Origin of the sequence: Streptomyces sp. NPDC002889 (assembly GCF_042888425.1) — a bacterium.
Taxonomy (GTDB): Bacteria; Actinomycetota; Actinomycetes; order Streptomycetales; family Streptomycetaceae; genus Streptomyces.
The window spans coordinates 81,959-136,064 of the sequence record NZ_JBIAPT010000021.1 but is presented as its reverse complement, the minus strand read 5'-3'; the positions used below and the strand labels follow the sequence as shown (position 1 = coordinate 136,064).

Below are 54,106 nucleotides of genomic sequence, written 5' to 3'. Positions count from 1 at the left end.
CCCTGCTTCCCCTGCTCGCCCCGCTCCTGCCGCATCTGCCGACGATCGAGCACATCGTGGTCTCCGGCCCCGGCGACCGTTCACTGCTCGCCGACACCGAGGCGCAGGTGCACGAGTACGAGGAACTGATCGCGGGCCGCCCGACCACGTTCGACTGGCCCGAGCTGGACGAGCGCACCGCGGCGGCCATGTGTTACACCTCCGGCACCACCGGTGACCCCAAGGGTGTCGTCTACTCCCACCGCTCCATCTACCTGCACTCCATGCAGGTCAACATGGCCGAGTCGATGGGTCTGACCGACAAGGACACGACTCTCGTGGTCGTCCCGCAGTTCCATGTGAACGCCTGGGGCCTGCCGCACGCCACGTTCATGACCGGCATCAACATGCTGATGCCGGACCGCTTCCTGCAGCCCGGTCCGCTCGCCGAGATGATCGAGCGCGAGAGGCCCGAGCACGCCGCCGCCGTCCCCACCATCTGGCAGGGCCTGCTCGCCGAGGTGACCGCGAACCCCCGCGACCTGTCCTCCATGAAGCAGGTCACCATCGGTGGCGCGGCCTGCCCGCCCTCCCTGATGGAGGCGTACGACAAGCTCGGCGTACGGCTGTGCCACGCCTGGGGCATGACCGAGACCTCCCCGCTCGGCACGATGGCCCACCCGCCGGCCGGACTGAGCGCCGAGGAGGAGTGGCCGTACCGCATCACCCAGGGCCGTTTCCCGGCGGGCGTCGAGGCCCGGCTCGTCGGACCCGGCGGCGAGATCCTGCCCTGGGACGGCGAGTCAGCGGGTGAGCTGGAGGTCCTCGGCAACTGGATCGCGGGCGCGTACTACGGCGGCGCGGGCGGCGAGGACTTCCGGCCGGAGGACAAGTTCAGCGCGGACGGCTGGCTCAAGACCGGCGATGTCGGCGTGATCAGCCCCGATGGCTTTCTGACGCTGACCGACCGGGCCAAGGACGTCATCAAGTCCGGCGGTGAGTGGATCTCCAGCGTCGACCTGGAGAACGCCCTGATGGCCCACCCCGAGGTCGCCGAGGCCGCGGTCGTCGCCGTCCCGGACGAGAAGTGGGGCGAGCGCCCGCTGGCGACGGTCGTACTGAAGGAGGGATCCACCGCGGACTACGCGTCGCTCAAGGCGTTCCTCGGCGAGAAGATCGCCAAGTGGCAGCTGCCGGAGCGGTGGGCACTGATCCCTGCCGTGCCGAAGACGAGCGTGGGCAAGTTCGACAAGAAGGTGATCCGCCGGCAGTACGCGGCGGGTGAGCTGGACGTCACCCTGATGTAGCCGATGTAGCCGATGCAGCAGAGGTAAGGAGAGGGCCGGCGGTGGTGACCGCCGGCCCTTTCGCGTCAGTTGCGCGCCGTCAGTTGGTGCCGATCTTCGCCAGCAGATCGACGATACGGGCCTGGACCTCGTCGCTCGTGGACCGCTCCGCGAGGAAGAGCACCGTCTCCCCCGACGACAGCCGGGGCAGTTCCTGCTGGTTCAGTCCCGCCGAGGTGTAGACGACCAGCGGAGTGCGGTTCAGCTGGCCGTTCGCACGCAGCCAGTCGATGATCCCGGCGCGCCGGCGGCGTACCTGCATCAGGTCCATCACCACCAGGTTCGGTCGCATCTGGGTGGCCAGCGTGACCGCGTCGGCATCGGCGCCCGCGCGGGCCACCTGCATCCCGCGCCGCTCCAGCGTGGCCGTCAGCGCGAGCGCGATCTCCTCCTGCTCCTCGATCAGCAGCACACGCGAGGGGTGCTGCTCGCTGTCGCGCGGGGCCAGAGCCTTGAGCAGTACGGCCGGATCGGCGCCGTACGCGGCCTCCCGCGTCGCCTGCCCGAGCCCTGCGGTCACCAGCACCGGCACCTCGGCGGCCACCGCCGCCTGACGCAGCGACTGGAGCGCGGTCCGGGTGATCGGACCGGTCAGGGGGTCGACGAAGAGCGCCGCCGGGAACGCGGCGATCTGTGCGTCGACCTCCTCACGCGAGTGCACGACGACCGGACGGTAGCCGCGGTCGCTGAGCGCCTGCTGCGTGGAGATGTCCGGCGCGGGCCAGACCAGCAGCCTGCGCGGATTGTCCAGCGGCTCCGGGGGCAGTTCGTCGTCGACGGGCTGCGGCTGGGGCCGGTTGGCCACCTCGACCGCACCGCCCGGGCCGTCCAGTGGCTGCGGCCCCTCGGCGCCCTCGTCCGGTGCGCCTATCGCGTAGGCACGGCCCTCGCTACGGGCGTCCGCACGGTCTGCGGGCAGCCGCGTTCCCCCCTGCGTCGCCGGTCCCCCCTGAGTCGGCGGGACGGCCGCCGAAGCCGGGGCCGGGGCGGATACCGGCCCCGTCCCCGCGGGCGGCTCCGGGGTCGGGTTCGGGGCGGCCTGGGGCTGCGGATGCGGGCGCGCGGCGGGGTCGGTCCGCTCCCCGCCCGGCGGCGTGGCCAGCTTGCGGCGGCGGCCGGAGCCGAGCGTCTGCGACTGGGTCTGGTTCTGCTGCTGGGCGATGTGCTGTGCGAACGGCACCCCTTGGCCGAGCGTGCGCACGCTGAACGCCCGCCCCTGCGTGGAGTCCTTGGCGACCGGCTCCTCGGCGGGCAGCGGCTGCGCCACCCGCGGCGCGGCCGGGCGCGCCGGCTCGGCGGCAGGCAACGGCAGGGGCAGCGGCAGCGGTACGGAGCCGGTCCCACCGGCCTGCTGGGGCGCGGCGGGAGCGGAGCCGGGGGCACCGGGGCCGCCGGGGACGGCCGGGCCGGTGCTCTCGTCGGTGGTCGTCGCGTGCTGGTCGGCCGGGACGAGGCCCGAGCCGGCGTGCGTCCCGGCGCTCGCACCGGTATCAGGGCTGCCCGCCGGGCTGCCTGTCAGGCGGCCGTCCGGAGCGAGTGCGGGCCGGCCGCCGCCCGAAGTGCCCTCCCGGACCAGGGCGGCCTCGCCGTGGGTCGTCGGACCGGCCGGCATCGGCATCGCGGCCGGTACTCCCTCTGCCTGCTCGGGCAGCGGCGTCGCCGGCAGAGCCTCCGTGCGGGCGCGCCTGCGGCCCGTCGGTGCGGGGTGCGGCTGCGGCGGTGTGTGGTGCTGGGTGCCCGGCTCGGTGACCACGGGGTCATGACGGTCGGGCAGGGAGGCGTCCGCCGCCTCCGCAGGCGCCGCGACCCGGTCGGCCTCGGCCGGCGGCAGCGCGAACACGGCGCGCCCGACTCCCTCCGCCCGGGCGGCCTCCGCCCTGTCGGCCGGCGCGGACGCCAGGGCCCGCCGGGTCCGCCGCCCGGTCGTCGGAGCATCGGACCCCGGCGCGGACATCGGCGAGGGCACAGGCACGGAAGGGGCAGAAGGAGCGGATGGAGCGGATGTCAGCGCCGGCAGCCCGCTCTCGACAGCCCGCCGGGCCCGCCGTCCCGCCGGAGCGACTCCCAGACCGTGTGCGTCGACCGGCACACCCTGCGGCGGTACGGTCTCGCCGAGCGCGGGGCGTCCGCTCGCGCCCTCCGCGGCCGTCACCACCGCGCCTTCGGCGGGCTGTACGGCAGCTGCGGCAGCCGCGACGGCCGGTAGGTTCTCGGCAGGGCTGGGCCGGCCTCGTCGCCGTCCGGTCCCGCCGCTGCGACCGTTGCTGCCTTCACCCGAGTCCTGGGCCGGGATGAGGTCCTGCTGCTCCGCCTGGGTCGCCCGGCGCCGTCCGGTCGGCTGGGCGGCCACCGGGTCCTCCATGGCGACGGGGCTCTCCAGGAACGCGTCCGTGGAAGCCCGCCTGGCCCGCCGCCGCCCGCCGCTGCCGGACGTCACCGGGGCAGGCTCGGACGACTGCTGCGCGGGCAGTGAGGGCGCCGGCACCTCTGCGACGGGAGGCGGGGGCACGGTCCCCGAGCCCTCACCGAGCGGCACCTCCAGAACGTACGCGCTGCCGCTCATCCCCGGCACCTCGTGCGTCTGCAGCACCCCGCCGTGGGCCTGCACGATCCCGCGCACGATCGGCTCGTGCACCGGGTCTCCCCCGGCGAACGGTCCCCGCACCTCGATCCGTACGACCTCACCGCGCTGCGCCGCGGCGACCACGACCGTCGAGTCCACATAGCCGCCGCCCGGCACGACCCTGGCCTTGCCCGTCGAGTCGATCCCGGCCACGTCCGCAACCAGATGCGCGAGCGCCGTCGCCAGCCGGGCCCCGTCGACCTCTGCCTCTATCGGAGGCGCGTGCACGGCGAACTGGGCCCGCCCGGGGCCGATCAGCTCGACCGCGCCCTCGACACCCGCCGCGACGATCTCGTCGAGCATCACCTTGGTCTTGGCGAGTTCCTCCGCGCCGGTGTGGAGCCGCTGGAAGCCGAGGACATTGTCGACAAGTGTCGTCATCCGGGCATAACCGGCGGCGAGATGGTGCAGGATCTGGTTGGCCTCGGGCCACAGCTGGCCGGCCGGGTCGGCGGCCAGGGTGCCCAGCTCGGTGCGCAGTTCCTCGAGCGGCCCGCGCAGCGACTCGCCGAGCACGGCGGTCAGCTGGGCATGCCGGGCGGCCAGCTGGGTGTACTGCTCCTCACGCGCCTCGAGTTCGGCGGCGTACCGTTCGGCCCTGTCGGCGAGCTCGGCATCGTACTGCTCGGACTTCTCCGCCAGCTCCGCGGTGAGCCGCTTCGCCGTGTCCTCGACCTCCGCCGTGAGGCGATCGGTCGTCTCGGCCAGCTCGGCCGCGTGCTTCTCCGCCAGCTCCTCGAACGGGCGCCGGTCGGTGAACGTCATCACGGCGCCGACGAGCTGGTCACCGTCGCGTACCGGGGCGGTCGTCAGGTCGACGGCGACCTTGGAGCCGCTCTTCGTCCACAGCACCTGCCCGCGCACCCGGTGCTTGCGGCCGGACTTGAGGGTGTCCGCGAGCGGCGACCCCTCGTACGGGAACGGCTCGCCGTCCGCACGCGAGTGCAGGATCAGCGGATGCAGCTCCTGCCCGCCGAGGTCGCTGGCCCGGAAGCCGAGGATCTGCGCGGCCGCCGGGTTGACCAGGACGACCCGCCCGTCGGTGTCGGTGCCCACGACCCCTTCGGACGCTGCCCGCAGGATCATCTCGGTCTGCCGCTGCGAACGCGCCAGCTCCGCTTCCGTGTCCACAGTCCCCGACAGGTCCCGCACGACCAGCATCAGCAACTCGTCGCCGGTGTATCCGCTGTACGAGTCGTACGCCTCGCGCCCGTCCTCCAGGCTCGCGCTGGTCACCTCGACCGGGAACTCGCTGCCGTCCGTACGCCGCGCGATCATCCGCGTCGGCTTGGTCCGCCCGCGCTCGTCGGCGGCGTCGGGCCGGCGCATCGAGCCGGGGATCAGCCGGGAGTCGAAGTCGGGCACCAGGTCGAGCAGCCCGCGGCCGACAAGAGCCGTGCCGGGCGTCTCGAAGAGTTCGAGCGCGATGGTGTTGGCGTTGACGACCGTGCCGTTGGCGTTGACGAGGACGAGCCCGTCCGGGAGGGCGTCGAGTATGGCTGCGAGGCGAGCAGCGCCTCGGGATGGCCTGCTGCTCACGACGACGGTTCCTCCCTGACCTACTGCGTATTGCGGACGGCCGATCCCATCTTGCCCCTCGGGACCCGACCTGTCACTGCAGCGAGTCTAAGCGCAGCAGCTACGCCGGTGGCGGCGGATGAGGGGGAGCTCTCACCAAGGTTGTGTGCACAAGGCGTACGCCTGCGGCCTATGACCTGGTGTTCGGCAGTACGGGCTCCAGGGACTTCCAGCGCGAGATTTCGCATCCGTTGGCCCGGCTGAACGAGGCATCCACGTGTCGCCCCTGCCACGTTCCGGTGATCCGGGCGTTGGCCGGCCCGCCGGACTGCTGGGTGCACATCTGGCGCTCGGGCACCGGTGCGAAGGGGTCGCGCCCCTCCCGCGCCAGCTGGTCGAGGCGCGCGCACGCGGACTGCGCCGACGGATGGCTGCCGCCCGCGGGCCCGCACTCCAGCTCGTACGTTCCGTCCGTCCGGGGGTTCCCCGTCGCGGCCACGACCAGCGTCAGTCTGTCCGGCACCCGGCCGTCCAGCACCGGCTCTAGGGGCAGCGGCAGCGGAGACCCGGCGGCCGCCGCCGGCGCGGCGCCGGTCAGCGCGGCGGCGGACACGATGGCGGTGAGGACGAGGTGGCGCAGCATGGAAGCTCCTGAAGAGTCACGGGTCCGTCTGGGGCCGCGTGGGCCCCGGTATCCCTAACGCTCCTCGAGCCGCGGCGTTGCGCAACCGCAGATGCTTTGCTCTGCGCCCCGGGGTCCTAGTACCGTGGACAGCGATTGGTGACAGCCCGCTGGGCTGTGTCATCATCTGCACGCACCACTCGCGTCCGCGCGGGTGTGTCTGGAGGCGTCGCCTAGTCCGGTCTATGGCGCCGCACTGCTAATGCGGTTTGGGTCTTAAAGCCCATCGAGGGTTCAAATCCCTCCGCCTCCGCCCTATGACCAGGGAGTTCAGCCGAATCGGGCTGGGCTCCCTGAGTCGCTTTCTGAGCCACTTTCAGCCCCCAGATGGCACGCTGTTGGCACCAACCGCCGAAAGGCGATTCTGGCGCGGGATGAACGCCGCGATCCTCCGCGTCGCGTCCGCTGCCATCTCCTCGGCAACGACCGCGTACACGTCCATCGTGAACGCCACGGATGCGTGGCCGAGGATCTCGCTGACGAACTTGATCGGCACACCGGCCGCGAGGAGCATCGTCGCCGCACCGTGACGCAAATCATGGAAGCGGATCGGGGGGAGCGGCATCGTCAACGCCACGCGCACCGCGTACTCCGTCGTGCGGTACTTCCGCGCGATCCGTTCGGCGCTCCATTCGTCCTCGAAGTGCCGCGCCCGGATGTTCCCGTACCGCTCGATCAGGATCCGGAACCGGCTCGAGAGATACTCCGGCTTCATCGCTGAGCCATCTTCGTAGCAGAACACCCGACCCGCATCCTGGTACGCCTCGCCCCACTGCAGCCGCTCCTCGAGCTTCCGCTTGTGCCAGGCCTTGAGGACGCGGACCGTCTCGTCGTCGAGCGGGATCTGTCGGTACCCGGCCTCGGTCTTCGTGTCGTCGAGTTCGTCATCCGACTGCGCCTGGAGGACGTGCAGCCGGCGCCGGGCAAGGCTGAGGTCTTGCTCTTCCGCACCGACCAGCTCGCCGCGGCGCGGCCCGTAGTAGGCGTCCAGATGGAACGCCGGGTACATGCGTTCCTCGGAGGCTTCGGCGAAGTCGAGGAAGGCGCCGCACTGGTCGGACGACCAGACCATCACCTTCGCCGGGACGAGCCCGCTCTTCTCCCACTGCTCGACACGCTCGACCGTCCACAGAAGAGGCTTCGCTCGGCCCTGCTTCCTCTTCCCGCCCTTCGACCGCCAGACCCCGTCAGCGGGGTTGTCCGGCCGGATCTTCGACAGCTTCACGATGTCCGTGAGCGCGCCGTGCAGCACCGCATGGACGCGCCGGATCCTCGACTCCGAGATTGGCCGGCTGTGCAGCCGCTTGCCATCTCGAGTCGCGCGCACCTCCTGCAGGCGGCGCAGGATCTCCGTGCGCTCCTCGCGCTCCTCGGGTCGGTTGATCTTCCGCATGGCAGCGTACAGCTCGCGGATGTGTTCGTCGTTCAGGTCGACGACCCTGATGTGGCCGAGGCCGGGCTTCAGGTACAGGTCGATGGCCTCGCGCTCGGCATCGAGCGTGCTCTTCTTCAGTCCCTCGCCGGTCTCGGCCTCGGAAGTCCGCCAGGTGTAGCGGCGTTCGAGGTACTGGCCGAGCGTGGTCTTCCGCTCGTCGAGGGCCTTGGGGTTCGCCGCCTGGCCGAGCATCTTGCCGAGCTCCTGCTTGCACTCGCGCTCGGTGTCGTACGGGCCGATGCGGGGCTGCCGCCGCTTCCCGTCCGCGGACTTCGGAGCCTCGTACCTGGCGTACCAGCCGCCGTGTCCCTTCTTGCCGAGGTCCGGGCACTGCTTGCCGAGGAGCCGCTTGGTCGCGGCGTCGCGGCACGAGCACGCTTTGTATGGCTTCATGACTGACCCTCCCCTGACTCATCGGGCTTGATCGGCTCCATGGGGATGCTCGAGATCATCCATTGCAGGAGCTGGTCGCTGCGCCCTCGCGGCATCCATCGGACCGTCATGTTCGGGTCCGCCTCCCACGCAGTCGGCACGGGGATGCCGAACGGGTCTCCGGGGTCGCCGAGGTGATCGGGCACGTAGGCGTCGCCCCGGATCCAGGCGCGGGCCGGCCCGGCCTGCGTGTGCACCTCCGGGGTGATGCTGTACGGCTCGCTACTGGTCAGGTCTCCAGGTACCAGCAGGTCGACAGGCGGTACACCGAGTGCGTAGGCCAACGCGAGCAGGTCGTCCACGTCCACTCGTCGTTCGCCGCGCTCGATACGGCGCAGGCCGAGGACGGGGATTGGCCGGCCCACGCTGTCGAGCCGTTCGGAAAGCTCGACGTAGGTGATCCGCTGCCCCTCCCTGATGCGCTTGATGTTCTGCCGGAGCGTCTCGCCGGCTGGCCCTAGGGAGCTCTTCGGTTTCTCTGCCACGTCCAGAAGCGTGGCATCAAAATGATGCGTGCACAAGCTGCACTCGATGCGCTTGACGCACAATCCTGAATGGGTGCACGATGGATCTCGTGAAGGATCATTCTGATCGCTCAAGTGATGCCATCTGCACTGTCCGGGTGCAGATCCCGAACCCTGACGAGTGCCCCACGATCTCCGTGCCGCTCGCGGCGCGCATCGCTGGCGTGGCGCGCCGAACCGGGTACGCCGCGGCGCAGCGGGGCGAATGGCCCGTCGTCCGCACCGGCCGAGCGGTCCGCGTCCGGACCCGCCAGTTCCTCGCACAGTGCGGATTCACTGAGGGGGCCCAGTGACTGCCGTCTGGACGCGCGATGCGATTGAGGCCCTCGGTCCGACGACCGACGTTCCTACGACGGCCGCGATCTTCGACGTCGACAAGGACACCGTCTACGCCCAGATCCGGCGCAACGAGTGGACGGCCACCCGCGTGCTTCGGCTCGGCCGGAAGATCCGCATTCCCACTCGCGACCTGATCGCACTTCTGTACGCCCCGGAGGCGGCTGCGGTGCCCGCTCAGCGCGCAAACCCGGCCGTGCCATCACAGTGCCAACACGCCGAATTCTCACAGGTCACACCCATGGAATCGCAGTCTCAATGCGGTTGCAGGGTTGGGGAATCGGTCGTGATCCACCCCCTTCCGGGCGCATGAGACGACCCCTCTCGCGCCGGCATTAGCGGTGCCGACGAGAGAGGGGCCCGACGCCCGCCAATGACGAAGCCCCGGCTCAACCGCCAAGCAGATCCGGGGCCACGTCTTCTCGAACCAAGAGGAGGACGTATGTCCACCATGATGCCGTACTTCCTGCGCAGGCCCACAGAGGCCGCCGCGCTCCGTCGTACGCCGGACCGGCCGATGCCGAGCGCTTCCACGGAGCAGCTGCGCGGAAGGCTCTGCCGCGCGATCGCTGTCGCCGACGGATGCGGAACGCTGCTGCTGGCCCACCGGATCGCGAGGGCTGGCCGGTGAGGCGCCGCCACGGGTACCGGTCCCGTAGCGCTGGGGTTCGACGCACGTCCCGTAAAGCCGCGCTCTACGACCCGGCTGCTCCGGCCCGAAACCGGGTGCGCGCCGCGCTTCGCGCGGTCCGGCTTATGAGGGCCGTGGGATGAGCACCCGTACCAGCAACGAGCGCCCGCGGCTGGCCTACACCAGGCCCGGCCCGACCGTGCGCGGAGTCACCCGGCTCAGCCTGCCCACCCTGTACGGAGCCGTCTACATGCCGGGGCCCACGCAGCAGTACGGCGGCATCCTCCCGTACCCGCGCGGCACCGTGCTGCGCATCGACATCGGGGATGCCCGCGGCTGCACCGACGAAGTGGCTGCCCTCATCGTCGGCGCTCTCCTCGACTGCGCGGAGATCGAGGTCATCGGCACCGACCCGGATGGCGTCGCGCAGACCTGCACTGAATTCGACAGGGCCATCACCAGGGCGATCGTCCGGAGAAGCGCCGCATGCTGACCACCGTTCCCCCGCCGCCGTTCCCGCCCTCGCGCGGGGCCGGCAGCATGCCCGATGGAGCGCACAACGTGACTCAACCCGACGACGGTGCGGCCAGCATGACGCCCCTCGAAGGCGCCCTGTGGCTTGCAAAGCACCAGTTCGTGGCGTTTACCGCGGACCACCCCGGGCTGGACCAGTGCGCCGGCATCGGGCGCAGACACGATCCGGCGACGTGCACAGACCGCGGCAAGCATCCTGCGGAGCAGTTCACGAAAGCGCGCCTGCGCGACGAGAGCCAGCTGCGCGACATGTTCGGCCGCCAGCTCCGCAACGTCGCCGTCTTCGTGGGAGCTTGCCGCGGTCCCGAGGGGCAGCAGCTGCTCGCCATGGACAGTGACCGTCCCGGAGCCCTCGAGGACGTCGCTGCCGCGCTCGGTCACCCGCACACACCGACGATGCGGGTGTTCACCGCGAAGGGCCACCACGATTTCTACTGGGCACCTGCCGATGCCCAACTCGGCAACGGACTCGGCGCGCTGAAGGGCAAGTTCGATGGGGACGTACGCGCTGGCAATGCGTACGTCATCGGTCCCGGCTCCGTGCACGCCACCGGGGTTATCTACACGCTCGAAGACCCCGAACAGCCGCCTGTGTCCGCTCCGGAATGGCTGCTCGAAGCACTGCAGACGCGCGCCTCGGCCCGGGTCGCCCCGGCGACGAGCATCACCATCCCCGCGGACCGCCACGACGCGTACACCCGCAAGGTCGTCCAGAGCGAGTGCGACGCCATCACCAGCGCCCCGGACGGAGACCAGAACAACACGATCAATGCGGCGGCGTTCAGCCTCGGCACCCTCGTTGGCGCCCGAGCCCTGAGCGAAGCCGAGGCCCGTGAGCACCTGCTCGCCGCGGCCCGCGCCGGCAACCACCCTGAAGGCCGAGCGCTGGCCACGATTGAGTCGGGGCTCCGCGCAGGGATGGCGCAGCCCCGGCCCCCGGTATCCCGCTCCTCCCAGGGCTACAACGGGGCGGACTACGCGGCGCTCATCGCTCACAGCACCGAACCGAGCGAGCCGAAGGTGGAGCCAGAAACGGACGCGCAGCCTGTCCCCGGCCTGATTCCTGAAGAGGTCTACGCTGCGCGCCCCGAGCTGCGGCACATCCGCCAAGCCGGGCACTCGCGGAACCGATCCGGGGACGTCGCCCTGCTGGCCGTGCTGACCCGGCTGTCGGGCATCGTCTCGCACCGTATCCGTGCCGATACCGGGGTCGCCGGATTCGCCTCGCTCAACCTGTTCGGCGGGATCATCGGCCCATCTGGCATCGGCAAGTCCACCGGTGTAGAGGTCGCCGACCGCCTCATGCCCGCACCCTCAAGGCTGGACTTTCGCGACGGGCTGCCCATCGGCTCCGGCGAGGGGCTGGCCGAGATCTTTATGGACACCGTTGAGGAAGAGACCGGCGAGATCCGCAAGGGGCGAGGCGGCACTGAGACGCCTGTGACGCAGAAGGTCCGCAAGCAGGTACGGCACAACGCGTTCTTCTACGTCGACGAGGGCGCCACTCTCACCCGGCTGATGAAGGAACGCTCCGGGTCCACGCTGGGTGAGACTCTCCGCAGCGCAGCCGTGGGCCAGACCCTGGGGCAGACCAACGCCAGCAAGGACACCAGCCGTTACATCCCCAGCGGCTCCTACAGCCTCGGTCTGCTCGTCGGCTTTCAACCGGAGACGGTCGCCCCGCTGTTCGAGGAAGTCGCCGAGGGCACACCGCAGCGCTTCCTGTGGGTGCAGGTCATCGACCCGTCCATCCCCGACGAACAGCCCTCGTGGCCGGGCGAGCTGACCGCGTGGCGCCAGGCGGCCACCGTTCCGGCCGGCGACGAGGCGAGCGGCTTCGTCCTCGTCACCTTCGAGGAGGCCATCAAGGCGGAGCTGCGTGCAGCTGACCTTGCCAAGGCTCGGGGGCAGGCGCCCGTCGACGATCGGAACCCCTTCGACTCGCAGGCCCCGGTCATGCGCGTCAAGGTCGCCTCTCTGCTGGCCATTCTCGCCGGACGACGGCATGTGAATGCCGAGGACTGGCGCCTTGCCCTCCTGCTCTGGGACGCCTCTTGCGCGACCCGGGACGGGGTCCTGCGCTACAGCGAGGCCCAGCGTCGCGCGGAGCAGGAGAAGCGCACCACGGCGCGCATCGAGGAAGAGGTGCGTGTCGACCATGCGAAGCGGCTCGCCGAGGACGCGCGCACAGACAGGGCCGTCGAGCGGATCGCCATCCGCCTCGCTGTGCTGGTCTGGGACAAGGGGCCCCAGACCCGCAAGGCGGTACGCGACCGGACTGCCGGGCGGGACAAGAAGTACCTGCCCGACGCCTTCGCCTACGCGGCGCTCCGCGAGTGGGTCATCGAGGCCGACGGGAAGTTCACTCCAGGCCCTGTCCCCCCGTCGTGAGGGGGGACAAGGGGGGACGGGGGACACCGTTTGTCCCCCCCTCTCTCCCGGAAACACCCCCGATTGGTTTCTTTGTCAACTATTGCAGGCGCAAGTAGCTCCGTGACCTGCGTAAATAAAAATCAAGATCACTAATTATTCGACTCGCGTAGCGCGCGAGAGAGAGGGGGACAAACGGTGTCCCCCCTGTCCCCCTGTCCCCCCGAACGGAGCAACCGTGGCCACGAAGACTCACCTCACCCCCGACGAGCACGCCGACATGGGTCGCACCCTCGCCGCGATCCGCGACGAACTCATCCACCGCCACGTCCGGCTGGACAACGCCTACCCCCGGACCGGCGCTCCCGGCCTCCCCGCCCGGAAGCTCGCCGCCGCGGCCCGCGCCCTCGACGAAGCACGCAGCACTCTCGACAGCGCCCTGTTCCGCGAGTACCCGGACACGGCCGAGACCACCGTCTATTACCCCCACCCCGAGGACCGGCCCCCTATCCCCGACGTACTTCGGCGCCGCGGTAGCCGGCCGTCCTCCGTAGTCGATGCCGTGCCCTGCCCGGCCTGCTCTGCAGAGTCCTCGTACTTTCGCGAGATGGACCGCTACGTGCACAGCGATGGCAGCGAGAACCGGTCGTGCTGGCTCGCCATCTCCCGCGGCGAAGCGCCTGTCGGCCTCAACGTGCGTGCCGCCGCATGGCAGGCCGAGGCCGCGCACTCCGAGCACCTCGCGGCTCGGGGGCGTCGATGAGTCCCAGCCTCAGCGTTCCTCGGGAGCCCAGTTGTACGACGTCCCTTCCTTCCTCGACGACGCGGCCGCGCCCCTGCCCTGCCGCGCCGACCCGGAATTGTTCTTCGCCGAGGACAAGACGAGCCGCGAGGACGCAGCCCGTATCTGCCAGGGCTGCCCGTTCCGTGGCCCCTGCGCCGCGTACGCCCTCGAGCGGCCCCAACTCCGGGGCGTGTGGGGCGGGCTGTCGCGGTGGCGTCGCAGCCAGCTGCGCGGCTGACGGGGTGCGTAAGCAGCAGGGGGCCGGCCGGTGACCCGGGCAACTGCTCTCGCCCATCGCGCACGGCTCCTGGAGACCGCCGGCCTTGGGCTGTTGTCGGCAGCGGCCGGGGTGCTGCACCTGGCCGCGGGGCTCGCTGTTGGGGGCGTGTCGCTGCTGGTGCTGGCGTGGCTGCTCGAGCCGGATGACGGGCCCCGGTGAGTCCGGATGGTCCTTCCCCAAGGAAACCTTATGGATAGTCCGGAAGGCATAAGGCTTCCTTATGGCCCCCGTTGGTCGGGGTGCGTTGGCCCAACCACCCCCGTTTCAGCCTCCGGACCGCAGCCGCTGAAGAGCCGGTTCACACCCACCTCGATCCGAAAGAAGGACCTCATGACCACTGCACTTCTCACCGAGCAGGCCGTGACCGAAGCCGAGGAAGCCGCACGGCTGGCCGAGGAAGAGCGCCTCGCAGCCCAGCGCGCATACGCCAGGCACTCCGCCTCCCCTTCCAACTATTCGGAGCTCAACCGGGCTGCTGACGCAGCGCAGCAGGCTGCAGATCGCGCCCGCGCGCTGCGCGCTGTGTTCGACGAGCAGCAGGCCGAGCGAGAGCAGCGCGCCGCCCTGCTGCGGGACACCACGCAGAAGCTGGCGCCCGTGTCCAAGCGGCTCGCGAACTCCCGCGACGCGGCAGTGCAGGCCCTCGCCGAGGCGCAGCAGGCGATGGCCCGCGCCCTGGCTGTAGTTGTCGACCATGACCAGCTCGTTCGGGACACGGCGGCCGGGCTCAAGGGGGGCGGCTGGCGGCTGGCGGACGGGGAGTCGACCGGTTGCGACATCGGCGGTGCGCTGCATCTGGCCGGTGAGCGGTGGTGCCCGGTTGACGGGCCGAGTCTGCTCGCGTCGGTGCTCGGTGCGCAGGTGGCTGCGATGGGCTCGAGGCATCCGCTGGGGCGGCAGGTCTGGCCGTCGTACGGCGGGGTGAGTCCGGACGGTCGGGCGGATCTCCTTGCGCGCCTCAAGGCCGTGACGTGCTGAAGCGGAAGATTCCTACAAAGGTTGGGCTCCTGAATTGGCCCATTCATACAAGGCTTTCCGGGACCATATGAGTGGGCCAATTGCCCATGGAACGGCAGGTGACCGCATGACTCGCGACGTGACCGTCTTGGTGGCAGCACGCCCCCTGTATTTCCACGGCGGCGTGCCGGGGCTGAAGCCTGGTGACGTACTACTGCCGCCGGCCGTCACCGGTGCCTGCAACACCATGCCGGAGTTTGTCACCGACGCCGAAGCTGAGGAGGCGCCTTGGCTTCGGCGCAGCGATCTCGTGTATTGCAGTATCGAACTGGGCGTGGCCGTTGCGTGTGCTGCGGTCTACCCGAATGGCGCGGTCTATCGCGTCCGGCCGCACCAGCCGACACCCGACCCGGACAATCCGCGCTTGCACGTCTGTGGGCCGATGGCCACGGTGCTCGAGGTGGAGTTCCCTGTGGTGTGGCTCTGGGAGCAGGATTACCTCTTGGAGAGGGTGCGGTGGGCGCGTGCGAATGACTGCATGAATGTGCAGGACCGAAAGATTCTTTGGGCTATGCAGCACGCCGGCCTGGGTTCGGGGATGAGGAAGTCCCGGCCTGTCAGGGACGGTTGGCAGACCGGGGCGGCTTGTGGTGGTCAGCCGCCACCCCCACCGCCGCTGGTGTTGTCCGGCCCGTAGTCGGTCTGTCGGCCCGGTTCCGAGCCTGGCCCCCATTCGCTGTACCAGACGAGCCATGCCCCCAAGAGCAAGACGATGACAGCAGCGATCAGCGATATCCACGCCCCGACTCCCATGCGCCGGAATGTACCCGCAACTGGTTGCCGCCGGACACGAAAGAGCCCCGGCCTGTCCGCGACGGGGGACGCAGACAGGCCGGGGCGGCTGGGTGTCTGTGGCCGATCGGCGGCGGCCACAGACGGGAGTCAGCGGGGCGGCCGCGGGCAGTCGGCCTCGTGTACGACGAGGTTCGCGCCCGCTCCGGACGCCGAGAACTTGTCCAGCTCGACGTACTCCTCGCCCGGGTGGATCGGCTGCTGGCAGCGGGCACAGATCATGAGGTGACCGCCTTCGGGTTGCCGTCGGCGGGGACCACGCGCAGGAACGCGGTGGTGATCTCACGGTAGCTGGGGTGGCTGGTACGGCCGGCGTGCGCGAGCGCCTGCGTGTCAGTGTCCAGCTGGCGCACGCTGGGCTGGGACTGCCATCCACACGTGGTGCATTCGACCTGCCGGATCGGCGGCGAGGCGCCCTCTTCGCGGTCGGGGCCGATTGTCCAGTCGGCCAGCTTGATGACGGTGCGCGGTCCCATCCGCTACTCACCCCGGTTCGGTCGAAGTCAGGTCTCGGACCAGGGTGTTGGCGGCCCATGCGAAGAAGGGGCCGGATTCCGGCCCCTCGTTCGCGCGTTCGACGTCAGGCGGCGAGCAGCCCTAGCTCCGTCGCCAGGGTCGCGGCCCGCTGCCGGCGCTCCGGGCTCTTCGCCTCGACTTCCTCGAGCACGATGCGGCGGGCGTAGCCGTTGTAGCGGATGGTCTCCGGTGCTGCCTTGTGTGCTTTCTCCAGCGTGGCCAGTGCGGTCTCGGCCTGGCCATCGAGCTGGTAGGCGCGGGCCTCCTCGATGCGGTGCCGTGCCAGGCGCGGCCGGGACGGGATCGTGAGCGTGTCCGCGGCCACCGCCTGGCGCACACTCTCACCGCCGGCACGGAGCTCGACGGCGACAGTGACGGCATGGGCGCCCATGATGGCGCGCGAGAACGAGGTGACCGGGTGGTAGTAGCTGCCGGGCAGGCGCGCGGCGATCCTGTTGGCCTTGTCCCACCACCCCCAAGCGGTGCCGTTCTCGCCGCGCCGGGCGGCCGTGTATCCGGCCTCGAACTGCAGGGCGCCGGTGATGGCGAGCACGGTGTCGCTGGCGTCGGGCAGCAGCGGCTCGAGGTAGCGCAGGGCCTCGAGGTTCACCGCGTCCGCGGCGTCGAAGTGGCCGGGGCCGGAGTCGCGGTGGGCCTGTGCAGCCAGCCACGCCGCCACGCCGATGGCGTGCGGGTCCTCGGAGTCCTGGGCGGCGACCATGCCGCGCTCGGCGACGCGCCACAGCAGGGCGCTGTCCGGCTGGTAGGCGACGAAGAACTGGGCGAGTGAGTACACCTCGCTGAGGATCGCCTGTGCCGCGCGCCGGTCTGCTGCGGTGTCGGCCTGGCGGACGGTGAGCTGCGCGTCGCGGATCAGCTCGGGCAGCAACTCGCCGACGACCTCGCGGTGGTTGGGTGCCTTGTGGCGGGCGGACCAGGCGCGGGCGAGCCGGTGCTGCAGGTGCGCGGCCGGCGGCGCTTCTCGGTCCTGCCCGAGAGGGAAGGCGTCCACGGCCGCCTTGACCGCGCCGAGCCTCGGGTGGCCGGGGCCGATGAACAGGTCGGCGGGCATGGACTGGTCGCCGGTGAGGTCAGCCAGGTCCCGCACGCGCAGGGCCTCGGCGATGCGGAGGATCATCGACAGCTTCGGCATGTGCATCTGCCCCGACTCGACCTTCTTCACCCACGACGGGGACACACCGAGGAGCCCGGCGAGGACGGGCCGGCTCATGCCCCGCTTCTCGCGGAGGATCTGCATTCTCTGTCCGAACGCCAGTGGGTTGGCGTATGGGTCCGGGGTAGCATCGACAGGCACGGCCTTGCCCCTCTCCTTGCAGCTTCGTCACTGTCAGGGTATGGGGCAGGGCCTTTTCTCGTGAGCCCCCTGGGGAATGACGAAGGCGCCCCCTGCCCGATCCCGAGGGACCAGGCAGGGGGCGCCGTCTTCTCGCTACCTAGCGGGCAACTAGTCCCCGCTGATGCTGCCGTTGATCGAGCCGTCGTCGTAGTAGTCGAGGGTGTCCCGGTCCTTCTTGTCCATGTCTTTGAGCGCCTGCTTCATGGCCCAGTGCGCCAGGACGAGGTCGTAATCCTTCTGGCTGAGGTCCTCGCACTCCTTGGGCCGGTTGGTCTTCGTCGACTCGTCGTTGATGGCGCCCTGGCAGTCCTCAACGCTGTACGAGCTGCAGCCTGTGACGACAAGGAGCAGTGCGGCAGCGACGGCAGCTGCAGCTGCGGTGGTGCGGGTGCGCATGGTCCCCCCAAGGACGTTGCGTGACGGGAGGGGACAGCATGGCGGACCCTGGCGCAGCTACGGGCGGGTACGGCGAAGGCCCCGACCCGGGGGCGGGGGAGTCACCTCCAGGGGCACGACGCGTGCCGGGCGCCCCAAGGGCGCCGGAGGCTACTCCCCCAGACCGGTTCATGACCCGAGCCGTAGCACCTCCTGAGCGGCCAGGGGCGGGAGGAGGAGTCACCCCCTATGCGGGGGACACGAGGGCTTGCGGGCATCCCCCGGTCGTGAACCAGGTGGCTAGAAAGCCACCGATGAGAGCCTGACCGATCGCGAACGTGGTGATCGCAGACACGGCAAGCAGTAGACAGACCGCCACCCTGGATAGGTCTCCCGAGACCCAACTACCGTCTCGCAAAGTTGCGATCTTCGCAGAAAGCCGCTCATCCTCGTTGCCGCTCGCCCCTAGTAGTTGATCGATGCGAAGCACGGCCTTCGTACGAACGGCATCGGCGTTGGCCCACTCCTCGGGCATATCTGGTAGGTCGGCCGCCGCAGCGCCCTCTGCTACCCGTTCGGCGTTGGCATAGACGTATTCGCGCAGCCACTTGAGCGCGCCCGCATCCGTCACTTGCAGCCAAGACGACTGCAGGCTCTCGCCAAGGTCGGCAAGAGCCTGCATCTCATCGGGCTGCACATCTGTGCTCTTCAGGTGATGCGTCCATAGCTCATCGAGGGTCAGGACATTCAACGCGCCTGCGACCCACCCCTGAGCGATAGCGTCATCGTGGACAGTGCCCATTCTCGGTCTCCCGCCTTCGTTCCCTGTGAACAGGGAACCCCTCTGTCGTGGGCAAGGCATGGGGGCTTAGCCCACATGGGCGTGCTCTTGAGCAGATCAGGCCACGGTGTCGTTTCGGTCGCCGGCCGCCTCGCCATCGGGCAACGTTGCCGTCGTCCGAGCCTTGACCTCTCTATCGGATGCCAGCATCGCGGGTTCGTCGCCATGCGTTGTGTGCACGGCGGCCGAGGCACAGCCGCCCGTCGGGGCGGAACGGTCGGATCGCGCATGACACTGCGTAGCACCCGAGGGCTGCGAGGATGAGCAGGCTAGCGAGGACCATCAGGGTGTTCCCTTCTCTGCAGGGTGGTTTCCGGGCTTCTGGGGGTGGGGGCTGCTAGGCGCTAGTTGCCAGCTCAGATCCCCGTTTGCCCGCTAGCGGGGGTGCTAGACCTAGCAGCGAGGGGTGCTAGGTCTAGCGGCTGTGCTCGGCCTACGTGGCGGCCCGGTCGGCGTCACGGCGGGTGATGGCGGCGGCGAGGTCTGCCCGCTTGATGCCACGCCGGTTCTTGCCCTCGCCGTCGTCGGTCTGGCCCCACACCTGGCCCGTCTCGACTCCCCAGGGCTTGAGCGCCGCGGTGACGTTCTCGCCCTTCCAGCCGCCGTACACATCCGGGCGCAGCTCGGCCAGGCGCTGCGCGATCCGCTCGCACCACACGGCCTTCTCGTCCAGCGGCAGCACCTTCAGCACGTCGCCGAGGACGTCCATGCCGGCGCTCTCGGCCGGGCCTTGGCCGATGGCGTGCCCGGTGACGTTGCCGTACTCCTCGCGCAACTGGCGGGCGCGGGCGGCGACCAGCTCGGCCGCGGGCGCGTCGACGAACGCCGAAGCGACGATGCGCGGGTCGTCGCCCTCGCCGGACATCCAGCAGATGCCACGGTCCGAGCGGCTGAACATCGTGGCCCTGATACCCCCCTTGTAGGCGCCGGTGCCCAGCACCATGTCATTCGCGGTGTGGCCCATGACCTTCAGAGCGAACCGCAGCACCGCGTTCGCGGAGATACCCGGCGGCAGCGACTTCGCGTCCGGGCGCTGCGTGCCGAACATGGCCACGATGCCCAGCGCCGGCCCGCGCTTGACCAGGTCCGTGCAGATCGATTCGATCTCGGCCCCGTGCTTCTCGTGCTCGAACGGCACCTGGCACTCGTCGAACCCGGCCACGATCGGGTGCAGCCCGTACCGCTTGTCGCCGGCCAGCGCGCTGGTCACCTTCGACTCAGGGCAGATGCTGCTGGGCAGCGACTTGATGACCTTTGCCCGGCGCCGCAGTTCGGCCTTCAGTTCACGCAGGGCCTGCACGACGTACTCAATGTCCTCGTCTTCCTCCCCGGCCCGGTAGCGGTGGCACACCGGCTCGAGTGCCTTGAAGTCGCCGGTGCCCTTGAAGTCGAAGGCGTGCAGTTCGGCCCGCGGGTCGAGGGCGGCGATGAGCAGCAGCAGCCGCATCAGGAACGTCTTGCCCATGCGCGGGATGGAGCCGACGACCACGCTCGCGAACATGAGGGTGACGGCCATCTCGCGCATGCGCTGGTCGTTGCCGAACACGACCGGCCGGAACAGGTCCACCTGCCCGTCCTTCAGCAGCGGCCACGCGGGCTTCGTCGTCTCGTTCATCGGCTTGTCACCGACCCACAGGATCAGGCGCCCCTCGTGCTCGTCGGGGTCCGGGGCCGGCCACACGCAGCCCAGCTTGCGCCGCAGGCCGGACGCCAGGGGCTTGCGCGATTCCATGATGTCCTCGGGCGTCACGCCGTACGGCAGGTCGAGGTCGGCCCGGTAGCCGGGCCCGTCGCGCACGATCTCGGAGACGAACCGCATCCCGTTCATGTCGCCGCCCTTCTTCACGGCGGCGGAGATGCGGGGGTTGCCGATGGCGTCCAGGCCGCGGAGCACGATAGAGCCGGTGAGCTTCTGCACCTCGGTCTTCAGCACGGCGGGGCCGATGACCGGGGCGTCCTTCTCCTGGCCAGCCACACCGAGCAGCAGCACGCCGCCGGCCGCGAACGCGTACAGCCAGGCGGGCGCGAGGACGTACAGCCACAGGGCGAAGCCGAGACCGAACACGGCGGCGACCAGGGTGACCAGGCCGCGCAGGCGGATGCGGCTGCCGCGCAGCTTGGCCAGGCGCATGTACTCCTCGACGTCCTCGGAGCGCACGGCGAAGTCCCGCAGCGGCGCGGCCTCGCGGTCCCACACCCACCGGCTGGTGGAGGCGATGAACCTGCAGGCGCCGCGCGGGGCCCGGACAGCCAGCCGGATTGCGTAGACGCCGCTGATGGTGCGCAGCCCGTGATACGCGGTGGCGTACCCGACGTTCGCCGCCGCGTGCCGCGTGGTGGCCTTGAAGTCGCTGCCGTTCTTGAGCCAGCCCGCCAGGATCGGGCGCCGCTTCTCGGCGCGCACCCCCGGTTCGGGAAGGCTCGGGTTGTCGACGGGGACGGGCGGGGCCGGCTGTTCGGGTACAGCGGGTCCGGGTGTACCCGGCGGGGTCTCCACTGCGGGTACGAGGGTGTCCGTCATGCTGGTGTCTCCTGCTCTCTGCTGAGGTGCGGGGTACACGGGGCGGCCGAGGATTCCGAGTCCAGTACGGCCGCCCCGTGGCGTAGCTACTTGCGCTTGGTCTGCTGCTCTTCGCGCTTGGCGGCCTTCTCGACGATGCGGTCGATGCGGCGCTGCAGGTCGCCCTGGTAGACCCGGCCGACCAGCCGGTCGTCACCGATACCGCGCTTCGCCATCCGCAGCACCAGCACGGCGACGCGGGCCTTCTCGCCAGCGGTCAGCCTCGGCTCACTCGCCATCGCGCACCGCCTTGCCCTGCTCCTCGATGGCGGCCGCGGTCGCGAGCTGCGCCCACACGGCGGCCTGCTCGATGCTGCGCTGGGACGGGTCCAGCCCGCCGTCCCTGCGGGCGAGCAGCTGCTCGGCTTCCTTGCGGTACTCGGCACTGGTCATGTCGGTCCTCTCTCGGGTTGGGTGGAACGGATCGGGCAGCCGGTCAGCGGGGGTAGGGGTGGCCGGCGGGCGGGTACGGCCGGGTCGGGTCGGCGGCGACGCCGTGCAGGACTACCGCCTCGAAGCTGCCGTCGCTGAAGTCGGCGTCGGGGTTGTCGAACGCCTTGTCTGCCGCGGCGAGGAGGCGTTCCGTGCGTGCCTCGTCTCGGACGCGGCGGCTGAACAGGCGGCCCATGACGGGCTCCTCTCGGGTCGACGGAGCGGGGCTGTCCCGGCTCCCCTTGGCGCCCGGACGTGCCGGGCGCCGCGGGCAGTCGTCAGCGCCGCTTGCGGCCCTTCTGCGCGTCGGTCCACATGCCGCGCAGCACCAGCACGCAGATGGTCAGCGCCACGGCGGAGATGGCGAACGCCATGACCGAGATGGCCAGGGTGACCATGAGGAACGGGCCGGAGATGGCGAGCGCCACCCATTTGCCGTTGCTGGCCTGCTGCACCGGGGCCGGCGGGTGCTGGCAGCCCTGCTGCTGGCTGAGCTTCTGCGCCTGCAGGAAAGCCATCACCATGGCCAGCTGCTGCGCGTTGTCCTGCGCCTCGATCGCCTCGCGGGCGGCCTTCTCGATGTCGCTCATGCTGACGGCACCTCCGGCCACACAAGCGCCGGCCACTCCCGCTTGGGGGGCTCCGCGGTACGCGACTCCTCCAAGCGCGCGAACACCTTCTTCACATACGAGGTGCTGCGGGTGGACTGACGGGCTGTCTCGGCAACCGAGGTGCCCAACACCCAGCAGGCACGGATGACATTCGCCGCAGCTTCGGCCGGCAACCTGTCCACCAGCGTGTCGGACACCTCCTCCCCATCGTCGGAGGCGGGGACTTCGAGGGGCCACACCTGCCGGTCACCGCAGATGACCAGCGACTCCACGGGCGGCGCGGTGCGCGGCCCCTCGAGCGCCACCGGCGCGGTGACGGTCACCTCCGGCAGGGTGTCCACGGGCACCTCGACACGCTCCACGACCGCCTCGACAGCGCGCCCGGAGGTGACTTCCTCGAGCGGGTCGACTCGCCATTCCTCCTCCACCCGCGCGGCGTTCTTCGCGCGGTCGGAGACGACGCGCAGTTCGTCTGCCGTGGGCTGGTTGGCCCGCTCGACGGTCACCTCGGTGGTAACCGGGGCGGTCACCTCGGCAGGCGCCGGGTCGGTCCCGGAGGCGACGGTGAGCATGTCCAGCAGGGCCGCGTCCGCGCCATCACGCAGCCGCTCCCGCTGCACCTCCACTAGCTGCGCACCGAGCTCCGCATCCCCCAGCCCGACACGCTTCGCCAGACGCCACGACGTCAGCTCAGACCGCCTCCGGGCGCGCGCCTTCGGGTGGTTAGCGGCACGGGCCCGGTGATAGGCGAGCTGCTGCACGGTCTCCGCGTTCCTGCGCTGCGTCTCCGTGTCCACACCAGTGCGGTGAACCACGATCCGACGCGCCAGCAGCCCAAGGCCCTCGGCCGAGGCAGACATCGCCATCGGGGTCATCGCGTACACGACGGCCTCGGTCGCGTCGTCGGCGACGACCAGGCCGGTCACGGCGGCGGCGATCGGGGCCAGCCACAGGCCGGCACGGACCGGGGTGGGCGCAGCCTGGCCAAGCATCGTCAGCCCGACCATGACCAGCGCCAGCACGAGGGTCACGCCCTCGCCGGCCGCGACCACACCGAGCGCGGTCGCCGCCCGGCCGAATTCGGTCACGATGTTGGAGTACGTTCCCCAGCCGCCAGCAACACCAGCCCCGATCATCGGGAGGGTGGCGGCGGCCAGCACGAGCGTCTGCCCGCGGGTCAGGTGTGCGGTCATCGGGTCCCTCCCGTTCGGGGGCCGTTCAGGTTGGCGTCGTCGCGGTTGGTCTGGGCTTGTCGGCGGGCTTGCGCTTCGGCGTAGTCGCGGGCGTCCTGCGCCCGGTCGTCGATGGCGCTCACAGGGCACCCCCGGCGCGGATGGCGGCCAGGCGCCGGGCGAGGGCCCGCAGTTGGGCCGCAGCTTCGACGAGGCTCGCGGCGAGCTGGTCGACCTCGGCCGGCGAACGTGTGCGGGAGAGGTCGTAGGTCTCGACGTACAGGCCGGTCTCCGGGCGATTGCTGTGGGGGTACTGGGAGAGCATCGCGACGAACAGCGGCTCGGCCGGGAGACCAATGTCGTGCTCGGGCCCGCGGTGGCTGATGTCGACGCGGGCCTCGGGCCGCAGGCCGACATGACCGGTGCACCAGGCGGGCTCGGGGATGGCGATGTCGCCATGGTCGAGGGTGGGCACCGTCACGGTGCGCGGGGCGGTCACTGGCCCTCCTTGTCGAGGGCGGCCAGCAGGTCACGCAGGACGTGGTCGAGGCCGACTGCGGCGCGGATCATCTCGTCCCGGTCGTGGATGTTCGCCCGGGCCTTCTCGTCGAGGACCCTGCGGGCCCGGTCGATGGCCATGGGCAGCGGCGGGACGATGAGCTGACCGTCCCTCTCCGGGTCGTGCAACGGGTCGTAGGACGTGCTCATCACTCGCCCACCTCTCCGAGAGCACGGCGCGCAGCCAGGTGCGCGCACAGGTTGACGCCGTGCCTGTCACCCAGCCGGTTGGCCGTGAGCAGGTCGGCGAGGATGACCTGAATCGGGGGAAGCGCCCGGCGGGACCGGGAGGCCGCGTGAACGGCGGCCTCCTCGGTCGGCCGGCGCACAAGGGCGGTGCTCACCGGTCGTCTCGCGGCTGTGCCGGGGTGGCCAGCCACTCGGCCTTGGCCTTCTCGTCCGAGGGGAAGTCGGCGACGGACGCCGCGGCGAGCTGGGCACGCAGGATGCGGAGCTGGGGGAGGAACCGCTCCAGGCGGGCGATGAGTACGTCGGTCTCGGCGACGTCGAGTTCGAGTACCTCAGTGTCGACGTCCACCCACAGTCGCGTGGTGATGCCGAAGATCTGCGCGTCCTCGCTCGTCTGCGTGACACGGGCGGCGAGGACGGGAGCCGGGCCTTCGCCGGGCAGGGAGTCGGTGAACGGGATGGGGGCGATAGCTTCGGCCGTCGGGCCCTGGTGCCAGCCCGGTTCGCCGTCGTCGCCCGCGTGGTCCATGACGCACCAGGCAGGGCAGCCGTAGCGGGCCCTCCATTCGACGCCGCGCTGTTGGGCGGTGGTGTCCGGGGTGCTGAGTCCCGCCTCGACCATGACGGAGGTCATGAGGTCGGCGAGCTCGGCTCGGCTGATCTTGTCGGCGAGGCTGAGCACCTCGGCCCTGATGCGGTCGGCGATGCTCTCCCCGATGGCTGCCAGGTCGGCCGTGTGCGGCAGGCGACCGGTCGGGGCGGTGTCGGGGGTGGAGATCCGGGGCGGGGTGACGGGGGCGGTCTGCTTCGGGATGCCGGGCAGCATGCCGGCGGACGGGTAGGGGACCATCACGCCGCCGGAAGGCTTGACGTAGGACGGTACGGTCTTGCTCATGGTCTGACTCCTTGTTGCTGAAGGGTCTGACCTAGGCCCCGGGCCGGTGTTGGTAGCACCGCCCGGGGCCGTCCCGTGTCTGTACGGGACAGGTCAGGGATGGGGCTTGATGGCTAGGCGGCGACGAGCTCGGCCGCGCTCTCGGCCTCGACGGCGGCGCGCTCGACCTTGAGGGACGGGGCGGCCGACTTCATCGGCACCGGGCCCAGACCGAGCCGCTTGTACGTGGCGCGGATCTCGTCCAGGTCGGCGGTCTGACGGTTCGACGTCACCCGGGACACGAGCCACGCGCCGTACCGGCCGGCGGGCAGACGGTCCAGCACCTTCTTCGCGGCGCGCTTGCCGCGGTCTCCGGCGCGAGCCTGCTCGGCAGCCTTGCTGTACTGCCCGGCTGCGGCCTCGATGTCCTCGATGGCGGGCATCTCGTCGGCCTCGTACAGGCCGGCCTGCTCGGCGGCGATGGCCTCGGCGGGGGCGTCCGACGCGAGGACGTTGCTGGCGACGTCGAAGGCGGCGGAGACGAGGCGGCCAGCCTGGCGGATGAGGGACTTGATCACAGCGGGCTCCTGGTTGCTCAGGTGTTCCGTGAGGCCCGCAGTCGGTGTTGGTAGCACCGCCCGGGGCCAGCTGATGCCGGCTGGTTCCCCTGCCGACACCTCCACTCTAGGGAACATCGTGTTCCCTTGTCAACGTCTTGGGCCTAGGCAATCACCGCTCTTATGGGTAACGTGATGTTCCATGATGGTGAATGGAACACTGAGTGCCATGGACAAGCGATCACTGGAGCACATCGCGCGCCGGTTCAGGGACGCCGAGCAGCGAGCGGACATCCTCCGCAAGGAGCTGGCCGCAGCGATTCAGCAGGCGGACGCCGACGACCTACCGCAGAAGGACATCTGCGAGGTGACCGGATACACCCGCCAACAGGTGCGGAGGATCGTGAAGGCCGCCGACTCGGATGAGGTCGAGGGCGCCGCCGGCGACTGACTGAGCCGTACACCTTGTGGGCATCGCACGGCCAAAGTTCCGGGCTCCCCGGGCCTCGGGCAGTCGGATGGAGAGATGTGACATGGCAGACGTGAACGCCGACTACTGGACCATCGCCGACGTGGCCGACCACTGGGGCGTCACTACCAAAACGATCCGGGCGTACGCGGCGAGCTGCCTGAGCCGGATCAGATCTTCGGGCGCTCGCCCGTATGGAAGCCGGCCACGATCAACCGCTTCGTGCGCCCCGGCCAGGGGGCGCGGACGGACCTCGCGTAGGGCGGGCGCGCCGGCCTCAATGGCGCCTCGCCGATGGCACGTCGATGGCACCAAGTGGCCCGTACGTGGTCCGTCGGGGGTCAACCACGTCCGATAGCAGTGCGGCTGTGGCCTGCGGCGGAGCGTCTTGCGGGGTCGCGGCGCGTCGCCTTCCGACGACGGGCAACACACTGCTAATGCGGTTTGGGTCTTAAAGCCCATCGAGGGTTCAAATCCCTCCGCCTCCGCGCGTCGATCACTGAAGCCCCGGTCCACGGACCGGGGCTTCAGTCGTTCCCGACGCTTCTGCGAGTGGGGCATTAGGCCGTTTTCGCAGGTCAGGTGGGGTTTGGGTAATGGATTTCGCCTCACGCCGCAGGTCATGTAATGTTGTTCCCGCAACGCCGACCGGGCAGAAAAGCCCGCAACGCCAAGCACTCGTAGCTTAACGGATAGAGCATCTGACTACGGATCAGAAGGTTGCAGGTTCGAATCCTGCCGAGTGCACAGCAGGCCAGAGGCCCCCGGAAATCATCCGGGGGCCTCTCGCGTTGGGGCATACACGTTGGGGCATACAGCAGTGAAGTACAGCAACCGTGTCAGCCGGTGCCGCCCATCGCGTCGGACACCTTGCCGATCGCGTCGCCCACTTCTTCGCTCGCCTCTGCGGAGGCCGCCCTCCATCGTCATGGCGATCTGCGAGTGCCGGAGGATGCGCTGTGCCACCTTCGGGTGGACCTTGAGTGCGACCAGGAGCGAGCTGCAGGTGTGCCGGGTGTTCCGCAGCGGGCTTTCCGCGGGCGGGCAGCGGCCAGGAACCGGCCGGCCCCGGCAACGGACCACGGCTTGATCCGGCGGCGGCGGGCTTGGGCACCTTCACCAGGGAGGCGACGTTCTTGCTGATCTCCTCGCCGGCGACCTCATGGTGAGAGCGGCCCGCAGAGCATCTCGGGAGGCCTGGATGACCCGGCGTGACGGGTACGACTCGCAGCACCTCCCGACCGCGCAGCACTTCCGGCGGCCGGGCACCCTCTTGTCATCCTTCTCCTGGGCACAGCACCGGCAGATGGTCGCGAGCTTGGTCAGCCACTCGCGCACGTCCCGGACCGTGAGTTTGTCCCCGTCGCTGTGTGCCGAGGTACGGGGCGATACAGAGCCGCACGCACCCCTTGTACGAGACGTACGACAGCGGGGCGAGGTTGGGCTTCACGATCGAGTCGAGCCAGTACGCCAGGAAGACGGCGAGCGTCCGACGCCGGGTGGGCACCGGGCCTTTCCTCGCTTCGGCGTGGAGCTGGAGCCACTTGTCGTGGACCTCGCCGCGGGTCTACGGGTAGATGGAGCCCTCGCCGTCGCCGCGCTTGCCGCTCATGCGGACCCGGCCACCCGCAGCATGTCGCCGAGGGTGGCCGGGTCCTGGCCCGCGAAGCCCCTCCGCCGACCTCGGGCGAGTCGCTGCCCGCCATGGGGGCTTCATGAGACGTCTCGGTCGCCCGCATCGCACTCATGCGCACGACTGCCGCACCGGCAGGTGCACCGTGTCTCGCCAGTGGGGGCGGGACGGCTGCTCGCCGCGGCGGGGCCCGACCTGCATCTGCGGACGGCCCACGACGCGGTCGTGGTACTCGATACACGGCTGATGACCGGGTGGGGTCTGGTTCGGGCCGACTCCGGTGCCGGGGTGAGCGTGCCGACCGCGGACGCCCGTGCCGGTGGCGTCCAGGACGGGCTGTTCTGAGCGCACGGCAAAGACTTGGATCCCTTGTGGATCCCGTACCGCAATCACCCTGGACAGATTCGTGACCTGCGCCGGAAGGTGGATGGCATGAGCATCAAACCTGTGGCGGGGATCGAACCGCCCTGCTGTGCCGCCGTTTTCACCTCCGTGCGCCGGGACGGCGCCGAAGGGTACGCCGAGACCGCCGTACGGATGCGGGAGCTGGTCGAGGAGGTGCCCGGGTTCCTCGGGTACGAGTCGGCCGGGACGCCCGGCGGGCTCGCGATCACCGGCGGGTACTTCCGGGACGCGGAGGCGACCGCGGCCCGGCGGCAGAACCTGGACCATCAGGCGGCACAGCGGCGCGGGCGGGCGCAGTGGTACGAGAGCTGCAGCGTGCATGTGGCCGAGGTCGAGCGGAGCTACGGCTTTGTGCGGGACTGAGGCGACGGCGACGGCTACGGAGGGCCGGGCCGAGGCGGCGGAGGTACGGGCGTTCTGGGAGCGGCTCGGGCTGCCGGGGCTCGTCGACGTCCACACGCACTTCATGCCGGAGCGGGTGCTGCGCAAGGTGTGGGCCTACTTCGACTCCGTCGGGCCGCTGACCGGTATGCAGTGGCCGATCACGTACCGGCACCAGGAGGAGGAACGGGTCGCGCTGCTGCGGGAGTTCGGCGTGCGGTCCTTCACGTCCATGCTCTATCCGCACAAGGCGGGGATGGCCGCCTGGCTCAACGGCTGGGCGGCGGAATTCGCGGCGCGGACGCCGGACTGTGTCCATACGGCGACGCTCTTCCCGGAGGAGGGAGTCGCGCGCTACGTACAGGAGGCGGTCGACGCGGGGGCGCGGATCTTCAAGTCGCATCTGCAGGTCGGTGCTTACGACCCGGGTGACCCGCTGCTGGACGCGGCGTGGGGTCTGCTCGCCGAGGCTCGGATTCCCGTGGTGATGCACTGCGGGTCCGGTCCCGCGCCCGGCAAGTACACGGGGCCCGAGCCGGTCGGCCGGCTGCTGGCGCGCCATCCCCGGCTGCGGCTTGTGGTGGCGCACATGGGAATGCCCGAGTACACCGACTTCCTCGACCTCGCCCAGCGCTATGCGGAGGTCCGCCTGGACACGACGATGGCGTTCACGGACTTCAGCGAGGGCTTCAGCCCGCACCCGGAGCGCGAGAAGGGGCGGCTCGCGGATCTCGGGGACCGGATCCTGCTGGGGACGGACTTCCCTAACATTCCGTACCCGTACGTCCACCAGCTGCACGCGCTCGAACGGCTCGGGCTCGGGGACGACTGGCTGAGGGCGGTCTGTCACGACAATGGCGCGCGGCTGTTGACTCCCGCCGGATGACTGCGGTTTCTCAGGGAATTCACAGGTTCGGGAAAGGAAGCTCTCAGCGTGGGGCCGGAACGTGGCAAGTATGACCACGGCCTCGCCCTACGGGCGCACCGAACTGCTCAGGCCGGACGGCAGCCCCGTCCGCGTGCTCGTCGTGGACGACGAGGCGTCGCTGAGCGAGCTGCTGTCGATGGCACTGCGCTACGAGGGGTGGGAGGTGCGCAGCGCCGGCGACGGTACGGGCGCGCTGCGCACCGCCCGTGAGTTCCGTCCCGACGCCGTGGTGCTCGATGTGATGCTGCCCGACATGGACGGGCTCGCCGTTCTCGGGCGGCTGCGGCGCGATCTGCCCGATGTTCCCGTGCTCTTCCTGACGGCGAAGGACGCGGTCGAGGACCGGATCGCGGGGCTGACGGCGGGCGGCGACGACTACGTCACGAAGCCCTTCTCGCTGGAGGAGGTCGTCGCCCGCCTGCGCGGTCTGATCCGGCGGTCCGGGACCGCGACCCTGCGCAGCGAGTCGCTGCTGACGGTCGGGGACCTGACGCTGGACGAGGACAGCCACGAGGTGACGCGGGACGGGCGGTCGATCCATCTGACGGCGACCGAGTTCGAGCTGCTGCGCTATCTGATGCGCAACCCGCGGCGCGTGCTGAGCAAAGCGCAGATTCTCGACCGGGTGTGGAGCTACGACTTCGGCGGCCAGGCCAATGTCGTCGAGCTCTACATCTCGTATCTGCGCAGGAAGATCGACGCGGGCCGGTCCCCGATGATCCACACCCGGCGCGGCGCGGGGTATCTGATCAAGCCCGGTGAGTGAGCGGGCGGTGCACCGGAGGGCGGCCGACGGCGGGGCGGCGAGCGGCAGGGCGGCAAACGGCGGGGAGGTGAAGGGGAAGGCGGCGAGCGGCAGGGTGCGGCGGCGGTGGTCGTTGCGGACCCGGCTGGTGGTCTCCGCGGTCGCACTGATCGCCGTCGTGGCGGCCGTCATCGGCACGGTCACCTGGATCGCCTTCCGTACCTATCTGTACGGGCAGTTGGACACGCAGCTGAGTGCGGTGGCGGCGCGGGCCGCGGGACGGCCGGGGCCACCGCCGGACCTCGACGACGAGCGGCCGCCCGGCGTCCTGTCGGGCAAGCGGCCGCTGGACTTCGTCACCGGTGGCGGCGCGCCGGTCGGTACGGTCGGTGCGCTGATCGCCGACGACGGCACGATCACCGATGCCGTGGAGAGCACCGAGGCGGAGCCGGACGTGACCGGACCCACCGCGATCCGGCTCAGCCCCGCGGCGAAGGCCGCCCTGGCGGTTGTGCCGCGGGACGACGACGAGCACACCGTGGAGCTGCCGGGCCGCGGTGACTACCGGGTGACGTACTCGACCGGGGAGCGCGGCTCCTATCTCGTCGGCATCCCGACGGACGACGTGCAGAACGCGCTGGGCACGCTGGTCGTGGTCGAGCTGAGCGTCACGGGCGCGGGTCTGATCGCCGCGGGGATCGCGGGGGCCTCGCTCGTCGGGGTCGCGCTGCGGCCACTGCGACGGGTCGCGAGCACGGCGCGGCGGGTCTCCGAACTGCCGCTGCACAGCGGCGAGGTGGCCCTGCACGAGCGGGTGCCGGACGCGGAGGCGGATCCGCGCACGGAGGTCGGCCAGGTCGGGGCGGCGCTGAACCGCATGCTGGGGCATGTCGGTTCGGCCCTCGCGGCACGGCAGGAGAGCGAGACGCGGGTACGGCAGTTCGTCGCGGACGCCAGCCATGAGCTGCGGACACCCCTGGCGTCGATCCGGGGGTACGCGGAGCTGACGCGGCGCGGACGGGAGCGAAGCGAGGCGGGGGTACCCCCAGGCCGAAGGCCCTGGGGGAGGGACACGGTCGGCCCGGACACCCTGTACGCGCTGGGGAGGATCGAGGCGGAGGCGATCCGGATGACGGGGCTGGTGGAGGATCTGCTGCTGCTGGCCCGACTCGATGCGGGACGGCCGCTCTCGTACGAGACCACTGATCTTTTCCCGCTGGTCGTGGACGCGGTCGCGGACGCGCGGGCCGCGGGCCAGGACCACCGGTGGCGGCTCGAGCTCCCCGCCGAACCGGCGACGGTACGGGGGGACGCGGCCCGCCTCCACCAGGTGCTGGTCAACCTGCTCGGCAACGCCCGCGCACACACCCCACCGGGGACGACGGTCACGGCGCGGGTCCGGACAGGCGTTCCGGGCACATCGCGTGACGTCGACGCGCCGCCCGGGGCCGTCGCCCCGGGCGCGGCCGCCCTGCCGGGTCGGATCGCGGTGCCCGGCAGGACTGTTGTTCCGGCCGGGGCCGGCAACGACATCGCGCCCACCGGCCCGGGTGCCGATCCCGGCCGCGCGCAGGCCGCCCCCCTCGTCGTGCTGGAGATCGAGGACGACGGCCCCGGCATCCCGCCCGCGTTGCTGCCCCATGTCTTCGAGCGCTTCGCCCGTGGTGACGCTTCCCGCTCCCGGCATGCCGGGAGCACCGGGCTCGGACTTGCCATCGTGCAGGCGGTGGTCGCCGCGCACGGCGGAAAGGTGACCGTCCGGTCGGTGCCGGGACGTACCGTCTTCGGGATCGGGATTCCGGCCGCGCCCGTCTGCATGGACACGTCGGGGGACTGGGCCGCGTTCGAGCCGGCGGACGTGTGCGCGTACGACTCACAGACAGGGCACAGGCTGAGCACACAGCCGTGACAGCGTGCCCGTCGAGTGTCATCGGCATGCGAACCGACACCCAGGCGGGGACCCTGCCGGCCCGTGAGCATCTGCTCGCGGAGCCCGCCGGTCCACCCGTACTCGACGTGGTGATTCCCGTCCACAACGAGGAGGACGACCTCGAGCGGTGTGTGCTGCGGCTGCACGAGCACCTCACGAGGACCTTCCCCTACGGTTTCCGGATCACCGTCGCGGACAACGCGAGCACCGACCGTACGCCCGAGGTCGCGGCCCGGCTCGAGCACGCGCTCGCCGAAGTCCGGGCCTGCCGACTGGAGCTGAAGGGCCGGGGGCGGGCGCTGCACACCGTGTGGTCGCACTCCGACGCCCCCGTGCTCGCCTACATGGACGTGGACCTGTCCACGGACCTGAACGCGCTGCTGCCGCTCGTCGCCCCGCTCATCTCCGGGCACTCGGACCTGGCGATCGGCTCCCGGCTCGCACGTTCCTCGCGCGTGGTGCGCGGTCCGAAGCGGGAGTTCATCTCGCGCGCCTACAACCTGATCCTCAAGTCGTCGCTGGCGGCCCGCTTCTCGGACGCCCAGTGCGGGTTCAAGGCGATCCGGCGGGACGTCGCCGAGCGGCTGCTGCCGATGGTCGAGGACACCGGGTGGTTCTTCGACACCGAGCTGCTGGTGCTCGCCGAACGGGCCGGGCTGCGTATCCACGAGGTGCCGGTCGACTGGGTCGACGACCCCGACTCGACCGTGCACATCGTGAGCACGGCGACCGAGGACCTCAAGGGTGTGTGGCGGGTGGGGCGGGCGCTCGCGGTCGGCGCGCTGCCGTTGGACCGGCTGGCGCGGCCCTTCGGGGACGATCCGAGGGACCACCGGCTGACGGGGGTACCGGGCGGTCTGGCGCGTCAGCTCGTCGGCTTCTGCGCCGTGGGCGCGCTGTCCACGCTGCTCTATCTGGTGCTCTACTCGCTCTTCCGTGCCGGAGCGGGACCCCAGCTCGCCAACGCCGCAGCCCTGCTGCTCTCCGCGATCGCCAACACGGCGGCGAACCGGCGGCTCACCTTCGGGGTGCGGGGCCGGGAGCGTGCAGTACGGCACCAGGCACAGGGTCTGGTCGTGTTCGGCATCGGACTCGCCCTGACCAGCGGCTCACTGGCCGCCCTCGACGCCGCCGCGGGCAGCCCCTCCCACGGCACCGAACTGGCGGTCCTGATCGCCGCGAACCTGGCCGCGACCGTTCTGCGGTTCCTGCTCTTCCGGGCGTGGGTCTTCCCCGAACGCCGGTACGCCCACGACGACATGAGGTACACCCGATGACCACGACGACGCATCCTGCGACCGCCGGACCCGTGGGGGGCGACGGCCGCGCACGCTCCGCGCCCCGCGCACGCCTGTGGCGCGGCAGGGCCGACGACGCCCCCTGGGTGCGCCCCGCCTTCCTCGCGCTGCTGCTGGCGACCGCCCTGCTGTATGTCCACGACCTCGGCGCGTCCGGCTACGCCAACTCCTTCTACTCCGCCGCCGTCCAGGCCGGCAGCGAGAGCTGGAAGGCATTCTTCTTCGGCTCGTCCGACGCCGCGAACTCCATCACCGTCGACAAGCCCCCGGCCGCGCTGTGGCCGATGGCCCTGTCCGTACGGCTCTTCGGACTCGGCTCCTGGCAGATCCTGCTGCCCGAGGTGCTGATGGGCGTCGCGACGGTGGCGGTGCTGTACGCGGCCGTGCGCCGGCGTTTCGGACCGGCGGCCGGGCTGATCGCCGGCGCGGTGCTGGCGGTTACCCCGGTCGCGGCGCTGATGTTCCGCTTCAACAACCCGGATGCGCTGCTCGCCCTCCTGATGACGGTGACCGTGTACTGCGTGCTGCGCGCCCTCGAAGACGCGCGCACCCTGTGGCTGGTCTGGGCGGGCGTCGCGGTCGGGTTCGCGTTCTTGACCAAGACCCTGCAGGCGTTCCTCGTCCTGCCGCCGCTGGCGCTGGTGTACGCGGTGTGTGCACCGACGGCTCTGCGGCGCAGGATCGGTCAACTCGCCCTGGCCGGGCTGGCCGTGGTCGTCTCCGGCGGCTGGTGGGTGGCGATCGTGGAACTGTGGCCGGCCGCCTCGCGCCCGTACATCGGCGGCTCGCAGAACAACAGTTTTCTCGAGCTGACCTTCGGCTACAACGGTCTCGGCCGGATCAACGGCAACGAGACCGGCAGCGTCGGCGGTGGTGGTGGCGGGGGCCGAGACGGCGGTGGCTGGGGCGAGACCGGCATCGACCGGATGTTCGGCGACAGCATCGGCGGCCAGATCTCCTGGCTGTTGCCGGCGTCGCTGCTGCTGCTCGTGGCGGGGCTCGTGCTCACCGGGCGGGCGGCGCGCACGGACACGGCGCGCGCGGCGTTCCTGGTCTGGGGCACATCACTGCTGATGACCGCCGCGATCTTCAGCTTCATGGCCGGGATCTTCCATGAGTACTACACGGTGGCACTGGCCCCGTACATCGCGGCGCTCGTCGGCATGGGCGCGACGGTGCTGTGGGAGGAGCGGGGGAGGTTCGTCTGGTCGGTGGTGCTCGCCGGCACGGTCGCGGTGACGGCCTGGTGGTCGTACATCCTGCTGGGCAGAAGCACGGACTATCTGCCGTGGCTGCGCCAGGGGGTGCTGATCGGCGGTGTCGTGGCCACCGCGGGGCTGCTTCTCGCGGGCCGGGCGGGCCGGGCTCCGGCGCTCGTGGCGGCGGGGCTCGGGGTCGCGGTCTCGTTGGCGGGGCCGGTCGCGTACTCGCTGACCACGGTGAGCGAGGGTCACGCGGGCTCGATCGTGACGGCGGGGCCCGCGGCGGCGGGCGGCCGCGGCGGTCCGGGGGGCGGCGGTCGTCCCGGTGGCGGCGGCCCCGGCGATGACGGCGGGATGCGGATGCAGCCGCCGGGTCAGGGCGGTCAGGGTGGGCTGGCGCAGGGCCAGGGGCCACAGGGCGCGCAACCCGGTGGCCCGCAAGGGATGCAGCCCGGCCCGAACGGTCGGAACGGCCAGAACGGTCAAGGCGGTCAGGGTGGTCGGGCAGGCCAGGGCCCAGGTGGCGGCGGGATGGGCGGTCTCCTCAACGGCGCGAACGTCGGCGCCGAGACCGAGGCCGCCCTGAAGCAGAACGCCGCGCACTACACGTGGGTGGCAGCCGCCATCGGCTCCCAGAACGCCGCGAGCTACCAACTCGCCGCCGAGCGACCGGTGATGGCGATCGGCGGCTTCAACGGCAGCGACCCCTCCCCGACCCTCGCCCAGTTCAAGCAGTACGTGGCCGACGGGAGGATCCACTACTTCATCGCCGGCGGCGGCATGGGCGGCGGGCCCGGCGGAAACGGCGGCGCGGAGATCACCTCCTGGGTGGAGGGGAGCTTCACCGAGGTCACGCTCGGGGGTGCGACCTTCTACGACCTGACCGATCCCGCATAGCAGGCCCAGATATCGCTGTACAGCGTATGGGAAATCCTTGTACGGTGTACGGGAATCGATCCCTTACACCGTACAAGGAGCATGTGTGACGGCGACGACCGCCGAGAACCGAACGGCCCCCACGGGCCATCCGCAGCGCTGGCCGATCCTCGGCGTCATCTGCCTCGCCCAGCTCACCGTGCTGCTCGACAACACCGTCCTGTCGGTCGCGATCCCCTCCCTCACCCGGGAGCTCGACGCCTCCTCCGCGGACATCCAGTGGATGATCAACGCCTATTCGCTGGTCCAGTCGGGTCTGCTGCTGACCGCGGGCAACGCCGCCGACCGCTACGGCCGCAAGCGGATGCTCGTCGCCGGCCTCGCGCTGTTCGGCACCGGCTCGCTCGCGGCAGGCCTCGCCCAGTCGGCGACCCAGCTGATCGCCGCCCGCGCGGGCATGGGCGTCGGCGGCGCGCTGCTGATGACCACGACCCTCGCCGTCGTCGTCCAGATCTTCGACGACACCGAGCGCGTCAAGGCGATCGGCCTCTGGTCGACCGTCAACTCCCTGGGCTTCGCGGCGGGTCCGTTGATCGGCGGGATCGTGCTCGACCACTTCTGGTGGGGCGCGATCTTCCTGATCAACATCCCGGTCGTGGCGATCGGCCTGGCCGCGGTCGTCGCGCTTGTCCCCGAGTCCAGGAACCCGCGGTGCGACGGCCCCGACCTGCTGGGCGCGCTGCTGTCCACGATCGGTATGACCGCCGTCGTCTACGCGATCATCTCCGGCCCCGGGCACGGCTGGATCTCCACCCAGGTGCTGGCCTCCGCGACCACCGGCGTCCTCGTCCTCGGGGTCTTCGTGCTCTGGGAGCTGCGCATCCCGTACCCCATGCTGGACATGCACTTCTTCCGCGACCAGCGCTTCATCGGCGCGGTCGCGGGCGCGATCCTGGTCGCCTTCGGCATGGGCGGTTCGCTGTTCCTGCTCACCCAGCACCTGCAGTTCGTGCTCGGGTACGGGCCGCTGGACGCCGGTCTGCGTACGGTTCCGCTCGCGCTCACCGTCGTGGCCCTCAACCTCACGGGCATCGGCGCGAGACTGCTGCCGAGGATCGGCACGCCCGGCACCATCGCCACCGGTATGACCCTGGTGGCGGCCGGTCTCGCCGCGATCGCCGTACTCGGCGGTGACGGCTACGGCGGCATGCTCCTCGGCCTGGTCGTGATGGGTGCGGGCGTCGCCCTGTCCATGCCGGCGATGGCCAACGCGATCATGAGCGCGATCCCGCCGGAGGAGGCGGGCGTGGGTGCGGGCGTCAACGGCACTCTCGCCGAGTTCGGCAACGGCCTCGGCGTCGCCGTTCTCGGTGCGGTGCTGAACTCCCGCTTCGCCGCGCTCGTACCGGGTGTCGTGGGGGCGGCCTCGCTGCCCGCGGCACTGGCGGCCGCTGACAGCGCGGGTGAACGGGAGCGGGTCGCGGACGCCTTCGCTTCCGGGCTGGAGACGAGTCAGCTGGTCGGAGCGGTGGCGGTGCTCGCCGGCGGACTGTTGGCGGCCCTGCTGCTGCGGCGCGCCGAAAGGGCGGACTCGCCGAAGGCGGCGGCGTAGCGCGGCGGCATAGCATCAGCATGGGCGGACCGGGTCTTGTCCCCGCGCTTCCGCCCGGCCGGGAAAAACCGAGGAGGATGCGCGATGGTGAGTGCGGCCGACCGCGCGAAGGGCCCCGCGCGGACCAGCGTGTGGCTGGAGGGCAAGGCGGACCGGGGGCGCAGGTCGGGCCACCCGGCGGGCCTCGACCGCGACAAGATCATCGACGCGACGGTCCGGCTGCTGGATGCGGAGGGCGCGGCCAAGTTCTCGATGCGCAGGCTGGCCGCCGAGCTGAATGTCACCGCGATGTCCGTCTACTGGTACGTCGACACCAAGGACGACCTGCTGGAACTGGCGCTCGACACCGTCTTCGGGACATTCCCGCTGCCCGAACCGAGCGCGGACGCGGACTGGCGGGAACAGCTGCGCGAACTGGCCGGCGGCTACCGGACGTTGCTGGTGCGCCACCCCTGGGTCTCGGCGCTGATCGGCACCTTCTTGAACATCGGCCCGCACGCCATGGCCTTCTCGCAGTCCGTGCAGCAGGTCATGCGCAACACCGGTCTGCCGCCGCACAGTCAGATAGGCGGGCTTTCCGCCGTCTTCCAGTTCGTGTACGGCTTCGGCACCGTCGAGGGCCACTTCATCGAGCGGTGCGCCGCGGCCGGGCTGAGCCAGGACGCGTACTTCCGCCAGGCCATGGGGACGATCAGCGAGCAGCCGGAGTTCAGGAAGAACTTCGAGCACGCCTCGGAGCTGATGGAGGCCCGCGGCGGCGACACGGTCGAGGAGATGCGGGAGCGGGACTTCGGCTTCGCGCTCGATCTGTTGGTGGCGGGTATCGAGGCGATGGTGGAGCGCTCGAAGGAACCGAAGGGGTAAAGGGGCGTGAGGAGAGCGGGCGAGCCCGAAGCCGGGACGGTCCCTCAGGCTGTTGGGTCGCTCAAGCTCCCTCAGGTCCCTGATGGTTCACCCCGAGAGCCGGGCCGGAAAGCCGCCCGTGGCGATCGGGCCCCATCGCCGCGGGGTGATGCGGATGATCGACTTCCCCTGCTTGATCATCGCCTCCCGGTACTCGTCCCAGTCCGGATGCTCCCCCGCGACGTTGCGGAAGTACTCCACCAGTGGTTCAACGGAATCGGGGGAGTCGATCACCTCCGCCGTTCCGTCGATCTGCACCCATGGCCCGTCCCACTCGTCCGACAGCACGACCAAGCTGACCCGCTCGTCCCGCTTGGCGTTGCGCGCCTTGGCACGTTCCGGATACGTCGACACGACGATCCGCCCCGAGTCGTCGACACCGCAGGTCAGAGGCGACCCCTGCGGGTCGCCGTCGGCACGGCGGGTCAGCAGGATCGCGCGATGACGGGGCCGTACGAACTCCAGCAACTGCTCAAGGTCCACCGAGGTGTTGGTGGCGATGTTGGGTGCCATGGGCCGCACCCTACGGGAGCTTCCCGTCCTGGACGGGCTGGATGTGCAGCTCTGCCTCGAGTGTCGTCCCTATGGCGCAGACGCCCGACCGCACCACGTGGTGCGGTCGGGCGTCTGCGCCAGGTGCTCGGTGCTCCCGTGACCTGCCTGCCGCCCCGGTCCCGGCCACGTATCCGCTCGAAGCGCGACCAGGAGTCGATCACTCGCCTGTATGGGCGAGTTCGATGTCGTGGCCGTCGACCCCGCGACCGCTGACGGTCAGCGCGCCGGCCACAGGTGGGTACCCGGTCGCGATGACCGTGTACTCCCCCGCGTCCAGGTCGACGAAGGCGTAGGCCCCGTCCTCCCCGGTGGTCGCGGTGGCCACCACATGGCCCGCGGCGTCGACCAGGGTCACCCTGGCGTCGGCCAGCGGCCTGCGGCCGGCCCCGCCGCGTACCGCGCCCCGGACGATAGCGCCGGCCTGCAGGACCGCCTCGATCCGGGTCACGTCCTCGCCGCCGATCCCGACAGGCAGCGCCAGCGGCCGGTAGCCGTCGGCGTTCACCGCGACGGTCACTGCGCCCGGTGCCAGCTCGGTGAAGGCGAAACCGCCCTCCTCCGCGCTCTGTCCGGCGGCCAGGACCTCGCCGCGCACATCAGTGACGACGACCGTAGCGCCCTCGACCGGAATGCCGCCCTCGCCGGCCCGCACGGTTCCCGCCAGGGCCCCGGTGCCGACGAGCAGGATGTCGTGGTCCTCCAGGGCCTTCGGCCGGGGATGTGCCCCCAGCGGCTCGTCGCCGACGACCACCGTGGCGGCCTGCGGCCGGAAGCCGTCTGCCGAGGCGATCAGGACGTACGAACCGGGTCCCGGGGCGTTCAGCGCATAGCTGCCGTCGGACCGGGCGACCGAGCGCCCGAGCCTGCGGCCTGCGATCGAGATCAGGGTGACCACGGCCCGGGGCACCGCGGCGCCCTCGGATCCGCGCACCACACCCCGTACCTCGCTGCCGCCCGACGGTGCGGCCTGCGGAACCTCCGTGGGCACGGACATCTGGAGAGCTTCGGCGGCATCGGCCGCGGTGTCGCCGGAGGCGTACGGAGTCCTTTCCGCCGCGTTGCTCTTCAGCGCGACCTCCTTGATGAACAGGGTCACCAGGAACGCGAGCAGCGCAAAGGGGGCCGAGTAGAGGAAGACGTCGCCGACGCCGTGCCCGTACGCGGTCTCCATCACCGTACGGATCGGGCCCGGCAGCGCGTCCGGGTCGGGGATGCCACCACCGCCCGTGTCGCCGTGGCCGAGGGCGGCGCCCTGCGGGCCGAGCTCGGCGAGACCGTCCTTGACGTAGTGGCTGACACGGTTGGCCATCACCGCGCCGAGCGCCGAGACGCCGATCGCGCCGCCGAGGGAACGGAAGAAGGTGACCACCGAGCTGGCCGCGCCGAGGTCGGAGGGCGTCACCTGGTTCTGCGTGCACAGGACCAGGTTCTGCATCATCATGCCGAGACCGAGCCCCATGACCGCCATGAAGACGGCGATGTGCCAGTACTCGGTGTCGTACCGGAGAGTGCCCAGCATTCCGAGGCCCGCCGTCACCAGGACGCCGCCGCTGACCAGCCAGGCCTTCCAGCGGCCCGTCCTGGTGATGATCTGGCCCGAGACGGTCGACGAGACGAACAGGCCGGCGATCATCGGGATGGTCATGACGCCGGACATCGTCGGTGACTTGTCGCGAGCCAGCTGGAAGTACTGGCTGAAGAAGATCGTGCCGGCGAACATCGCGACACCGACGAACAGCGAGGCCAGCGAGGCCAGCGTGATGGTGCGGTTGCGGAACAGCCGCAGCGGGATGATCGGGTCGCTCGCCTTCGACTCGATCAGCAGGAAGAGCGCGCCGAGCACGACCGAGCCGCCGACCATCGCGTACGTCTGCCAGGACAGCCAGTCGTACTTGTCGCCCGCGAAGGTGACCCAGACCAGCAGCAGCGAGACGGCCGCGCTGATGAAGAATGCGCCCGACCAGTCGACCTTGACCCGACGCTTGACCACGGGAAGCTTCAGGGTCTTCTGCAGCACGATCAGGGCGACGATCGCGAACGGCACGCCGACGTAGAAGCACCAGCGCCAGCCGAGCCGGTCGGTGTCGGTGATGACACCGCCGAGCAGCGGGCCGCCGACGGTGGCCACGGCGAAGACCGCGCCGAGGTAGCCGCTGTAGCGGCCTCGCTCACGCGGGGCGATCATCGCGGCCATGATGATCTGCGCGAGGGCGGTGAGACCGCCGACGCCGATGCCCTGGACCACCCGGCAGGCGATCAGCATGCCGGTGCTCTGCGAGAGGCCGGCCACCACCGAGCCCGCTACATAGATGATCAGCGCTACCTGGACCAGCAGTTTCTTGCTGAACAGGTCCGCGAGCTTGCCCCAGAGCGGCGTGGTCGCGGTCATCGACAGCAGCGCCGCGGTCACCACCCAGGTGTAGGCGCTCTGCCCTCCGCCGAGATCGCTGATGATCTCCGGGAGGGCGTTGGAGACGATCGTCGAGGACAGGATCGCGACGAACATGCCGAGCAGCAGCCCGGACAGCGCCTCCATGATCTGCCGGTGCGTCATCGGGGCGTCGCCGTCCACGGCGTGCCCCGCATGCTTGGCGTGGCCGCCCCGCACACCGGGTGGTGTGGTCGTAGCCATGAACTTCCTTTGCGTGTCTATGCGGGTGTACGGGTGGCGTGGGCCCGGCAGTCTCCGAAGGATGCGCGGAGGCGGGCCAGCATCACGTTGAGCTGTCCGACGTCGTCGTCGGACCAGTCCTCGAGGAACTGGGCGAACAAGTCCGCGGTCCGGCGACCGAGGTCGTCGAGCAGGGCCTTGCCCGCGGGGGTGAGCCGCAGGATGCGGGAGCGCCGGTCGTCCGGGTCGGGCGAGCGCTCGATCCAGCCGCGCTCCACGACATGGGCCACATGCCGGCTGGTCACCGACATGTCGACGGCGAGCAGCTCGGCGAGGCGGCTCATCCGCATCTCTCCGTACCGGTCGACGAGAGTCAGCACGGCCGCGGATCCGGAGGGGCACTCGGCGGGCAGCATGCGCGCGAGGCCGCGCTTCACTGCGCCCACGGCGCTGATCTGCCGGGCCAGTTCCTCGTACTGGCTGCGCTCGGCCATCGCCACCCCCCATTTTGTTGCTTAGGGCAACCATAGAAGCAGTTGGTTGCTACAGGCAAATGAAAGCGGGCGGTTACGAGTAAAGGAACCCAAAAGGCTTTGCATATGCATGGTCAGCAAGAGTCATGTGCCGGTCATGGCCGCCGACCGGCACTTTCCGGCCCCCGCCCGGGGTTGGGCAGGGGCTCCGGGTTCGCTAGGGTCCTGCCCCATGGCACACAACCCCCACGCTCCCCAAGGTCAGGGCCCCGAGGGCTCCTACGACCCCGCGGGCAGCACACAGATGTTCCGCGCCTTCGTCGACGAGGGCGCCCCGCAGGGCCGCCGGCCGGCCGCCGCCGCACCGTCCTCCTCGCGGGTCGGCCTGATCGTCGGCGTGATCGCGGCGGTCGTGATCCTGGGCGCGGTGGCCTGGCTCGCCCTGGGCTGATCCGGCCCGCTCGAGGGTCGCAACCCGGCAGGGCCGGTCACTTCCACTGTGCCGAGACGTCCCGGGTTTCGATGTGCATGCCCAGCGGAACCCGCCAGGCGTCCACGCACACCGTGTACGCCTTCCTGCGTGCGGCGTCGGGCGCGATCGGTGCGGGAAGTGGCTGGTCCGACTCGACGGTGGCCCAGTCGATGCCGAGTGCGCCGATGATGTGCGTCGCGAAGGTCACCGTGCCCGAGGTCACGGACGAGCCGCCGGTATTGCGGAACTCGACCGTCACCTGCTCGCACCAGCGCTTGTCCAGGGCGTCCCGGACCGGCTCGGCGAGCTGGAGCACGGCCGGGCCCGCGGGGGTGGGGGCCGGTGTCGGTGCGGGTACGGGTGCCGGCGTGGTGGAGCCGGAGGCGCTCGGGGCGGGTGCGTTGGCCGGGGGACTCGTACCGCCGGGGGCGGCGGCGCCGTCCGAGCCGGCCGCGCTCCCTCCTCCCGTACCGTCGCCGTTTCCGGCGGGCGGTACGGAGGTGTCCGTGCCCGCCGGGCGCGCGTCGGGCACGGCCCCTGGGTCGTCGGTGCTCCCGCTCCCGCGCGGCTCGTCCAGGGGGACCAGGGCGACCTCGCCCTTCGGCGGGACGGCGGCCGTGGGGGCCGGGCCCGATCCGGCGGCGCCGACCGCCACGTGGCCGTCGCCGCCGCCGCCCGAGCATGCGGTCAGCGCCCCGCCGAGGCAGAGCGCCACCGCCACGATGCCGGTCCGTCGTCGCATCGCGCCAGTGTGACTGACGGATCGTCAGGAGTGAAGCCCTCAGTCCGAGATCAGACCCTGACGCAGCTGCGCGAGCGTACGCGTCAGCAGTCGTGAGACATGCATCTGCGAGATGCCCACCTCTTCGCCGATCTGCGACTGGGTCATGTTGGCGAAGAAGCGCAGCATGATGATCTGCCGCTCACGGGGCGGGAGTTTGGCCAGCAGGGGCTTGAGCGACTCGCGGTACTCGACGCCCTCCAACGCCGAGTCCTCGTAGCCCAGTCGGTCGGCGAGGGAGCCTTCGCCGCCGTCGTCCTCGGGGGACGGCGAGTCGAGCGACGACGCCGTGTACGCATTGCCGACGGCGAGGCCGTCGACCACGTCCTCCTCCGACACCCCCAGTACCGCGGCCAGTTCGGGTACGGTCGGCGAGCGGTCGAGTTTCTGCGCCAGCTCGTCGCTGGCCTTGGTGAGCGCGAGGCGCAACTCCTGCAGCCGACGCGGCACCCGCACCGACCAGGACGTGTCGCGGAAGAAGCGCTTGATCTCGCCGACGACCGTCGGCATCGCGAACGTCGGGAATTCCACGCCCCGTTCGCAGTCGAACCGGTCGATCGCCTTGATCAGGCCGATCGTGCCGACCTGGACGATGTCCTCCATCGGTTCGTTCCGGCTGCGGAACCGCGCCGCCGCGTACCGCACGAGGGGGAGGTTGAGCTGGATGAGGGTGTCGCGCACATAGGTGCGTTCCGGACTGTCGTCGGCCATGCCCTCGCAGTCCAGCGCGCGCAGTCGCAGGAACAGGGAGCGGGAGAGAGTGCGGGTGTCGATGGCTTCGGAGCTGTCCGGCACGACAGGTGCGGGAGCGCTGGGTGCGCGTGTAAGCACCTTCGAGCTGCCCTGATCTACGGACATGCCACCCCCTTTGAGGTCGCGGATGGTCGCGGCGGCCGCGACCATCGGAGGAACGCAGCCTCCACCTGAATACCGGCGGTGAGGCTGCGGCAAACGCGGTTCCGGCAGAATGTCACATGTCGGCAACACGCTGTAGTGACATGTCGACAAGAATCACGCGAAAATACGCGGGAAACAGCAGGTATACGTCTTTTGCGGCGTCTGCAGGTCCCCGGGAGGATCTACCCGTTCCAGCTACGCTTCGATCCTGTTTGCGGATCGCAGTCTGGCGAAACTTCGGGCCAGCAGCCTTGACACATGCATCTGGGAGACGCCCAGTTCCTGGCTGATCTGAGACTGCGTCAAGTTGCTGTAGTAACGCAGCATCAGGATCCGCTGCTCGCGCTCGGGCAGTTGGACCAGGAGGTGGCGGACCAGGTCGCGGTGCTCCACCCCCGCCAGTGCAGGGTCCTCGTAGCCGAGCCTGTCCAGCAGCCCGGGCATCCCGTCGCCCTCCTGGGCCGCCTCCAGCGAGGTCGCGTGATACGACCGCCCCGCCTCGATGCAGGCCAGCACCTCGTCCTCGCCGATCTTCAGTCGCTCGGCGATCTCGGCGGTCGACGGGGTCCGGCCGTGAGCCGTCGTCAGATCCTCGGTCGCGCCGTTCACCTGGACCCACAGCTCGTGCAGCCGGCGCGGCACATGCACGGTCCGTACGTTGTCCCGGAAGTACCGCTTGATCTCGCCGACCACCGTCGGCATCGCGAACGTCGGGAACTGCACGCCCCGGTCCGGGTCGAACCGGTCGATCGCGTTGATCAGGCCGATCGTGCCGACCTGGACGACGTCCTCCATGGGCTCGTTGCGGCTGCGGAAGCGGGCGGCGGCGTACCGCACCAGTGGCAGATTGGCCTCGATGAGCGCCCCGCGTACGCAGGCGTGCTCCGCGGTTCCCGCTTCCAGGTCCTTGAGCCGGGCGAACAGCACCCGGGTCAGCGCCCGGGTGTCCGCGCCCCGGCTCTGCGGCTTGGTCTCGTTCTGGGGTGGCACCTGAGGCGCAGTACTGGCCGGCACGGTCACGCCACCCCTTTGCGGTCACATTCTGTCAACTCATCCGTCAAAAGCGGTCATAGCATCACAAGACATGTCCACTGTGTGCAAGCACCCGATAACTCCGTGTTGACGGTAAAACGGGACGTAAACCCACAAAAAGCCCCTCGCCGAAAAGGCGAGGGGCTCGGAGGTGCCGAAGGTCAGAACTCGTAGTCGGCGATCACCCACGTGGCGAACTCACGCCACAGACCGGCGGCCGCCTGGTGCGCAGGGTGCTCCAGGTACCGCTTCAGCGCATCCCGATCGGCCACCGCGGAGTTGATCGCGAAGTCATAGGCGATCGGCCGCTCGGTGATGTTCCAGGCGCATTCCCAGAACTCCAGCTCGGGTACGGCTGTCTCCAGCTCCTGGAAGGCCTTCACGCCGGCGGCCACACGCGGCTCGTCGCGCTCGACGCCGTCATTGAGCTTGAAGAGGACCAGATGGCGGATCAAAGGGGGCACTCCTGGTTGACCTGGTCGATCCAGTGGATCTGGGGACTCTGCTCCGGCCCGACCCGAAGGAAAGGCCCTAGTTGACCAGCTCGGTCATGAACTGGCCGACGCCCTGCGCGGCGCTGGATATGCCCTCGAACCCTACCTGGACCATGTCGGCGGCCTTGGCGGGGGACGTGATGATCGTGTACAGCACGAAGACGGCGACGATGTAGAGAGCGATCTTCTTCGTTTGCACCATCAGCCTCTGCTTCTCCTGCTGCCCCAGCCCTGTCGTGCCCCTGGCCATGCGTCGCGTGAGTCTAACCGAGCGATATTCCGCCGGGACTTCAGGACCGTGGGCCCCGGGGAGCGGGCCCTTCGCCCCCTCGTCGGCGTCGGTACGGGCACACAAGGGCGGAGAGCCGCAGCAGCCGGCAGGACCCCGGCAGACCGGGAGGCGGACCTCGCCGCGGGGCCGGGCCGCGCGCATCCCCCTGGCGGCGGCACGGATTTGGGGTACCTGTTCCCGCCAGGGCCGCCGGCCTTGTCCGAGGCGCCTTCCCCGACCGCAAGGCCCCGGCCTTCGGGTGTCGTTCTGTGCGCGCGGTTCCCCGGACATGCGAAGGGCCCCGGTGCGCTGCACCGGGGCCCTTCGACAAGAGCGGTAGCGGAGGGATTTGAACCCTCGGTGACTTGCGCCACACTCGCTTTCGAGGCGAGCTCCTTCGGCCGCTCGGACACGCTACCGGGAGAGAGCTTAGCCCAAGGTGGGCCGTGCTCTGAAATCCGTATCCGTCAGCGGTCGTCCTCGCGGTCCCGGAAGAACCTACGCAGCTGGTTCGCGCACTCGTCCTCGAGTACTCCGAGCACCACTTCGGGCCGGTGGTTGAGCCGCCGGTCCCGTACCACGTCCCACAGAGAACCGGCCGCGCCCGCCTTCTCGTCCCGGGCGCCGTAGATCACCCGCGCCACCCGGGACTGCACGATCGCGCCCGCGCACATCGTGCACGGCTCCAGCGTGACCACGAGCGTGCAGTCGGTCAGCCGCCACTCGCCGAGGCGGGCGGCAGCCCTGCGGATCGCCAGTATCTCGGCGTGCGCCGTCGGGTCACCCGTCGCTTCGCGTTCGTTGTGCCCCGTGGCCAGGACCGAGCCGTCCGCGGCCAGTACGACGGCGCCGACCGGTACGTCCCCGGACTGCGCCGCGTGCTCAGCCTCGTCCAGGGCGAGGCGCATCGGCCCCTCCCACGGCACACCGACGGGGTCGGGAGCGGAAGCAGGCCGGGGCACCGGATCGGCGACGGGATCCGGTGCCGGGTGCCGTTGCCGGCTGTGGTGCCGGTCCAGATCCTGGGGCCGGTCCTTGTTGCCGTTCTCGTTGTGGTGCGGTTCTGGTGCCGGGACAGCTGGAACAGCCACTAGCGGACGGTCTCCAGTACTTCGCCCGCGCCGAGCGCGTCCGCGATCTCCATGAGCGCGTCCGTGTCCAGCGTCAGCAGTTCCTTCTCCGACAGCCCCAGGTCCATGAGGATCTCGCGGTCGCCGACCGGCCCGGCCGGCACGGCCTCGCCGGCCGTCACGGACACCGGGTCCTCGTCGTCCACGTCGTCGCGTTCCGGTTCTCCGTCCTCCGTACCGTCGAGGTCCAACGTGTCCAGATCGTCGACCGGGTCGTCATCGTCCCCGCCGAGCAGTTGATTGGTGAGGATCTCCCCGTACGAGGAGCGTGCGGCCGCGGCCGCGTCGGAGACGAAGATGCGAGGATCCTCCTCGCCCTCCACCCGGATGACGCCGAACCAGGCATCCTCCTGCTCGATGAAGACGAGCACCGTGTCCTCGTCCACCGAGGCCTCGCGGGCCAGGTCGGTCAGATCCGACAGGGTCTCCACATCGTCGAGCTCTGTGTCGCTCGCTTCCCACCCGTCTTGAGTGCGCGCGAGCAGTGCGGCGAAGTACACCGTGACTCTCCCACTGATCAGAGGTGTGACGACCGGCGGTGCGCTGCTCTGCCCCGCCCACTCGGAATCGTGGCAGAAACATTCGCGATGCGAGAGGTCTTCCGTCGTTGCGTCGGCCATCAGTTCTTGAGGAGGGCTACCAGCGGAAGGTCCGCATACGCATCTGCTGGCGCATCCGGGCGGCCCTGGCACGCCGTGGCTGGACCCTGTCGCGCAATGCCTTGGCCTCGTTCAGTTCGCGCAGGAACTGGGCGCGTCGCCTGCGGCGCTCGGCATCGGTTTCTGTCTCTGCGCCCTGCTCGGGCTCGGGCTCGCGCATCGGCCACACCACCCCACGGCTGGTTCCGTATGCCTCCACCTTCCCTCCAGGACCTTGCTTGATGCGAGTGGCGGTTAGGGTGGGCGGCATGCGGATCCACGTCGTCGACCACCCGCTGGTGGCGCACAAACTCACCACGCTGCGCGACACGCGCACCGACTCCCCGACCTTCCGGCGGCTCGCCGACGAGCTGGTCACCCTGCTCGCCTACGAGGCCACCCGGGATGTGCGCACCGAGCAGGTCGACATCAAGACGCCGGTGACCGGGACGACCGGCGTCAAGCTGTCGCATCCGCGGCCCTTGGTGGTGCCGATCCTGCGGGCCGGTCTGGGCATGCTCGACGGCATGGTGCGGCTGCTGCCGACCGCCGAGGTGGGCTTCCTCGGGATGATCCGCAACGAGGAGACCCTGGAGGCGTCCACGTACGCGACCCGGATGCCGGAGGACCTGTCCGGCCGCCAGGTGTACGTACTCGACCCGATGCTGGCCACCGGCGGCACGCTGGTCGCGGCCATCCGGGAACTGATCAAGCGTGGTGCGGACGATGTGACCGCGGTCGTCCTGCTCGCGGCGCCGGAGGGCGTCGAGGTGATGGAGCGCGAGCTGGCGGGCACGCCGGTGACCGTGGTGACAGCGGCGGTCGACGAGCGTCTGAACGAGCACGGCTACATCGTGCCGGGCCTCGGCGACGCGGGTGACCGTATGTACGGCACGGCCGACTAGGCCATGTACGGCACGGCCGGCCAGGACGCGGACGCCGGCCGGGGTGCCTGAGGCGCGCAGCTCTGTGCCCGGACCTGTCCGGACCGGGGCTGCGGGCCCCGGGTCCGGTGCGACTCACGGGTCGGTTCTCCCACCTCACAGGCGGGAGAGCCGGCCCGTCAGCATTTCTTGGACGGCGCGGGTGCCGGTTCCGGATTGGTCAGTGCGGTCAGGGCCATGTCCGCGTCCTTCTTCGGGTCAAGGGACTTGAAGGCCGTCCCCAGGACCAGGTCGACGTCCGCCGTCTCGCGGGTGTCGGTCTTCAGCCGGGAGCCCCGCAGCTGGGTGGCGAGCACCCGGAAGGCGCCTTCGTGGGCCTCGGTTCCGCCGAGCAGCAGGGCGGTGCCGGCGACCTTCTTGTCGTACGCCGCCGGGGCATTGCCGACCTTGCCGATCGAGAAACCGCGTCTCCTCAGTTCGTCGGCGGCCGCCTTGGCGAGTCCGCTGCGCGGCGTCGCGTTGTAGACGTTCACCGTGATCTGGCCCGGCATCGGCGGCGGGGGCGCGGCGGAGTGGCTCGGGGAGGGGGCCGGAGAAGGTTTGCAGTCCGCGCCGCCGCTCGCGGACGTGCTCGCGCCGCCGCCGGTGAACACGTCGATGAGCTGCAGGGTTCCCCAGCCGGCCAGGCTGAGTGCGACTGCCGCGGCCACGGCCGCCAGGATGATCCTGCGCCGGTTGCGGGGGCGTCGCATACGAGGGTACTTGTCGCCCGTAATGCGGTACTTTCCGCCCATGCCGGGGGGAGTGAGCATGCTCATGGGCGCAGCGTAGTGCGGCTTGGTGGCTATGCCTACTAAACGATCAATGGATTGCGTCCGTACGGTGCCGAAAGAGCCCGAAAGGGTCAGTCGCCGGCCTCTCGGAGCCCGGGATCAGCCCAGCTCGAGGACGCGGGCGTGGAGCACCTGTCGCTGCTGGAGCGCGGCGCGCACGGCCCGGTGCAGCCCGTCCTCCAGATACAGGTCACCCTGCCACTTCACGACATGCGCGAAGAGGTCGCCGTAGAACGTCGAGTCCTCGGCGAGCAGCGTTTCCAGGTCCAGCTGGCCCTTGGTGGTCACGAGCTGATCGAGGCGGACCGGGCGCGGCGCGACGTCCGCCCACTGCCGGGTGCTTTCCCGGCCGTGGTCGGGGTACGGCCGTCCGTTGCCGATGCGCTTGAAGATCACACGGAAAGCCTACCGGTCAAGAGGCTCCAGGCGCAGCCATGAAGTCGTAGTGCGATCCTGTACAAAATTGTTCAAACCGGGAACAGGGGTCTTCATGACAGCTCAGGAGCCGGTCCGAGAGGCGGCCTTTGAGGAGATCGGAAGGGCCGCCGCGCTGCCGCGGCCCGCGCTGGAGATCGCCGCCGGATACGCCCTGACCGGACCCGCGCTCGATCTCGGCGCCCTCGTCTGGGACGGCCGGTGCCTCCCTGACGCCCGGATCCGTGTTCCGCTGTCCGTGCTCAACCGGCACGGTCTGGTCGCCGGGGCCACCGGCACCGGTAAGACCAGGACGATCCAGCTGATGGCCGAACAGCTCTCGGCCAACGGGGTGCCTGTCCTCCTCGCCGACATCAAGGGAGACGTCTCCGGCATGTCGGCACCCGGCAAGGACAGTGACGCGGTCCGCGAGCGCGCCGGACAGATCGGGCAGGCTTGGGCCGGACAGGGCTTCCCGTGCGAGTTCTACGGCCTCGGAGGTATCGGCCCCGGCATTCCGCTGCGTGCCACCGTCACCGACTTCGGGCCCCTGCTGCTGTCCAAGGTGCTGCAACTGAACCGGACCCAGGAGCAGTCGCTCGCGCTGATCTTCCATTACGCCGACTCCAAGGGCCTGGAGCTGGTGGACCTGAAGGATCTTCGGGCCGTGGTCGCCTTTCTCGTGTCCGGCGCCGGAGCGTCGGAGCTCAGGAGCCTCGGCGGCATCTCCACCGCCACCGCCGGGGTGATCCTGCGCTCCATCACCGCCTTCGAGCAGCAGGGCGCGGGCGGTCTCTTCGGCGAGCCGGCGTTCGACACCGCCGAGCTGCTGCGTACGGCGCCGGACGGGCGCGGGCTGGTCTCCGTACTGGAGCTGCCCGCGGTCCAGGACAAGCCGCAGCTCTTCTCGACGTTCCTGATGTGGCTGCTCGCGGATCTCTTCCACGACCTTCCCGAGGTCGGCGACGTGGAGAAGCCAGGACTGGTCTTCTTCTTCGACGAGGCCCATCTGCTGTTCGACGGGGCGTCCAAGGCGTTCCTCGAGTCGGTCACGCGGACCGTGCGGCTGATTCGCTCGAAAGGGGTCGGCATCTTCTTCGTCACGCAGACCCCGAAGGATCTGCCCGTCGATGTACTCGCCCAGCTCGGCAACCGGGTGCAGCACGCACAGCGCGCGTTCACGCCCGACGACGCCAAGGCGCTGAGGGCGACCGCGAAGACCTTCCCGAAATCTCCCTACGACCTCGAGGAGGTGCTCACCGGGCTCGGGACGGGCGAGGCGGTGATCACCGTGCTGAGCGACAGGGGCGCGCCGACACCGGTCGCGGTGACCCGGCTGCGTGCGCCGCAATCGCTGGTGGGGCCGATCGAGGCGGGTGCGCTGGACGCGGCGGTGAAGGCGTCGCCGCTGTACGGGCGATATGCCGAGGCCGTCGACCGGTCCTCGGCGTACGAGAAGCTGACGGCCGAGCAGCAGGCGGCGGAGGCGGCGGCCGAGCTCGCGGCCCGGGAGGTGCAGGAGGCGCAGGAGGCCGAACGGGTGCCGAAGGCGAGCAGAGCCTCGCACCAGCGGGAGGAGTCGCTCGCCGAGCAGGTGCTGGGGAGCGGGATCTTCACGTCGCTGGCACGGTCGGTGGGTACGCAGCTGGGGCGTGAGATCTCACGGTCGCTGTTCGGGACGGCGCGCCGCAGGCGATGAGCCCGCGGCGCGCCGCACCGCACGTGTCGTGCCCGTGCCCTACTCGGTCACGTCGTGGTCGTGACCGTCGTGCAGGCCTCCGCCGCTGCCCGCGTCACCGTCCGTGGGAACGGAGGTGACCGGCTTGCGCAGGGAACTCAGGTCGTGGGCGTAGGTGCCCACGGCGTTGGCTATGACGCCGATGTTCACCTTGAACGCCGTCATGTTGATGTTGCTCAGGTTGTCGCCCTTGGCGTGGTAGTTCACGTCGTACGCGACACCGGCCGTGCCGCCGAACTTCTTCGCCTGCGCCTCGGTCTTGATGCCTTCGGCACCGGTGAAGGTGCCGCCGGACGGGATGCCGACCTCGATGAACGGCCCGTAGTCGGAGCGGCCGGTGAAGTCGGTGCCCTCGTGCGGGGTGCCCCGCTTGTCGAGGAACTCGTTGATGTCGCGCTCGAGCTGGGCCGAGCCCGCGGGACCGGCCTCGGAGCCCACGCCGTCCGAGTCGTCGCCGTCGTAGACGAAGAGCCCGTAGTTCGGCGAGGCGATCATGTCGAAGTTCAGGTAGAGCTTGATCTCCTTCTTGCCCAGGCCGCTGAGGTTCGCGACGTAGTGCTCGGAGCCGAGCAGGCCGTTCTCCTCTGCCGACCACCAGGCGAAGCGCACCTTGTTGGCGGGGCGCTTCTCCTTCTTCGCCAGCTCCTCGGCGACCTCGAGCAGACCGGCCGAACCGGAGCCGTTGTCGTTGATGCCGGGACCTGCGGTGACCGAGTCGAGGTGCGCGCCGAGCATCACGGTGTTGGCGGCGTTGCCATGCCGGGTCTCCGCGATGACGTTGTTGGTGGAACGTGTCTGCTGGAATTCGCGGATCTCGAAGGAGACGTTGACCGGACCCCCCGCGAGGTCCGCGGCGAGCTTCTCGCCCTCGGCGAGGGTGATTCCGCCGGTCGGGATCTTGGCGTCGGCGACATTGCCGAGGGTGCCGGAGAGCGCGCCCTCGGTGTTGTTGTAGATGACCGCGCCGATCGCGCCCGCGTCGGCTGCCGCCGCCTGCTTCGCGGCGAAGGTGCAGCCGCCGCGCTTGATCAGCGCGATCTTGCCGGTGAAGGTGCCCGACGCGTAGTCGGTGGCCTCGCAGCCGGTGGTGGTGTCCACCGGTACGGCGACCAGATCGGCCTTCACGCCGCCCACCGGGGTGGACTTGGTGTAGGTCATCGCCTTGATGACGACGTCACGGGGTGTCGGCGAGACGACCGAGAGTTTCTCGGCCTGCGTCTCGGTGTAGAGGAACTCGAAGCGCTGGTACGACACGTCGTACCCGTACTTCTTCAACTGCTGGTACACATACGCGGCGGACGCGTCGTGCCCGAGTGAGCCGGCGGCGCGGTGGCCGCCCGTCGTGTCCGCTATCTGCTGGAACTTCTTCAAATGCTTGTAGGCGTCCTGCGCGGACGACCTTTCGACCAGCTTCCGTGCCAGCTTCGACGCGTCCTTGGCCGCCTGGTCGGCGGGGTCCTGACGGTGCGCTGCGGACGGGGAGGCGGATGCCAGCAGGAGCGGGGTCGCGAGTGCGGCTGCGGCCAGGGTGGCCACGGCTCTGCGATGGGATGCGTTCACAGAGGTCCTTCCCGGTGCGAACGTGGGTTGAAGGGAAGTTAGCGATCTACGCGCGTTCTGGGAACACTTCTGCCGCAACTGCCGGTGCATTTCATCGCATTGACACCCGGAGGTGATCCATCCGCTTCAACTTGCTCCGTATCAGGGCTTTTTGGCGGCACCCTCTGCTTTTGCCGCGCGCTTCATCTCCTGCTTGTGCGCCCGGACCTTGGCCAGCGACTCGGGGCCGGTGATGTCGGCCGCCGAGCGGTAGCCCGGCTCGCCGTAGACCCCGGCCGCCTCGCGCCAGCCCGTGGGCCGCACGCCGTACTGCTTGCCCAGCAGCGCCAGGAAGATCTTCGCCTTCTGCTCGCCGAAGCCCGGCAGCGCCTTCAGCCGCTTCAGCAGTTCCGCGCCGCTCTCCACGTCCCGCCACACGGCGCTCGCGTCGCCGTCGTACTCGTCGACGAGGTACTGGCACAGCTGTTGGATCCTCTTCGCCATCGACCCCGGATAGCGGTGCACGGCAGGCTTCTGCTTCAACAGCTCGGCGAAGGCGTCGGGGTCGTACGCGGCGATCTCCGCGCAGTCCGGATCGTCCCGGCCCATGCGCTGCGCGATGGTGTACGGGCCGGAGAACGCCCACTCCATCGGCACCTGCTGGTCGAGAAGCATCCCGATCAGGGCGGCGAGCGGGCTGCGGCCGAGCAGTTCGTCGGCCTCGGGCTGCTGGGCGAGATGAATGGTGGCGTTCATGCCCCGATGATCACCCGGCGGTCCGTGAGCCGCCATCCACGCGCGCGCGGACGGGTTCGCGGCAGCGGGGTCGGGGCGGTAAGCCGGCCGACCGGGATGCGTCTGCAGTACGGGACGCCGGGCCAGTGGGGTGGGCCGGTCCGGCGACCGGGAGATCGTTGCTCCGGCCCTGGCCAGGCTCCACGACGAGCAGGGCGGGATCGCGGTCCTCGACGTCCTGCCCCGGGCGGCGGCGCTGAACCCGCGGACGTCCCTGCGGCTGACGGACGCGGGAGCGACCCGGACCCGGTCGAGCCGGTGCGTCATCTCCAGCGGAAGCCCGGGATCGCGGACCACGCTGCCGATCGGATCCGGGTACGCCGTCCGGTGCGAGAGCACCCGGTCCGGGAGCCGCGGGCGCCGTATCGCGGCCTCGCTGACCGACGGGCCGGCTCGTCGGTCAGCCGCACGGCGACCCGACGACTCGCATCCTGCTGATGCCTGAGGACTGCGGTCCCCCGACGGGTACGAGCTGCCCCCGCTACGGCTCCAGCCGGGCGGCGCGGGCGCGGAGGTAGCGGGCCTCGGGGATGCTGAGCGTGCGCTGAGCCGCCAACTCGTAGGCCTGACGGGCAGCTTCGGTGTCCCCCGCCTTCTCCAGCAGATGTGCCGTTACGGCGTCCAGCCGGTGATGGCCCGCCAACCGGTCTCTCAGAGCGGCGACTTCGGTCAGCCCGGCCCGCGGTCCGTGCACCATGGCCACCGCCACGGCCCGGCCCAGCTCCGCCATCGGCTCGGGTGCGCGCTCCACCAGCAGGTCGTACAGGGCGAGAATCTGCGGCCAGTCGGTGTCGTCGGCGGTCGCCGCCTCGTCGTGCAGGGCCGCGATCGCCGCCTGCAGC

General features: G+C 70.3%; 59 protein-coding genes, 3 tRNA genes and 1 pseudogene (2 of these 63 cut by a window edge). 25 read left to right on the top strand and 38 right to left on the bottom strand.

Annotated features, from left to right (window positions below):
• Positions 1 to 1,286, top strand: partial view of a long-chain fatty acid--CoA ligase gene (locus tag ACFYWI_RS28570; protein WP_389237922.1) — the 3' portion only. The gene continues 361 nt to the left of window position 1, outside the view; only the last 1,286 of its 1,647 coding nucleotides appear in the window; its start codon lies beyond the left edge, outside the window; its stop codon occupies positions 1,284 to 1,286.
• A 79-nt stretch (positions 1,287 to 1,365) separates the two neighbouring features.
• Here the strand turns inward: ACFYWI_RS28570 and ACFYWI_RS28565 are convergent, their stop codons facing one another.
• Together ACFYWI_RS28565 and ACFYWI_RS28560 are read right to left on the bottom strand one after the other, a co-directional pair.
• Complete coding sequence (locus ACFYWI_RS28565) at positions 1,366 to 5,487, bottom strand: PAS domain-containing protein (protein ID WP_389237920.1); 4,122 nt, start codon at positions 5,485 to 5,487, stop codon at positions 1,366 to 1,368.
• A gap of 169 nt (positions 5,488 to 5,656) precedes the next feature.
• Positions 5,657 to 6,109: an SSI family serine proteinase inhibitor gene (locus ACFYWI_RS28560; protein ID WP_389237918.1), complete on the bottom strand. Its 453-nt coding sequence runs from the start codon at positions 6,107 to 6,109 to the stop codon at positions 5,657 to 5,659.
• A 201-nt stretch (positions 6,110 to 6,310) separates the two neighbouring features.
• On the opposite strand from ACFYWI_RS28560, the gene ACFYWI_RS28555 reads away from it, so the two are divergent.
• Positions 6,311 to 6,401: transfer RNA gene (locus ACFYWI_RS28555), tRNA-Ser, on the top strand.
• 63 nt (positions 6,402 to 6,464) lie between these two features.
• On the opposite strand, the gene ACFYWI_RS28550 is transcribed toward ACFYWI_RS28555, so the two are convergent.
• Positions 6,465 to 7,976, bottom strand: a complete 1,512-nt coding sequence (locus ACFYWI_RS28550; protein ID WP_389237916.1) for a tyrosine-type recombinase/integrase — start codon at positions 7,974 to 7,976, stop codon at positions 6,465 to 6,467.
• Entirely contained in the window at positions 7,973 to 8,500 is a 528-nt protein-coding gene (locus ACFYWI_RS28545) for a helix-turn-helix domain-containing protein (RefSeq protein ID WP_389237914.1), read from the bottom strand. Before ACFYWI_RS28545 ends, ACFYWI_RS28550 begins: the two co-directional genes overlap by 4 nt.
• A gap of 328 nt (positions 8,501 to 8,828) precedes the next feature.
• Here ACFYWI_RS28545 and ACFYWI_RS28540 point away from each other — a divergent pair, with 328 nt between their 5' ends.
• The 9 genes from ACFYWI_RS28540 (at position 8,829) to ACFYWI_RS28500 (ending at position 15,128) form a co-directional block, all read left to right on the top strand.
• On the top strand, positions 8,829 to 9,188 hold the full coding sequence (locus ACFYWI_RS28540; protein WP_389237912.1) for a helix-turn-helix domain-containing protein: 360 nt from the start codon (positions 8,829 to 8,831) through the stop codon (positions 9,186 to 9,188).
• Between the two features lie 129 nt (positions 9,189 to 9,317).
• Positions 9,318 to 9,506, top strand: coding sequence for a hypothetical protein (locus ACFYWI_RS28535; protein ID WP_389237910.1), 189 nt, complete (start codon positions 9,318 to 9,320; stop codon positions 9,504 to 9,506).
• Between the two features lie 139 nt (positions 9,507 to 9,645).
• A complete protein-coding gene (locus ACFYWI_RS28530; protein WP_389237908.1) occupies positions 9,646 to 9,999 on the top strand; it encodes a hypothetical protein in 354 nt (117 codons plus the stop codon).
• A 68-nt stretch (positions 10,000 to 10,067) separates the two neighbouring features.
• A complete protein-coding gene (locus tag ACFYWI_RS28525) occupies positions 10,068 to 12,431 on the top strand; it encodes a bifunctional DNA primase/polymerase (RefSeq protein ID WP_389237906.1) in 2,364 nt (787 codons plus the stop codon).
• A 217-nt stretch (positions 12,432 to 12,648) separates the two neighbouring features.
• Positions 12,649 to 13,173 carry a hypothetical protein gene (locus ACFYWI_RS28520; RefSeq protein WP_389237904.1) on the top strand — a complete coding sequence of 175 codons (525 nt, stop codon included), beginning with the start codon at positions 12,649 to 12,651 and terminating at the stop codon, positions 13,171 to 13,173.
• A 31-nt stretch (positions 13,174 to 13,204) separates the two neighbouring features.
• Positions 13,205 to 13,432: a WhiB family transcriptional regulator gene (locus tag ACFYWI_RS28515; RefSeq protein WP_389237902.1), complete on the top strand. Its 228-nt coding sequence runs from the start codon at positions 13,205 to 13,207 to the stop codon at positions 13,430 to 13,432.
• 30 nt (positions 13,433 to 13,462) lie between these two features.
• Positions 13,463 to 13,633, top strand: coding sequence for a hypothetical protein (locus ACFYWI_RS28510; protein ID WP_389237900.1), 171 nt, complete (start codon positions 13,463 to 13,465; stop codon positions 13,631 to 13,633).
• Between the two features lie 171 nt (positions 13,634 to 13,804).
• On the top strand, positions 13,805 to 14,452 hold the full coding sequence (locus tag ACFYWI_RS28505) for a hypothetical protein (RefSeq protein WP_389237898.1): 648 nt from the start codon (positions 13,805 to 13,807) through the stop codon (positions 14,450 to 14,452).
• Between the two features lie 106 nt (positions 14,453 to 14,558).
• Positions 14,559 to 15,128 (top strand): hypothetical protein, encoded by a 570-nt coding sequence (locus ACFYWI_RS28500; RefSeq protein ID WP_389237896.1) that lies wholly within the window; start codon positions 14,559 to 14,561, stop codon positions 15,126 to 15,128.
• A gap of 245 nt (positions 15,129 to 15,373) precedes the next feature.
• Here the strand turns inward: ACFYWI_RS28500 and ACFYWI_RS28495 are convergent, their stop codons facing one another.
• From ACFYWI_RS28495 to ACFYWI_RS28420, 16 genes are all read right to left on the bottom strand, one after another.
• On the bottom strand, positions 15,374 to 15,505 hold the full coding sequence (locus ACFYWI_RS28495; RefSeq protein ID WP_389237894.1) for a hypothetical protein: 132 nt from the start codon (positions 15,503 to 15,505) through the stop codon (positions 15,374 to 15,376).
• Entirely contained in the window at positions 15,502 to 15,759 is a 258-nt protein-coding gene (locus tag ACFYWI_RS28490; RefSeq protein WP_389237892.1) for a hypothetical protein, read from the bottom strand. Before ACFYWI_RS28490 ends, ACFYWI_RS28495 begins: the two co-directional genes overlap by 4 nt.
• Before the next feature lie 104 nt (positions 15,760 to 15,863).
• Positions 15,864 to 17,114 carry a helix-turn-helix domain-containing protein gene (locus ACFYWI_RS28485; protein ID WP_389237890.1) on the bottom strand — a complete coding sequence of 417 codons (1,251 nt, stop codon included), beginning with the start codon at positions 17,112 to 17,114 and terminating at the stop codon, positions 15,864 to 15,866.
• Between the two features lie 150 nt (positions 17,115 to 17,264).
• On the bottom strand, positions 17,265 to 17,552 hold the full coding sequence (locus ACFYWI_RS28480; RefSeq protein WP_389237888.1) for a hypothetical protein: 288 nt from the start codon (positions 17,550 to 17,552) through the stop codon (positions 17,265 to 17,267).
• A gap of 226 nt (positions 17,553 to 17,778) precedes the next feature.
• Positions 17,779 to 18,333: a hypothetical protein gene (locus ACFYWI_RS28475; protein ID WP_389237886.1), complete on the bottom strand. Its 555-nt coding sequence runs from the start codon at positions 18,331 to 18,333 to the stop codon at positions 17,779 to 17,781.
• A 472-nt stretch (positions 18,334 to 18,805) separates the two neighbouring features.
• A complete protein-coding gene (locus ACFYWI_RS28470) occupies positions 18,806 to 20,893 on the bottom strand; it encodes a cell division protein FtsK (RefSeq protein WP_389237884.1) in 2,088 nt (695 codons plus the stop codon).
• Between the two features lie 86 nt (positions 20,894 to 20,979).
• Positions 20,980 to 21,171, bottom strand: coding sequence for a DUF6257 family protein (locus tag ACFYWI_RS28465; protein ID WP_389237882.1), 192 nt, complete (start codon positions 21,169 to 21,171; stop codon positions 20,980 to 20,982).
• Positions 21,161 to 21,325, bottom strand: coding sequence for a hypothetical protein (locus ACFYWI_RS28460; protein WP_389237880.1), 165 nt, complete (start codon positions 21,323 to 21,325; stop codon positions 21,161 to 21,163). Before ACFYWI_RS28460 ends, ACFYWI_RS28465 begins: the two co-directional genes overlap by 11 nt.
• Before the next feature lie 43 nt (positions 21,326 to 21,368).
• Entirely contained in the window at positions 21,369 to 21,560 is a 192-nt protein-coding gene (locus ACFYWI_RS28455; protein ID WP_389237878.1) for a hypothetical protein, read from the bottom strand.
• Positions 21,561 to 21,642: 82 nt separating this feature from the next.
• On the bottom strand, positions 21,643 to 21,954 hold the full coding sequence (locus ACFYWI_RS28450) for a hypothetical protein (RefSeq protein WP_389237876.1): 312 nt from the start codon (positions 21,952 to 21,954) through the stop codon (positions 21,643 to 21,645).
• Positions 21,951 to 23,168, bottom strand: a complete 1,218-nt coding sequence (locus ACFYWI_RS28445; RefSeq protein WP_389237874.1) for a conjugal transfer protein — start codon at positions 23,166 to 23,168, stop codon at positions 21,951 to 21,953. The genes ACFYWI_RS28450 and ACFYWI_RS28445 overlap by 4 nt, the downstream gene beginning before the upstream one ends.
• Positions 23,169 to 23,286: 118 nt before the next feature.
• Complete coding sequence (locus ACFYWI_RS28440) at positions 23,287 to 23,646, bottom strand: DUF6907 domain-containing protein (RefSeq protein ID WP_389237872.1); 360 nt, start codon at positions 23,644 to 23,646, stop codon at positions 23,287 to 23,289.
• The gene (locus tag ACFYWI_RS28435) at positions 23,643 to 23,855 is read right to left on the bottom strand and encodes a hypothetical protein (RefSeq protein ID WP_389237870.1); all 213 of its coding nucleotides are present in this window, start codon (positions 23,853 to 23,855) and stop codon (positions 23,643 to 23,645) included. The genes ACFYWI_RS28440 and ACFYWI_RS28435 overlap by 4 nt, the downstream gene beginning before the upstream one ends.
• Positions 23,855 to 24,049 carry a hypothetical protein gene (locus ACFYWI_RS28430; protein ID WP_389237868.1) on the bottom strand — a complete coding sequence of 65 codons (195 nt, stop codon included), beginning with the start codon at positions 24,047 to 24,049 and terminating at the stop codon, positions 23,855 to 23,857. The genes ACFYWI_RS28435 and ACFYWI_RS28430 overlap by 1 nt, the downstream gene beginning before the upstream one ends.
• Positions 24,046 to 24,789 (bottom strand): DUF6907 domain-containing protein, encoded by a 744-nt coding sequence (locus ACFYWI_RS28425; protein ID WP_389237866.1) that lies wholly within the window; start codon positions 24,787 to 24,789, stop codon positions 24,046 to 24,048. Before ACFYWI_RS28425 ends, ACFYWI_RS28430 begins: the two co-directional genes overlap by 4 nt.
• 113 nt (positions 24,790 to 24,902) lie before the next feature.
• The gene (locus tag ACFYWI_RS28420) at positions 24,903 to 25,346 is read right to left on the bottom strand and encodes a hypothetical protein (RefSeq protein ID WP_389237864.1); all 444 of its coding nucleotides are present in this window, start codon (positions 25,344 to 25,346) and stop codon (positions 24,903 to 24,905) included.
• A gap of 208 nt (positions 25,347 to 25,554) precedes the next feature.
• Here ACFYWI_RS28420 and ACFYWI_RS28415 point away from each other — a divergent pair, with 208 nt between their 5' ends.
• Positions 25,555 to 25,776 (top strand): hypothetical protein, encoded by a 222-nt coding sequence (locus ACFYWI_RS28415; protein ID WP_389237862.1) that lies wholly within the window; start codon positions 25,555 to 25,557, stop codon positions 25,774 to 25,776.
• A 692-nt stretch (positions 25,777 to 26,468) separates the two neighbouring features.
• Positions 26,469 to 26,541: transfer RNA gene (locus tag ACFYWI_RS28410), tRNA-Arg, on the top strand.
• Positions 26,542 to 26,633: 92 nt separating this feature from the next.
• Here the strand turns inward: ACFYWI_RS28410 and ACFYWI_RS28405 are convergent.
• Positions 26,634 to 27,406: pseudogene (locus ACFYWI_RS28405) on the bottom strand (hypothetical protein).
• A 177-nt stretch (positions 27,407 to 27,583) separates the two neighbouring features.
• Between ACFYWI_RS28405 and ACFYWI_RS28400 the strand changes: the two are divergent.
• The 9 genes from ACFYWI_RS28400 (at position 27,584) to ACFYWI_RS28360 (ending at position 37,668) form a co-directional block, all read left to right on the top strand.
• Positions 27,584 to 27,772, top strand: coding sequence for a hypothetical protein (locus ACFYWI_RS28400; RefSeq protein ID WP_389237860.1), 189 nt, complete (start codon positions 27,584 to 27,586; stop codon positions 27,770 to 27,772).
• 87 nt (positions 27,773 to 27,859) lie between these two features.
• Positions 27,860 to 28,195, top strand: coding sequence for an antibiotic biosynthesis monooxygenase family protein (locus ACFYWI_RS28395; protein ID WP_389237858.1), 336 nt, complete (start codon positions 27,860 to 27,862; stop codon positions 28,193 to 28,195).
• Positions 28,182 to 29,099, top strand: coding sequence for an amidohydrolase family protein (locus ACFYWI_RS28390; RefSeq protein ID WP_389237855.1), 918 nt, complete (start codon positions 28,182 to 28,184; stop codon positions 29,097 to 29,099). Before ACFYWI_RS28395 ends, ACFYWI_RS28390 begins: the two co-directional genes overlap by 14 nt.
• A 70-nt stretch (positions 29,100 to 29,169) precedes the next feature.
• Positions 29,170 to 29,907 carry a response regulator transcription factor gene (locus tag ACFYWI_RS28385; protein ID WP_389237853.1) on the top strand — a complete coding sequence of 246 codons (738 nt, stop codon included), beginning with the start codon at positions 29,170 to 29,172 and terminating at the stop codon, positions 29,905 to 29,907.
• Between the two features lie 94 nt (positions 29,908 to 30,001).
• Positions 30,002 to 31,795, top strand: a complete 1,794-nt coding sequence (locus ACFYWI_RS28380) for a sensor histidine kinase (RefSeq protein WP_389237966.1) — start codon at positions 30,002 to 30,004, stop codon at positions 31,793 to 31,795.
• 26 nt (positions 31,796 to 31,821) lie between these two features.
• Positions 31,822 to 33,093 (top strand): glycosyltransferase, encoded by a 1,272-nt coding sequence (locus ACFYWI_RS28375; protein WP_389237851.1) that lies wholly within the window; start codon positions 31,822 to 31,824, stop codon positions 33,091 to 33,093.
• The gene (locus ACFYWI_RS28370) at positions 33,090 to 35,213 is read left to right on the top strand and encodes an ArnT family glycosyltransferase (protein ID WP_389237849.1); all 2,124 of its coding nucleotides are present in this window, start codon (positions 33,090 to 33,092) and stop codon (positions 35,211 to 35,213) included. The genes ACFYWI_RS28375 and ACFYWI_RS28370 overlap by 4 nt, the downstream gene beginning before the upstream one ends.
• 85 nt (positions 35,214 to 35,298) lie before the next feature.
• Positions 35,299 to 36,804, top strand: coding sequence for an MFS transporter (locus tag ACFYWI_RS28365; protein WP_389237847.1), 1,506 nt, complete (start codon positions 35,299 to 35,301; stop codon positions 36,802 to 36,804).
• 84 nt (positions 36,805 to 36,888) lie between these two features.
• Positions 36,889 to 37,668, top strand: coding sequence for a TetR/AcrR family transcriptional regulator (locus ACFYWI_RS28360; RefSeq protein ID WP_389237845.1), 780 nt, complete (start codon positions 36,889 to 36,891; stop codon positions 37,666 to 37,668).
• An 87-nt stretch (positions 37,669 to 37,755) separates the two neighbouring features.
• Here ACFYWI_RS28360 and ACFYWI_RS28355 read toward each other — a convergent pair whose 3' ends face one another.
• From ACFYWI_RS28355 to ACFYWI_RS28345, 3 genes are all read right to left on the bottom strand, one after another.
• Positions 37,756 to 38,220, bottom strand: coding sequence for a PPOX class F420-dependent oxidoreductase (locus ACFYWI_RS28355; protein WP_389237843.1), 465 nt, complete (start codon positions 38,218 to 38,220; stop codon positions 37,756 to 37,758).
• 199 nt (positions 38,221 to 38,419) lie between these two features.
• Complete coding sequence (locus ACFYWI_RS28350; RefSeq protein WP_389237841.1) at positions 38,420 to 40,894, bottom strand: MFS transporter; 2,475 nt, start codon at positions 40,892 to 40,894, stop codon at positions 38,420 to 38,422.
• A 17-nt stretch (positions 40,895 to 40,911) separates the two neighbouring features.
• A complete protein-coding gene (locus ACFYWI_RS28345) occupies positions 40,912 to 41,367 on the bottom strand; it encodes a MarR family winged helix-turn-helix transcriptional regulator (RefSeq protein ID WP_389237839.1) in 456 nt (151 codons plus the stop codon).
• A gap of 211 nt (positions 41,368 to 41,578) precedes the next feature.
• On the opposite strand from ACFYWI_RS28345, the gene ACFYWI_RS28340 reads away from it, so the two are divergent.
• Complete coding sequence (locus tag ACFYWI_RS28340; protein WP_389237837.1) at positions 41,579 to 41,797, top strand: hypothetical protein; 219 nt, start codon at positions 41,579 to 41,581, stop codon at positions 41,795 to 41,797.
• A 37-nt stretch (positions 41,798 to 41,834) separates the two neighbouring features.
• Here ACFYWI_RS28340 and ACFYWI_RS28335 read toward each other — a convergent pair whose 3' ends face one another.
• The 9 genes from ACFYWI_RS28335 to ACFYWI_RS28295 form a co-directional block, all read right to left on the bottom strand.
• On the bottom strand, positions 41,835 to 42,560 hold the full coding sequence (locus ACFYWI_RS28335) for a hypothetical protein (protein ID WP_389237835.1): 726 nt from the start codon (positions 42,558 to 42,560) through the stop codon (positions 41,835 to 41,837).
• Positions 42,561 to 42,599: 39 nt separating this feature from the next.
• A complete protein-coding gene (locus ACFYWI_RS28330) occupies positions 42,600 to 43,457 on the bottom strand; it encodes an RNA polymerase sigma factor SigF (protein ID WP_389237833.1) in 858 nt (285 codons plus the stop codon).
• Positions 43,458 to 43,691: 234 nt separating this feature from the next.
• Positions 43,692 to 44,486, bottom strand: a complete 795-nt coding sequence (locus tag ACFYWI_RS28325; protein ID WP_389237831.1) for an RNA polymerase sigma factor SigF — start codon at positions 44,484 to 44,486, stop codon at positions 43,692 to 43,694.
• Positions 44,487 to 44,689: 203 nt separating this feature from the next.
• Positions 44,690 to 44,983 (bottom strand): Dabb family protein, encoded by a 294-nt coding sequence (locus tag ACFYWI_RS28320; protein ID WP_389237829.1) that lies wholly within the window; start codon positions 44,981 to 44,983, stop codon positions 44,690 to 44,692.
• Between the two features lie 76 nt (positions 44,984 to 45,059).
• Positions 45,060 to 45,272, bottom strand: a complete 213-nt coding sequence (locus ACFYWI_RS28315; RefSeq protein ID WP_389237972.1) for a hypothetical protein — start codon at positions 45,270 to 45,272, stop codon at positions 45,060 to 45,062.
• Between the two features lie 355 nt (positions 45,273 to 45,627).
• A tRNA-Ser gene (locus ACFYWI_RS28310) sits at positions 45,628 to 45,712 on the bottom strand.
• Between the two features lie 48 nt (positions 45,713 to 45,760).
• Positions 45,761 to 46,201, bottom strand: coding sequence for a tRNA adenosine(34) deaminase TadA (tadA, locus tag ACFYWI_RS28305; RefSeq protein ID WP_389237964.1), 441 nt, complete (start codon positions 46,199 to 46,201; stop codon positions 45,761 to 45,763).
• 182 nt (positions 46,202 to 46,383) lie between these two features.
• Positions 46,384 to 46,923, bottom strand: coding sequence for a hypothetical protein (locus ACFYWI_RS28300; protein WP_389237827.1), 540 nt, complete (start codon positions 46,921 to 46,923; stop codon positions 46,384 to 46,386).
• Positions 46,924 to 47,059: 136 nt separating this feature from the next.
• The gene (locus ACFYWI_RS28295) at positions 47,060 to 47,242 is read right to left on the bottom strand and encodes a hypothetical protein (RefSeq protein WP_389237825.1); all 183 of its coding nucleotides are present in this window, start codon (positions 47,240 to 47,242) and stop codon (positions 47,060 to 47,062) included.
• A gap of 88 nt (positions 47,243 to 47,330) precedes the next feature.
• On the opposite strand from ACFYWI_RS28295, the gene upp reads away from it, so the two are divergent.
• The gene (gene upp, locus ACFYWI_RS28290) at positions 47,331 to 47,966 is read left to right on the top strand and encodes a uracil phosphoribosyltransferase (RefSeq protein ID WP_389237823.1); all 636 of its coding nucleotides are present in this window, start codon (positions 47,331 to 47,333) and stop codon (positions 47,964 to 47,966) included.
• Positions 47,967 to 48,124: 158 nt separating this feature from the next.
• Here upp and ACFYWI_RS28285 read toward each other — a convergent pair whose 3' ends face one another.
• Complete coding sequence (locus ACFYWI_RS28285; protein WP_389237821.1) at positions 48,125 to 48,763, bottom strand: LytR C-terminal domain-containing protein; 639 nt, start codon at positions 48,761 to 48,763, stop codon at positions 48,125 to 48,127.
• Between the two features lie 114 nt (positions 48,764 to 48,877).
• Entirely contained in the window at positions 48,878 to 49,174 is a 297-nt protein-coding gene (locus tag ACFYWI_RS28280; protein WP_003955420.1) for a type II toxin-antitoxin system VapB family antitoxin, read from the bottom strand.
• 94 nt (positions 49,175 to 49,268) lie between these two features.
• Between ACFYWI_RS28280 and ACFYWI_RS28275 the strand changes: the two genes are divergently transcribed.
• Complete coding sequence (locus ACFYWI_RS28275; RefSeq protein WP_389237819.1) at positions 49,269 to 50,891, top strand: helicase HerA-like domain-containing protein; 1,623 nt, start codon at positions 49,269 to 49,271, stop codon at positions 50,889 to 50,891.
• 39 nt (positions 50,892 to 50,930) lie between these two features.
• Here the strand turns inward: ACFYWI_RS28275 and ACFYWI_RS28270 are convergent, their stop codons facing one another.
• The 3 genes from ACFYWI_RS28270 to ACFYWI_RS28260 all read right to left on the bottom strand — a co-directional run.
• A complete protein-coding gene (locus ACFYWI_RS28270) occupies positions 50,931 to 52,466 on the bottom strand; it encodes a M28 family metallopeptidase (RefSeq protein ID WP_389237962.1) in 1,536 nt (511 codons plus the stop codon).
• A 165-nt stretch (positions 52,467 to 52,631) separates the two neighbouring features.
• The gene (locus ACFYWI_RS28265; RefSeq protein WP_389237817.1) at positions 52,632 to 53,225 is read right to left on the bottom strand and encodes an HhH-GPD-type base excision DNA repair protein; all 594 of its coding nucleotides are present in this window, start codon (positions 53,223 to 53,225) and stop codon (positions 52,632 to 52,634) included.
• 520 nt (positions 53,226 to 53,745) lie between these two features.
• Positions 53,746 to 54,106 carry the 3' portion of an RNA polymerase sigma factor gene (locus tag ACFYWI_RS28260; RefSeq protein ID WP_389237815.1) on the bottom strand. Its footprint extends 872 nt past the window's final position, so only the last 361 of its 1,233 coding nucleotides appear in the window; the start codon falls outside the window, past its right edge — the gene reads right to left on this strand; the stop codon is at positions 53,746 to 53,748.

What these genes read in the sequence shown, in the direction of transcription:
- ACFYWI_RS28560 (WP_389237918.1), bottom strand. Translation starts at nt 6,109, where the DNA reads ATGCTGCGCCACCTCGTCCTCACCGCCATCGTGTCCGCCGCCGCGCTG.
- ACFYWI_RS28550 (WP_389237916.1), bottom strand. Translation starts at nt 7,976, where the DNA reads ATGAAGCCATACAAAGCGTGCTCGTGCCGCGACGCCGCGACCAAGCGG.
- ACFYWI_RS28535 (WP_389237910.1), top strand. Translation starts at nt 9,318, where the DNA reads ATGTCCACCATGATGCCGTACTTCCTGCGCAGGCCCACAGAGGCCGCC.
- ACFYWI_RS28530 (WP_389237908.1), top strand. Translation starts at nt 9,646, where the DNA reads ATGAGCACCCGTACCAGCAACGAGCGCCCGCGGCTGGCCTACACCAGG.
- ACFYWI_RS28505 (WP_389237898.1), top strand. Translation starts at nt 13,805, where the DNA reads ATGACCACTGCACTTCTCACCGAGCAGGCCGTGACCGAAGCCGAGGAA.
- ACFYWI_RS28500 (WP_389237896.1), top strand. Translation starts at nt 14,559, where the DNA reads ATGACTCGCGACGTGACCGTCTTGGTGGCAGCACGCCCCCTGTATTTC.
- ACFYWI_RS28495 (WP_389237894.1), bottom strand. Translation starts at nt 15,505, where the DNA reads ATGATCTGTGCCCGCTGCCAGCAGCCGATCCACCCGGGCGAGGAGTAC.
- ACFYWI_RS28490 (WP_389237892.1), bottom strand. Translation starts at nt 15,759, where the DNA reads ATGGGACCGCGCACCGTCATCAAGCTGGCCGACTGGACAATCGGCCCC.
- ACFYWI_RS28480 (WP_389237888.1), bottom strand. Translation starts at nt 17,552, where the DNA reads ATGCGCACCCGCACCACCGCAGCTGCAGCTGCCGTCGCTGCCGCACTG.
- ACFYWI_RS28475 (WP_389237886.1), bottom strand. Translation starts at nt 18,333, where the DNA reads ATGGGCACTGTCCACGATGACGCTATCGCTCAGGGGTGGGTCGCAGGC.
- ACFYWI_RS28470 (WP_389237884.1), bottom strand. Translation starts at nt 20,893, where the DNA reads ATGACGGACACCCTCGTACCCGCAGTGGAGACCCCGCCGGGTACACCC.
- ACFYWI_RS28465 (WP_389237882.1), bottom strand. Translation starts at nt 21,171, where the DNA reads ATGGCGAGTGAGCCGAGGCTGACCGCTGGCGAGAAGGCCCGCGTCGCC.
- ACFYWI_RS28460 (WP_389237880.1), bottom strand. Translation starts at nt 21,325, where the DNA reads ATGACCAGTGCCGAGTACCGCAAGGAAGCCGAGCAGCTGCTCGCCCGC.
- ACFYWI_RS28455 (WP_389237878.1), bottom strand. Translation starts at nt 21,560, where the DNA reads ATGGGCCGCCTGTTCAGCCGCCGCGTCCGAGACGAGGCACGCACGGAA.
- ACFYWI_RS28450 (WP_389237876.1), bottom strand. Translation starts at nt 21,954, where the DNA reads ATGAGCGACATCGAGAAGGCCGCCCGCGAGGCGATCGAGGCGCAGGAC.
- ACFYWI_RS28445 (WP_389237874.1), bottom strand. Translation starts at nt 23,168, where the DNA reads ATGACCGCACACCTGACCCGCGGGCAGACGCTCGTGCTGGCCGCCGCC.
- ACFYWI_RS28435 (WP_389237870.1), bottom strand. Translation starts at nt 23,855, where the DNA reads ATGAGCACGTCCTACGACCCGTTGCACGACCCGGAGAGGGACGGTCAG.
- ACFYWI_RS28425 (WP_389237866.1), bottom strand. Translation starts at nt 24,789, where the DNA reads ATGAGCAAGACCGTACCGTCCTACGTCAAGCCTTCCGGCGGCGTGATG.
- ACFYWI_RS28415 (WP_389237862.1), top strand. Translation starts at nt 25,555, where the DNA reads ATGGACAAGCGATCACTGGAGCACATCGCGCGCCGGTTCAGGGACGCC.
- ACFYWI_RS28395 (WP_389237858.1), top strand. Translation starts at nt 27,860, where the DNA reads ATGAGCATCAAACCTGTGGCGGGGATCGAACCGCCCTGCTGTGCCGCC.
- ACFYWI_RS28385 (WP_389237853.1), top strand. Translation starts at nt 29,170, where the DNA reads ATGACCACGGCCTCGCCCTACGGGCGCACCGAACTGCTCAGGCCGGAC.
- ACFYWI_RS28375 (WP_389237851.1), top strand. Translation starts at nt 31,822, where the DNA reads ATGCGAACCGACACCCAGGCGGGGACCCTGCCGGCCCGTGAGCATCTG.
- ACFYWI_RS28370 (WP_389237849.1), top strand. Translation starts at nt 33,090, where the DNA reads ATGACCACGACGACGCATCCTGCGACCGCCGGACCCGTGGGGGGCGAC.
- ACFYWI_RS28360 (WP_389237845.1), top strand. Translation starts at nt 36,889, where the DNA reads ATGGTGAGTGCGGCCGACCGCGCGAAGGGCCCCGCGCGGACCAGCGTG.
- ACFYWI_RS28355 (WP_389237843.1), bottom strand. Translation starts at nt 38,220, where the DNA reads ATGGCACCCAACATCGCCACCAACACCTCGGTGGACCTTGAGCAGTTG.
- ACFYWI_RS28350 (WP_389237841.1), bottom strand. Translation starts at nt 40,894, where the DNA reads ATGGCTACGACCACACCACCCGGTGTGCGGGGCGGCCACGCCAAGCAT.
- ACFYWI_RS28345 (WP_389237839.1), bottom strand. Translation starts at nt 41,367, where the DNA reads ATGGCCGAGCGCAGCCAGTACGAGGAACTGGCCCGGCAGATCAGCGCC.
- ACFYWI_RS28340 (WP_389237837.1), top strand. Translation starts at nt 41,579, where the DNA reads ATGGCACACAACCCCCACGCTCCCCAAGGTCAGGGCCCCGAGGGCTCC.
- ACFYWI_RS28335 (WP_389237835.1), bottom strand. Translation starts at nt 42,560, where the DNA reads ATGCGACGACGGACCGGCATCGTGGCGGTGGCGCTCTGCCTCGGCGGG.
- ACFYWI_RS28330 (WP_389237833.1), bottom strand. Translation starts at nt 43,457, where the DNA reads ATGTCCGTAGATCAGGGCAGCTCGAAGGTGCTTACACGCGCACCCAGC.
- ACFYWI_RS28315 (WP_389237972.1), bottom strand. Translation starts at nt 45,272, where the DNA reads ATGGCCAGGGGCACGACAGGGCTGGGGCAGCAGGAGAAGCAGAGGCTG.
- tadA (WP_389237964.1), bottom strand. Translation starts at nt 46,201, where the DNA reads ATGCGCCTCGCCCTGGACGAGGCTGAGCACGCGGCGCAGTCCGGGGAC.
- ACFYWI_RS28295 (WP_389237825.1), bottom strand. Translation starts at nt 47,242, where the DNA reads ATGCGCGAGCCCGAGCCCGAGCAGGGCGCAGAGACAGAAACCGATGCC.
- upp (WP_389237823.1), top strand. Translation starts at nt 47,331, where the DNA reads ATGCGGATCCACGTCGTCGACCACCCGCTGGTGGCGCACAAACTCACC.
- ACFYWI_RS28285 (WP_389237821.1), bottom strand. Translation starts at nt 48,763, where the DNA reads ATGAGCATGCTCACTCCCCCCGGCATGGGCGGAAAGTACCGCATTACG.
- ACFYWI_RS28275 (WP_389237819.1), top strand. Translation starts at nt 49,269, where the DNA reads ATGACAGCTCAGGAGCCGGTCCGAGAGGCGGCCTTTGAGGAGATCGGA.
- ACFYWI_RS28265 (WP_389237817.1), bottom strand. Translation starts at nt 53,225, where the DNA reads ATGAACGCCACCATTCATCTCGCCCAGCAGCCCGAGGCCGACGAACTG.